Origin of the sequence: Chitinophaga horti, from assembly GCF_022867795.2 — a bacterium.
Classification (GTDB): domain Bacteria; phylum Bacteroidota; class Bacteroidia; order Chitinophagales; family Chitinophagaceae; genus Chitinophaga; species Chitinophaga horti.
Genome location: NZ_CP107006.1, coordinates 6,247,501 through 6,305,171 on the forward strand (window position 1 = coordinate 6,247,501; position 57,671 = coordinate 6,305,171).

The 57,671-nt window shown below is 48.4% G+C and carries 47 protein-coding genes and 4 rRNA genes (2 of these 51 only partly in view); 34 read left to right on the forward strand and 17 right to left on the reverse strand.

What is annotated here, in order from left to right; genetic code table 11:
* The 5 genes from MKQ68_RS25520 to MKQ68_RS25540 form a co-directional block, all read left to right on the forward strand.
* Positions 1–342: ribosomal RNA gene (locus tag MKQ68_RS25520) — 23S ribosomal RNA — on the forward strand (it extends 2,541 nt beyond the left edge of the window).
* An 84-nt stretch (positions 343–426) separates the two neighbouring features.
* Positions 427–538 (forward strand): 5S ribosomal RNA (gene rrf / locus MKQ68_RS25525).
* A 594-nt stretch (positions 539–1,132) separates the two neighbouring features.
* Positions 1,133–4,015, forward strand: a 23S ribosomal RNA gene (locus tag MKQ68_RS25530).
* Between the two features lie 84 nt (positions 4,016–4,099).
* Positions 4,100–4,211, forward strand: a 5S ribosomal RNA gene (rrf, locus tag MKQ68_RS25535).
* Between the two features lie 118 nt (positions 4,212–4,329).
* Positions 4,330–5,301, forward strand: coding sequence for an SDR family oxidoreductase (locus MKQ68_RS25540; protein WP_244841072.1), 972 nt, complete (start codon positions 4,330–4,332; stop codon positions 5,299–5,301).
* A gap of 536 nt (positions 5,302–5,837) precedes the next feature.
* On the opposite strand, the gene hisS is transcribed toward MKQ68_RS25540, so the two are convergent.
* Both hisS and MKQ68_RS25550 read right to left on the reverse strand, forming a co-directional pair.
* Positions 5,838–7,196: a histidine--tRNA ligase gene (gene hisS, locus MKQ68_RS25545; RefSeq protein WP_244841071.1), complete on the reverse strand. Its 1,359-nt coding sequence runs from the start codon at positions 7,194–7,196 to the stop codon at positions 5,838–5,840.
* A 31-nt stretch (positions 7,197–7,227) separates the two neighbouring features.
* Complete coding sequence (locus MKQ68_RS25550; RefSeq protein WP_264281511.1) at positions 7,228–7,674, reverse strand: low molecular weight protein-tyrosine-phosphatase; 447 nt, start codon at positions 7,672–7,674, stop codon at positions 7,228–7,230.
* A 569-nt stretch (positions 7,675–8,243) separates the two neighbouring features.
* Between MKQ68_RS25550 and MKQ68_RS25555 the strand changes: the two genes are divergently transcribed.
* The 21 genes from MKQ68_RS25555 to MKQ68_RS25655 all read left to right on the forward strand — a co-directional run bounded on the left by MKQ68_RS25555 (position 8,244) and on the right by MKQ68_RS25655 (position 29,484).
* Positions 8,244–8,483 carry a hypothetical protein gene (locus MKQ68_RS25555; RefSeq protein WP_264281512.1) on the forward strand — a complete coding sequence of 80 codons (240 nt, stop codon included), beginning with the start codon at positions 8,244–8,246 and terminating at the stop codon, positions 8,481–8,483.
* Positions 8,484–8,500: 17 nt separating this feature from the next.
* Positions 8,501–9,415 (forward strand): PstS family phosphate ABC transporter substrate-binding protein, encoded by a 915-nt coding sequence (locus tag MKQ68_RS25560; protein ID WP_264281513.1) that lies wholly within the window; start codon positions 8,501–8,503, stop codon positions 9,413–9,415.
* 41 nt (positions 9,416–9,456) lie between these two features.
* Positions 9,457–11,196 carry a tetratricopeptide repeat protein gene (locus MKQ68_RS25565; protein ID WP_244841068.1) on the forward strand — a complete coding sequence of 580 codons (1,740 nt, stop codon included), beginning with the start codon at positions 9,457–9,459 and terminating at the stop codon, positions 11,194–11,196.
* A gap of 251 nt (positions 11,197–11,447) precedes the next feature.
* The gene (locus MKQ68_RS25570) at positions 11,448–13,172 is read left to right on the forward strand and encodes a tetratricopeptide repeat protein (protein ID WP_244841067.1); all 1,725 of its coding nucleotides are present in this window, start codon (positions 11,448–11,450) and stop codon (positions 13,170–13,172) included.
* 299 nt (positions 13,173–13,471) lie between these two features.
* Positions 13,472–13,798, forward strand: coding sequence for an NADH-quinone oxidoreductase subunit A (locus MKQ68_RS25575; RefSeq protein ID WP_244841239.1), 327 nt, complete (start codon positions 13,472–13,474; stop codon positions 13,796–13,798).
* An 84-nt stretch (positions 13,799–13,882) separates the two neighbouring features.
* Positions 13,883–14,446, forward strand: coding sequence for an NADH-quinone oxidoreductase subunit B (locus MKQ68_RS25580; protein ID WP_264281514.1), 564 nt, complete (start codon positions 13,883–13,885; stop codon positions 14,444–14,446).
* A gap of 53 nt (positions 14,447–14,499) precedes the next feature.
* Positions 14,500–15,021: an NADH-quinone oxidoreductase subunit C gene (locus MKQ68_RS25585; protein WP_244841066.1), complete on the forward strand. Its 522-nt coding sequence runs from the start codon at positions 14,500–14,502 to the stop codon at positions 15,019–15,021.
* A gap of 120 nt (positions 15,022–15,141) precedes the next feature.
* Positions 15,142–16,359: an NADH-quinone oxidoreductase subunit D gene (locus MKQ68_RS25590; protein ID WP_264281515.1), complete on the forward strand. Its 1,218-nt coding sequence runs from the start codon at positions 15,142–15,144 to the stop codon at positions 16,357–16,359.
* 42 nt (positions 16,360–16,401) lie between these two features.
* A complete protein-coding gene (gene nuoE, locus MKQ68_RS25595; protein ID WP_264281516.1) occupies positions 16,402–16,896 on the forward strand; it encodes an NADH-quinone oxidoreductase subunit NuoE in 495 nt (164 codons plus the stop codon).
* A gap of 97 nt (positions 16,897–16,993) precedes the next feature.
* Complete coding sequence (gene nuoF, locus MKQ68_RS25600) at positions 16,994–18,355, forward strand: NADH-quinone oxidoreductase subunit NuoF (protein ID WP_264281517.1); 1,362 nt, start codon at positions 16,994–16,996, stop codon at positions 18,353–18,355.
* A 47-nt stretch (positions 18,356–18,402) separates the two neighbouring features.
* Entirely contained in the window at positions 18,403–19,503 is a 1,101-nt protein-coding gene (locus tag MKQ68_RS25605) for an NADH-quinone oxidoreductase subunit G (RefSeq protein ID WP_244841061.1), read from the forward strand.
* 16 nt (positions 19,504–19,519) lie between these two features.
* Entirely contained in the window at positions 19,520–20,554 is a 1,035-nt protein-coding gene (gene nuoH / locus MKQ68_RS25610) for an NADH-quinone oxidoreductase subunit NuoH (protein ID WP_264281518.1), read from the forward strand.
* A gap of 54 nt (positions 20,555–20,608) precedes the next feature.
* On the forward strand, positions 20,609–21,112 hold the full coding sequence (gene nuoI, locus MKQ68_RS25615) for an NADH-quinone oxidoreductase subunit NuoI (RefSeq protein WP_244841060.1): 504 nt from the start codon (positions 20,609–20,611) through the stop codon (positions 21,110–21,112).
* Between the two features lie 22 nt (positions 21,113–21,134).
* Complete coding sequence (locus tag MKQ68_RS25620; RefSeq protein WP_244841059.1) at positions 21,135–21,632, forward strand: NADH-quinone oxidoreductase subunit J family protein; 498 nt, start codon at positions 21,135–21,137, stop codon at positions 21,630–21,632.
* Between the two features lie 24 nt (positions 21,633–21,656).
* Positions 21,657–21,974, forward strand: a complete 318-nt coding sequence (gene nuoK, locus MKQ68_RS25625) for an NADH-quinone oxidoreductase subunit NuoK (RefSeq protein ID WP_244841058.1) — start codon at positions 21,657–21,659, stop codon at positions 21,972–21,974.
* A gap of 51 nt (positions 21,975–22,025) precedes the next feature.
* Positions 22,026–22,715 carry a proton-conducting transporter transmembrane domain-containing protein gene (locus MKQ68_RS25630; protein WP_264281521.1) on the forward strand — a complete coding sequence of 230 codons (690 nt, stop codon included), beginning with the start codon at positions 22,026–22,028 and terminating at the stop codon, positions 22,713–22,715.
* A gap of 40 nt (positions 22,716–22,755) precedes the next feature.
* Positions 22,756–23,919: an NADH-quinone oxidoreductase subunit L gene (locus MKQ68_RS25635; RefSeq protein ID WP_264281522.1), complete on the forward strand. Its 1,164-nt coding sequence runs from the start codon at positions 22,756–22,758 to the stop codon at positions 23,917–23,919.
* Between the two features lie 21 nt (positions 23,920–23,940).
* Positions 23,941–25,374, forward strand: a complete 1,434-nt coding sequence (locus MKQ68_RS25640) for a complex I subunit 4 family protein (protein WP_264281523.1) — start codon at positions 23,941–23,943, stop codon at positions 25,372–25,374.
* A 47-nt stretch (positions 25,375–25,421) separates the two neighbouring features.
* Positions 25,422–26,786 (forward strand): NADH-quinone oxidoreductase subunit N, encoded by a 1,365-nt coding sequence (locus MKQ68_RS25645; RefSeq protein ID WP_264281524.1) that lies wholly within the window; start codon positions 25,422–25,424, stop codon positions 26,784–26,786.
* Between the two features lie 110 nt (positions 26,787–26,896).
* Positions 26,897–28,174 carry an ABC transporter permease gene (locus tag MKQ68_RS25650; RefSeq protein ID WP_264281525.1) on the forward strand — a complete coding sequence of 426 codons (1,278 nt, stop codon included), beginning with the start codon at positions 26,897–26,899 and terminating at the stop codon, positions 28,172–28,174.
* Between the two features lie 11 nt (positions 28,175–28,185).
* On the forward strand, positions 28,186–29,484 hold the full coding sequence (locus MKQ68_RS25655) for a MutS-related protein (protein WP_264281526.1): 1,299 nt from the start codon (positions 28,186–28,188) through the stop codon (positions 29,482–29,484).
* Between the two features lie 55 nt (positions 29,485–29,539).
* On the opposite strand, the gene rplI is transcribed toward MKQ68_RS25655, so the two are convergent.
* Genes rplI through rpsF form a run of 3 tightly spaced genes read right to left on the reverse strand, consistent with a single transcriptional unit; the run spans position 29,540 to position 30,618 of the window.
* The gene (gene rplI, locus MKQ68_RS25660) at positions 29,540–29,986 is read right to left on the reverse strand and encodes a 50S ribosomal protein L9 (protein WP_264281527.1); all 447 of its coding nucleotides are present in this window, start codon (positions 29,984–29,986) and stop codon (positions 29,540–29,542) included.
* 6 nt (positions 29,987–29,992) lie between these two features.
* Entirely contained in the window at positions 29,993–30,259 is a 267-nt protein-coding gene (gene rpsR / locus MKQ68_RS25665) for a 30S ribosomal protein S18 (RefSeq protein WP_264281528.1), read from the reverse strand.
* A 5-nt stretch (positions 30,260–30,264) separates the two neighbouring features.
* Complete coding sequence (gene rpsF, locus MKQ68_RS25670) at positions 30,265–30,618, reverse strand: 30S ribosomal protein S6 (protein WP_264281529.1); 354 nt, start codon at positions 30,616–30,618, stop codon at positions 30,265–30,267.
* A 787-nt stretch (positions 30,619–31,405) separates the two neighbouring features.
* Here rpsF and htpG point away from each other — a divergent pair.
* From htpG to MKQ68_RS25700, 6 genes are all read left to right on the forward strand, one after another.
* Positions 31,406–33,229 (forward strand): molecular chaperone HtpG, encoded by a 1,824-nt coding sequence (htpG, locus tag MKQ68_RS25675; protein WP_264281530.1) that lies wholly within the window; start codon positions 31,406–31,408, stop codon positions 33,227–33,229.
* Positions 33,230–33,624: 395 nt separating this feature from the next.
* Positions 33,625–34,452 (forward strand): carboxylesterase family protein, encoded by an 828-nt coding sequence (locus MKQ68_RS25680; RefSeq protein ID WP_264281531.1) that lies wholly within the window; start codon positions 33,625–33,627, stop codon positions 34,450–34,452.
* Positions 34,453–34,760: 308 nt separating this feature from the next.
* The gene (locus tag MKQ68_RS25685; RefSeq protein WP_264281532.1) at positions 34,761–35,237 is read left to right on the forward strand and encodes a hypothetical protein; all 477 of its coding nucleotides are present in this window, start codon (positions 34,761–34,763) and stop codon (positions 35,235–35,237) included.
* Positions 35,209–35,643 (forward strand): carboxylesterase family protein, encoded by a 435-nt coding sequence (locus MKQ68_RS25690; protein WP_264281533.1) that lies wholly within the window; start codon positions 35,209–35,211, stop codon positions 35,641–35,643. Before MKQ68_RS25685 ends, MKQ68_RS25690 begins: the two co-directional genes overlap by 29 nt.
* Before the next feature lie 317 nt (positions 35,644–35,960).
* Positions 35,961–36,719, forward strand: coding sequence for a carboxylesterase family protein (locus MKQ68_RS25695; RefSeq protein WP_264281534.1), 759 nt, complete (start codon positions 35,961–35,963; stop codon positions 36,717–36,719).
* A gap of 65 nt (positions 36,720–36,784) precedes the next feature.
* On the forward strand, positions 36,785–37,540 hold the full coding sequence (locus MKQ68_RS25700; RefSeq protein ID WP_264281535.1) for a carboxylesterase family protein: 756 nt from the start codon (positions 36,785–36,787) through the stop codon (positions 37,538–37,540).
* Positions 37,541–37,662: 122 nt separating this feature from the next.
* Here MKQ68_RS25700 and recJ read toward each other — a convergent pair whose 3' ends face one another.
* Both recJ and MKQ68_RS25710 read right to left on the reverse strand, forming a co-directional pair.
* On the reverse strand, positions 37,663–39,360 hold the full coding sequence (gene recJ, locus MKQ68_RS25705; RefSeq protein WP_264281536.1) for a single-stranded-DNA-specific exonuclease RecJ: 1,698 nt from the start codon (positions 39,358–39,360) through the stop codon (positions 37,663–37,665).
* Positions 39,361–39,377: 17 nt separating this feature from the next.
* Entirely contained in the window at positions 39,378–40,343 is a 966-nt protein-coding gene (locus MKQ68_RS25710; protein WP_264281537.1) for a polyprenyl synthetase family protein, read from the reverse strand.
* Positions 40,344–40,592: 249 nt separating this feature from the next.
* Here MKQ68_RS25710 and MKQ68_RS25715 point away from each other — a divergent pair, with 249 nt between their 5' ends.
* A complete protein-coding gene (locus tag MKQ68_RS25715; protein ID WP_264281538.1) occupies positions 40,593–42,140 on the forward strand; it encodes an OmpA family protein in 1,548 nt (515 codons plus the stop codon).
* Between the two features lie 122 nt (positions 42,141–42,262).
* Positions 42,263–44,212: a KUP/HAK/KT family potassium transporter gene (locus MKQ68_RS25720; protein ID WP_264281539.1), complete on the forward strand. Its 1,950-nt coding sequence runs from the start codon at positions 42,263–42,265 to the stop codon at positions 44,210–44,212.
* 370 nt (positions 44,213–44,582) lie between these two features.
* On the opposite strand, the gene ftsZ is transcribed toward MKQ68_RS25720, so the two are convergent.
* The 10 genes in view from ftsZ to MKQ68_RS25770 are tightly spaced (at most 46 nt apart) and all read right to left on the reverse strand, a layout consistent with a single transcriptional unit that may run on beyond the window.
* A complete protein-coding gene (gene ftsZ, locus MKQ68_RS25725) occupies positions 44,583–46,328 on the reverse strand; it encodes a cell division protein FtsZ (RefSeq protein WP_264281540.1) in 1,746 nt (581 codons plus the stop codon).
* A gap of 46 nt (positions 46,329–46,374) precedes the next feature.
* Positions 46,375–47,814, reverse strand: coding sequence for a cell division protein FtsA (ftsA, locus tag MKQ68_RS25730; protein WP_264281541.1), 1,440 nt, complete (start codon positions 47,812–47,814; stop codon positions 46,375–46,377).
* Between the two features lie 29 nt (positions 47,815–47,843).
* Positions 47,844–48,842 (reverse strand): cell division protein FtsQ/DivIB, encoded by a 999-nt coding sequence (locus tag MKQ68_RS25735; RefSeq protein WP_264281542.1) that lies wholly within the window; start codon positions 48,840–48,842, stop codon positions 47,844–47,846.
* An 8-nt stretch (positions 48,843–48,850) separates the two neighbouring features.
* On the reverse strand, positions 48,851–50,203 hold the full coding sequence (murC, locus tag MKQ68_RS25740; protein WP_264281543.1) for a UDP-N-acetylmuramate--L-alanine ligase: 1,353 nt from the start codon (positions 50,201–50,203) through the stop codon (positions 48,851–48,853).
* The gene (gene murG, locus MKQ68_RS25745; protein WP_264281544.1) at positions 50,194–51,288 is read right to left on the reverse strand and encodes an undecaprenyldiphospho-muramoylpentapeptide beta-N-acetylglucosaminyltransferase; all 1,095 of its coding nucleotides are present in this window, start codon (positions 51,286–51,288) and stop codon (positions 50,194–50,196) included. Before murG ends, murC begins: the two co-directional genes overlap by 10 nt.
* 37 nt (positions 51,289–51,325) lie before the next feature.
* Positions 51,326–52,489 carry an FtsW/RodA/SpoVE family cell cycle protein gene (locus MKQ68_RS25750; protein WP_264281545.1) on the reverse strand — a complete coding sequence of 388 codons (1,164 nt, stop codon included), beginning with the start codon at positions 52,487–52,489 and terminating at the stop codon, positions 51,326–51,328.
* A gap of 41 nt (positions 52,490–52,530) precedes the next feature.
* The gene (murD, locus tag MKQ68_RS25755; RefSeq protein WP_264281546.1) at positions 52,531–53,865 is read right to left on the reverse strand and encodes a UDP-N-acetylmuramoyl-L-alanine--D-glutamate ligase; all 1,335 of its coding nucleotides are present in this window, start codon (positions 53,863–53,865) and stop codon (positions 52,531–52,533) included.
* 3 nt (positions 53,866–53,868) lie between these two features.
* The gene (gene mraY, locus MKQ68_RS25760; protein WP_264281547.1) at positions 53,869–55,125 is read right to left on the reverse strand and encodes a phospho-N-acetylmuramoyl-pentapeptide-transferase; all 1,257 of its coding nucleotides are present in this window, start codon (positions 55,123–55,125) and stop codon (positions 53,869–53,871) included.
* Between the two features lie 42 nt (positions 55,126–55,167).
* Positions 55,168–56,634 (reverse strand): UDP-N-acetylmuramoyl-L-alanyl-D-glutamate--2,6-diaminopimelate ligase, encoded by a 1,467-nt coding sequence (locus MKQ68_RS25765; RefSeq protein ID WP_264281548.1) that lies wholly within the window; start codon positions 56,632–56,634, stop codon positions 55,168–55,170.
* Positions 56,635–57,671 carry the 3' portion of a penicillin-binding protein gene (locus tag MKQ68_RS25770; RefSeq protein WP_264281549.1) on the reverse strand. It continues 1,072 nt past the right edge of the window, so only the last 1,037 of its 2,109 coding nucleotides appear in the window; its start codon lies off the right edge, out of view; its stop codon occupies positions 56,635–56,637.

The window sequence follows — 57,671 nt, forward strand, 5'->3', positions numbered from 1 at the left end:
GGTTCGGCTGTTCGCCGATTAAAGTGGCACGTGAACTGGGTTCAGAACGTCGCAAGACAGTTCGGTCCCTATCTGTTGTGATCGTTAGTAAATTGAGAGGACATGACCTTAGTACGAGAGGACCGGGTCGTACGTACCGCTGGTGTATCTGTTGTGCCGCCAGGTGCAGTGCAGAGTAGCTATGTACGGACAGGATAAACGCTGAAAGCATCTAAGCGTGAAACCTTCCTTAAGATGAGTTTACTTTTAAGGGTCGTCGGAGACTACGACGTTGATAGGCTACAGGTGTAAAGGTGGTAACATCAAAGCCGAGTAGTACTAATTGCCCGTAAGCTTTAATTTTATTTTGATATCGTTGTACAACTATTCCCAATATGTAAAATATTAGTCTGAACATGGTCTAAAGATCATAGGATGTAAAGATCTTATGGTGGTTTTGCCGAGGGTGTTCACCTCTTCCCATTCCGAACAGAGAAGTTAAGCCCCTCATGGCCGATGGTACTGCACCACAATGCGGGAGAGTAGGTAGCCGCCATATTTATTTAAGAAAAGTCCCGGTGTATGCCGGGACTTTTTCTTTCTCTATAAGTGGAGGCCGCACTCAAACAGTCACCTCTGTCTTCTACACAAACACACACAAAGCTCTCATCAAGTCGGAAAAAAGATCTGCCAGATCACTTAAAAAGATCTGAAAGAAATTTTGTTGCAATGCATACAAGCTGTATCTTTGCAGTCCGCTTTGAAAAAAGCAATAATAGCTCTTAAATTATCGTCTTTTAGTTCATCATTACAGGTTGACAATCAGTCACTTATCATGTAAGTATCACTGAAAAATAATCTCAAAAAAAGATGAAATAAAAGTTGGAAGTAATGAAAAGTTTACTACCTTTGCACTCCCATCGAAACAGGGTGGTTCACAAAGAAAAGTTCTTCATTACATAACACAAGATGAAAGGCATCAAATGGATGGCCTTACAGGTTCGCAACCTGCTCATCTGCAAAAGTTTCTGCCGACAAGGTAATCCGTCACACTGATGAACGATCAGCAAACGGTTGGCCTGGTAAGAAATTAGCTCTTTGACATATTGGGAAACAAATAGTTGTATACTCGAAGTATCAATATTTTAAGATTTTTAAAGCGAATAAGGGCGCATGGTGGATGCCTAGGCTCTAGGAGGCGAAGAAGGACGTGGTAAGCTGCGATAAGCTACGGGGAACTGCAAACGAGTGCTATATCCGTAGATTTCCGAATGGGACAACCCAGTACACTGAAGGTGTATTACCCGCAAGGGGGCCAACGCAGGGAACTGAAACATCTAAGTACCTGCAGGAAAAGAAAATAAATTAATGATTCCCTAAGTAGTGGCGAGCGAACGGGGAAGAGCCCAAACCGGTACGAAGCAATTCTTACCGGGGTTGTAGGACCTCATTTAGAAAGTCAGATCAAGCTGAATCATCTGGAAAGATGGACCATAGCAGGTGATAGTCCTGTAGGCAGAAATTCTGATGGACGAGGGGTATCCTGAGTAGCGCGGGACCGGAGGAATCCTGTGTGAAACTGCCAGCACCATCTGGTAAGGCTAAATACTCCCTAGAGACCGATAGTGAACCAGTACCGTAAGGGAAAGGTGAAAAGCACTTCGAACAGAAGAGTGAAATAGTTCCTGAAACCGTGCGCCTACAAGCGGTCGGAGCATAGTAATATGTGACGGCGTGCCTTTTGCATAATGAGCCTACGAGTTACTCCTCACTGGCGAGGTTAAGGTCTTCAGTACCGGAGCCGAAGCGAAAGCGAGTTCTAACAGAGCGCTTAGTCAGTGGGGGTAGACGCGAAACTTTGTGATCTATCCATGGGCAGGTTGAAGGTTTGGTAACACAAACTGGAGGACCGAACTCATTAGCGTTGAAAAGCTATGGGATGACCTGTGGATAGGGGTGAAAGGCCAATCAAACTGAGAGATAGCTCGTTCTCCCCGAAATGTTTTTAGGAACAGCCTTGGATTACAGACGTATCATAGAGGTAGAGCTACTAATTGGGCTAGGGGGCTTCACCGCCTACCAAACCCTAATAAACTCCGAATGCTATGATATACTCTCCAGGAGTGAGGCTGCGGGCGCTAAGGTCCGTGGCCGAGAGGGAAATAACCCAGATTAACAGCTAAGGTCCCTAAACGTATGTTAAGTTGAACAAACGAAGTTCAAACCCTAAAACAGCCAGGATGTTGGCTTGGAAGCAGCCATTCATTTAAAGAGTGCGTAACAGCTCACTGGTCGAGGGTTTGGGCACGGAAAATAATCGGGCATCAAACATACTACCGAAGCTTTAGGATTGTACGTAAGTATGATCGGTAGGGGAGCATTCCAATCTGCATCGAAGGTGTGTCGCGAGGCATGCTGGAGCGTTTGGAAAAGAAAATGTAGGCATAAGTAACGATAAAAAAGATGAAAAATCTTTTCGCCGTAAGACTAAGGGTTCCTGATCAACGCTAATCGGATCAGGGTTAGTCGGGTCCTTAGGCAAACCCGAGAGGGGTAGCTGATGGCAAACTGGTGAATATTCCAGTACCTGTTATAATTTCGATGGGGTGACGGAGTAGTGAAAGGATCGCGCACTTACGGAATAGTGCGTTAAAGGGTGTAGTTATAGGTTGTGTTGGAAAATCCGCACGATTTGATGAACCTGATAGTACAGCAAAGCTTCGGCGGCGCTGATAGTATCCCTAAACAGACTTCCAAGAAAACCCTCTAAGGTTAGGTTATAACAGCCCGTACCGTAAACCGACACAGGTAGTCGAGGAGAATATCCTAAGGCGCTCGAGTGATCCGTGGTAAAGGAACTAGGCAAATTGACGCTGTAACTTCGGGATAAGGCGTACCGCAGTAATGCGGTCTCAGTAAAATGGTGCAACCAACTGTTTAACAAAAACACAGGGCCCTGCAAAATCGTAAGATGACGTATAGAGCCTGATACCTGCCCGGTGCTGGAAGGTTAAGGAAGGATGTTCGGCGCAAGCCAAAGCTTCTGACTGAAGCCCCAGTAAACGGCGGCCGTAACTATAACGGTCCTAAGGTAGCGAAATTCCTTGTCGGGTAAGTTCCGACCTGCACGAATGGTCTAATGAGTTGCACACTGTCTCTACCACGAGCTCGGTGAAATTGTAGTATCGGTGAAGATGCCGGTTAATCGCAACGGGACGGAAAGACCCCGTGAACCTTCACTACAACTTAACATTGATTTTGAACCACAGATGTGTAGGATAGTTGGGAGACTATGAAGCGGCTTCGCCAGGAGTCGTGGAGTCAACGTTGAAATACCAACCTTCTGTTGTTTAGAGTCTAACCCGTGTAACGGGGACATTGTTTGGTGGGTAGTTTGACTGGGGTGGTCGCCTCCTAAAAAGTAACGGAGGCTCGCAAAGGTACCCTCAGTACGGTTGGTAATCGTACGTAGAGCGCATTAGTATAAGGGTGCTTGACTGTGAGGCCAACAAGCCGAGCAGGTGCGAAAGCAGGCTAAAGTGATCCGGCGGTTCTGTATGGAAGGGCCGTCGCTCAAAGGATAAAAGGTACTCCGGGGATAACAGGCTGATCTCCCCCAAGAGCTCATATCGACGGGGAGGTTTGGCACCTCGATGTCGGTTCGTCACATCCTGGGGCTGGAGAAGGTCCCAAGGGTTCGGCTGTTCGCCGATTAAAGTGGCACGTGAACTGGGTTCAGAACGTCGCAAGACAGTTCGGTCCCTATCTGTTGTGATCGTTAGTAAATTGAGAGGACATGACCTTAGTACGAGAGGACCGGGTCGTACGTACCGCTGGTGTATCTGTTGTGCCGCCAGGTGCAGTGCAGAGTAGCTATGTACGGACAGGATAAACGCTGAAAGCATCTAAGCGTGAAACCTTCCTTAAGATGAGTTTACTTTTAAGGGTCGTCGGAGACTACGACGTTGATAGGCTACAGGTGTAAAGGTGGTAACATCAAAGCCGAGTAGTACTAATTGCCCGTAAGCTTTAATTTTATTTTGATATCGTTGTACAACTATTCCCAATATGTAAAATATTAGTCTGAACATGGTCTAAAGATCATAGGATGTAAAGATCTTATGGTGGTTTTGCCGAGGGTGTTCACCTCTTCCCATTCCGAACAGAGAAGTTAAGCCCCTCATGGCCGATGGTACTGCACCACAATGCGGGAGAGTAGGTAGCCGCCATATTTATTTAAGAAAGCCTCATCGTGAAAACGGTGAGGCTTTCTTGTTTTCCCACATATCGTCTGCTACGCATATTCAGTGCGTGGTAATCCCCGATCTTCACTCCCCAAATAAGAGCCAAATGAAGAAATTAACTGGAAAAATTGCCGTCGTTGCCGGTGCGACGCGCGGCGCAGGCCGCGGTATCGCCTGCATGTTAGGTGAAGCCGGCGCCACCGTTTATTGCACAGGGCGTAGCTCAAGAAAAAATCCGCCGACTCCCGAACGCCCCGAAACAATTGAAGAAACCGCAGAAATGGTGACCGCTTACGGCGGGATAGGTATTCCCGTACAGGTAGATCATAGCGATGAAGAACAAGTGCAACAGTTATTTGAACTCATACGCACACAACATGGGAAGATCGACATCCTGGTGAATGATATATGGGGTGGAGATGTGTTAATCGAGTTTGGTAAACCATTCTGGGAGCTAAAACTCGAGAATGGTTTCGCGGCGATACAGAATGCGATTTTTACCCACCTTATTACCAGCCGATATGCAGTACCCCTCATGTTAGAAAACAAGGGCAGCATCATATTCGAGATCACGGACGGCGATGGCTTCTTTTATCGCGGTAACCTGATTTATGACTTCATTAAGACGTCCATAATCAGAGTGGCATTTGGCATGGCACAAGAGCTGCGGCCGCACGGTGTTACGGCACTCTCCGTTACTCCGGGATTTCTACGCTCAGAAGCTATGCTGGAATTATTCGGTGTTACAGAGGATAACTGGCAGGATGGAGCGAAGAAAGATAAGAACTTTATCTCCTCAGAAACACCTTACTATGTTGGTAGGGGAGTGGCAGCCTTAGCCAGTGATCCTGATGTGTTCTGCAAGACAGGCCGTGTGTTCAGTTCATGGGTGTTAGCCCGCGAATACGGATTAGTAGACATTGATGGCAGGCAACCGCTTTGGGATGAACATGTAGAGAAGGAGGCGAAAGCTTACCGCTACAAAAAGCTTGATGACGCGTTCTACGACTATTGGAAATTCGAAGGCGGCAACAAAGTGCTGGGATTAGAATGGACCGACGAGGAGCAGAAAGCGTAAAGCAGCTAAAGCGTGGGAAAAAGCCTGAATCTGTCTGACATAAACGGGCGGTATGAAGGTTTTTTTAATGATTGAACAGCCGGCGCTATCAAGTACGTATAAAGGGTTGTTCATCAGAGATGAATTAGGGGCGCAAGGGGCTTGTTGAACGACTGCTGCGCTATCAGGTACGTATAAAAGGGTTGTTCATCTGAGATGAATTAGGCGCGCAAGGGGCTTGTTGAACGACTGCTGCGCTATCAGGTACGTATAAAAGGGTTGTTCATCAGAGATGAACCAGGCGCGCAGAGGCTTCTTGAACGACTGCTGCGCTATCAGGTACGTATAAAATGGTTGTTCATCTGATATGAATTAGGGTGCAGGGGCTTCTTGAGCGACTGCTGCGCTATCAAATATCTACTAAAGGGAGGCTGTTTTATATGAGATAGATAACGGCGCAAGACTCCCGTAAACGCCTAGAAGCCCGATCATCAAATCTAAATAAAAGAGGCTGCTCATCAATTATGAGACAGCCTCTTTCTATTATCTATCAGTAATTACTGAGCGTTAAAGGGAAAGTCTGTAATTGCTGCTGCAGTTACTTTTTCCTGTTTGCCGGTGACCATATTTTTGATACTCACCATTCCTTCCTGCGCTTCACTGTCCCCAATAATAGCAACGAAAGGAATCTCGCGCTTGTTCGCATATTTCATCTGCTTGTCCATCTTGGCATTCTCATGGAACAACTCGGCCGCCACCCCTTTTTCGCGAAGCGCGATAATATGTTGATAGGCCGTTTTGATATGTTGGTCGCCTGTGTACAGGAATATCACTTTTGTCGATTGCTGCGCTGTAGCGGGGAAGAGTTGCATTTCTTCCAATACATCGTAAATGCGATCTACACCAAAAGAAATTCCGACGCCTGAAAGACCGGGTAAGCCAAACAATCCTGTGAGATCATCATAACGTCCACCGCCGCCAATGCTGCCGATCTTTACTACTTCCGGGGCGCGTGCTTCGATGATGATGCCAGTGTAGTAATTCAAACCGCGGGCCAGGGTAAGATCAATTACGGGATGGCTGCTGTAGGTCGTTAATTCGTTGTTGAGTACAAATGTTAGTTCCTCAATGCCCTTAAGGCCAGTGGGAGAGTCTTTCAATACTTCCTTCAGGCGTTCGAGCTTTTCGTCGTTTGTACCATCGATAGAAATGAAGTCTTCTACGATCGCAACTTCAGCTTCGTTTAAACCACGGTCAGTCAGCTCTTTTCTAACACCTTCGATGCCGATTTTATCGAGCTTATCGATCGAGATGGTAATATCAGTCAGTAAGTCGGGGCGTTTAACAAGTTCGGCCAGGCCACCCAGTATTTTACGATTGTTTACGCGCAGGGCAAAACCCTGCAGTCCCAGTTTAGTGAATACCGTATCGTAAATCTTGAGGAGTTCGATTTCGTTGATCAGGGAGGAACTACCCACCACGTCCGCATCACACTGATAAAATTCGCGGTAACGACCACGTGCGGGACGATCACCACGCCAAACCGGCTGAATCTGGTAGCGTTTGAATGGAAAGGTGAGTTCGTTCTGGTTCATTACCACATAACGGGCGAACGGAATCGTGAGATCATACTTCAACGCTTTTTCGCAAAGCAGATTGCCCAGTTCGCGGCTGTCCTTTGCTTGTTGCGCACGACCGAGAATATCACCGTTGTCAAGGATCTTGAAGATCAGTTTATCGCCTTCCTCCCCATACTTCCCGTTAAGTGTGGTAAGGTTTTCCATCGCTGGTGTTTCCAAAGGTTGGAAGCCAAACAGCTCGAATGTATTACGAATGGTTTGCAGTATATAGTTTCTTTTTCTTACCACCGCAGGGCCAAAATCACGGGTACCTTTGGGTATGCTGGGTTTTACCATTATTATAAATTATACGCGTTTAACAGATTGTTTATTTAGAATATTCAGCAGCTGTAACGATTCGTTTGCAGCCATTGAGGATGAGCTGATACACGGGCTCGAACAACGCATCGTCGTACCAGGGATCGGGAACCGGTTGTTGTTGATCCAATAAGAGCTGCACCTTATTACGATCTTCTTCGCTGCGGCTCTTACCCAATACATCTCTGTAGTTGTTAAGGTCCATCACGAAAATGCGATCGAAGTTGTCGAAGTCGGCAGTTTGGAACTGTCGGCCGCGGAGACCGGAGATATCGATGCCATGCTTGCGGGCTACCTGTACTGAACGGGGATCGGGGGGATCACCAACGTGCCAGTTGCCTGTTCCGGCAGAATCTACCGTCCACCCAAGCCGCTGCTCAGTCGCGAGGTGTCTCATAATGCCTTCTGCCAGCGGCGATCGGCAGATATTTCCCAGGCACACCATCAAAATTCTCATCGTAAAAATTCTTTTTTGTGCCTATCACAAGGCTTTTCCAGGCGCAAACCTACATGTTTTTCAGGTAAGTGCATAGTAAACGTACGTGCTCCCTGGCGCTGGCGATATGGAAATGTGCAGGCTGCGCATCTTAATATAAACACCTTATTCCGCGACTCATGAAAGCAAAATCTTTACATAGTAAGAAAATCGATAAAATAAATAGCTGGAGGATACAGCGACTCGCACGGCTACATGCTTTTTATCGCCGGCTCATGTATCGCTTCTCGGGTGTCGCAATGTTTTCGGTATTACTGACGGTTTTAATGACAGGTCCTTACGCTTGCGTGAAAATCGACATGATTAAAAAAGCACCGACAGTTAAACCGAAAGTGAATAGTTCAATTTCGATTTCCGGTAGGTAAGATAAGTCAGCCGTCAACAACAGCGGTTTCAGAAGGTAAAAAACAAGCTCCGCTGGTCGCCCGCCAGGATAGGTGGTAAATTTAAAAGTGATATTTTAACCTTCCTATAAAGTTTATACTAGTTAATTAAAACTATTTTTTTGTATACTTGTAATTCGCAGAACTATGCAAAACGAAGGATCATACAGCAACAACGAAAGAAGAAACTTGCAATACCGCCCTATCGGGGAAGTGGTACGGGGAATATTTTTTATTCTCTTTGGGCTTTTTGCCTTTTTTGCAGAACAGTTAGGAATGGGCGAGTTTAGGTTGCCGACCAATGTCATCTATATAGTAGGAGGAATCCTATGCGCATACGGCCTGTTCCGTGTGATCAATGGCGCGAGGAAATTATTATCTAAATAAGCGAAAGGGAAACTAGTATGAAATTGAGGTTTAACTACCGGACGGGCATTTTATTGCTATTGGCGACCGCATCGTTCTTGATTGCTTGCTCGGATAATAAATCCGTTAAAAAACAAGATACACCAACATCGGGCGAGATCCGTATCTCGGTAGATGAAACGTTTAAACCATTGATGGAAGCGGAACTGAAGGTATTTCAGTCGATATACCCGAAAACGCACATCACTGCAGAATATAAGCCGGAAGCAGATTGTTTCAAAGATCTGTTCAGCGACAGTTCCCGTATGATTATAGTAACACGGGAGCTGAATAATGAGGAGAAGGAGTATTTCAAAAAGGTGAACATCAAGCCAAGAAGTATGCTACTGGCCTGGGACGCACTGGCGCTGGTAACGAATAATGAAAATCCTGACTCGATCTTTACAATGCAACAGGTGCGCGAGATCATGGCAGGTACCAGCCAGCGTAAATGGCAGCTGGTGTTTGACAATGAAAAATCCAGCACGGTGAGGTTCATTGTCGACTCGATCAACAAAGGCAAACCTTTACCACCGCAGACCATGTCTGCCAAAGGAAATGCAGAGGTGATCGACTATGTTTCAAAGAATAAAGACGCGATAGGCGTAATTGGTGTGAACTGGATTTCAGATACGGACGATTACGAAGCTATCGAGTTTACGAATAAAGTAAATGTGGTGAAGGTACGTGCCGACTATGGGTCTGAATTTGTACAGCCTTACCAACTTTATATTGCATCGAGATCTTATCCCTTAGTGAGAGGAATGTTTTTCATTCTCAAAGAACCGCACCAGGGGCTGGGTTCAGGGTTCGCCACTTTTCTCGGAAGCCAGGAAGGCCAACTGTTGATCAGGCGATTTAAATTATTCCCGGCCCGCTCGAATGTGGTGTTCAGGGATGCGACCATAAAATAAAAGCTAAACACATAAACACAACTTTAAAAAACCGATTGCTCATGAACAGAAAGAACTGTTTGATTGCTGCGTTGCTTTGCCTTTCCGGTAGTGCAATGGCCCAATCTGTAGAAGACGGGCTGAAGAATTTGTACTACGAAAAGTACCAATCTGCGAAGCAGGATTTTGAAAAGGTGATAGCCGCGAAACCTACTGAAGACAAGGCTTACTATTACCTGGGTATTGCGGAACTCGGCCTGGAAAACAAAGCTGGTGCTGTAGCAGCATTTCAGAAAGGACTTACTGCTGTACCTAACTCGCCATTGTTAACTGCCGGTTTAGGCCGCATTGACCTGATCGATGGTAAAGTAGAAGCAGCAAAACAAAAGTTTGAGGCTGCCAGCACAGCAACTGAAGGCCGCAATGGCGACGTGGCCCGCGCTATCGCTGATGCTAACTCAGAAATAAAAGGCGGCGACAGGGGTTATGCACTTTCCGTAATGGAAAAACTGCTGAACAACGAAGGCCGTAAAAAGAAAGAAGTATACAACGCAACAGCTGCTGATTACATCGAGCTGGGCGACGCATACAGAATGCTGGGTGGTGAAAACGGCGGTAAAGCCATCACTACTTACGAAAAGGCACTGGAGCTGGACGCGAAAAACGCAGAAGCAGTAACCAAACAAGGTATTGTTAACTACAACGCCCGTTTGCTGCAAGACGCTGTTGCTTCCTGGACTAATGCTACCAATATGGACCCGAACTATGCACCGGCATTCCAGGAGCTGTTTGAGTTCTACTTCACACCGAAGCCCAACCAGTTTTCTGTAGAACATGCTAAAAACTACCTGCAGAAATACCTGGCAGTAGCTGACCCGGCCGATAAACTTAAAAACCAATACTGGCTGGCGTACATGAGCTACCTGAGTAACGATTACGCTGATGCTATCGCGAAAGGAACGGCTGCACTGGCAGAGGCGAATGAAGTGTACAAGCCTAAATTTTCGAGGCTCGTTGGATTGTCTCACCTCCTGAAAGGCGACTCTCTCACGGCACTCAAAGTTGCGGAAGATTATGCAAAATCTGTAGGCGAAGACAAACTCGAAGCACAGGATTATAAACTGATGCAGCAGATCTACGGAAAACTGCAATCCGCTGATTCTGCCACTCAGGCATCTTATACCCAGAAATCACTGGATTACCTGGAAAAATATGCAGAGGCAGACACTTCACGCGATGCAGAAAAATATATTACAGTAGCGGAAGCTTACAAAGCTGCAAATGCTTTAAGAAGAGCAGGCGACTGGTACACAAAAGCACTGGAAGCTAAAATAACTAATAAAGATCAGGTGAGCGCAATGGATTATTATAACCCAGGTAACGCTTACTACTATGGTAGCGCGGGTGGTACAGACACCGCTGCTCTGGATAAATCTCTGGCAGCATTCGCTTTACTGGCTGAAAAGTATCCTGATATCACTACTGGTCACTACTGGTCTGGCCGCGCTGCTGCTGCGAAAGACGTAGAAGCTAAAAGTGGTATTGCTAAGCCTTACTTCGAGAAATACATCTCTATGGCTGAAGGCGATCCGGCTAAAAACAAAACAGGTCTGATTACTGCTTACACCTACCTGATGGTATACTATTACAACCTGGAGGATAAAGCAAACCTGAAATCTTACATCGACAAAATTCTCCCACTGGACCCAGAAAATGGTACGGTGAAGGCGATCAACGATGCGATGAGCAAAACAACCGCAGCTCCTGCTAAAACTAGCGCAGCGGGTACTAAAGGAAAGTAATCGATAACTATTCCATATAGAGAGCAGCGTCCACCAGGGGCGCTGCTCTTTTTTATGCAGTAAAATGAAATTTTAACTAAACCGCAACCTTTCCAGCGTATTGACGGGCCATTTTGGCATGTTTTTTTAGATATAATTGAAATCTTTCCAGCTTTTTGACCAGCTTTTCAAAATTTGTTAAATTAAAGGGTAGATAGGATAGACTATACCGTGGAAAGGATTTTAAGGAAAACCATTAAACCGATTAATTCATGAAAAGGAAAAGTTTAACCATAGCGTTGCTGGCATTGGCAACAGGAGTTATGGCCCAATCCGTTGACGATGGGCTGAAGCATCTTTATTACGGAAAATATCAGTCAGCAAAACAAGACCTGGAAAAAGTAGTGGCTGCAAAGGCCAATGACGATAGGGGCTATTATTATCTCGGTATCGCCGAGTTAGGCCTTGAAAACCAGGCAGGTGCTGCTGCCGCTTTTCAGAAAGGCTTACAGGCTGTGCCTAATTCACCGCTGTTAACAGTGGGTGCGGGCCGTATCGACCTGTTGAAAGGCGATGCCGCTGCAGCTAAGCAAAAGTTTGAAACGGCTATTACAGCAACTAAAAATAAAAACGGAGAAGTAGCCCGCGCAGTAGCGGATGCTAATACCGAAGTTAAAGGTGGCGACCGTGCCTATGCATTGAAAGTAATGGAGACATTGCTGAACAATGAGGGCGCTAAGAAGAAGGAGATTTACAACGCCACCGCCGCCGATTACATCGAACTGGGTGATGCTTTGCGCTACCTCGGTGGTGAAAACGGTGGTAAGGCCATCGCTTCCTATGAGAAAGCGATCGATCTGGATCCTAAAAATGCAGAAGCGATCATGAAGCAAGGCCTCGTAAATTACAATGCTAAATTGAAGCAGCAGGCCCTGGGCGACTGGGTACGGGCAACGACAACCGATCCACAATATGGTCCGGCCTTCTTTGAACTGTATTCATTTTACTTCACGCCACGTGCCGACCAGCTGGATATTTCCAAAGCAAAAGATTACCTGCAGAAGTACCTGGCAGTAGCGGATCCGACCGACAAAGTGGGTAACGAATACTATTTGGCGGCCATCACCTTCTTTAACAAAGATTACGATGAGGCCATCAACAAGGCGAAAGCCTTGATGCCTGTAGCCAATGAAGTTTTCCAGGGTAAACTGACCCGCCTGATCGGCGACGCTTATCTGCAGAAAGGTGACTCTTTGAACGCACAGAAGACCATGGATGAGTATGTTGCCAAAGTGGGCGATGCCAAACTGGTAGTAGATGACTACAAGCTGCTCAGCGAAATCTATGGTCGCATGAAGTTCGCCGACTCTACTGCACAGGTGCAGAATGATACGAAAGCGCTTACTTACCTGGAAAAATATGCTACTTCCGATACGACCAAGGATGCGGACCGTTTCGAAAGTGTAGCGAAGGCATATGCTGCAGCTCACGTATATGATAAAGCCGGTGATTGGTACCAACGCCTGCTGGACCTGAAACTGGAAAAGAAGGAAAATCCATCCGCGATCGACTATTATAATGTCGGCTTGAACTATTACCGTGGCTCCGCCAGTGAGGCCGGAACCGACACCACGCTGTTGAATCGTGCAGACACTGCTTTTGGCCGCCTGGCAGAAAAGTTCCCGGATATTACCACCGGCCACTACTGGCGCGGGATGGCGAATGCCGGTAAGGACGTGGAGGCCAAAACGGGCGTAGCGCTGCCTTACTTCGAGAAGTACATCACCATGGCAGAAAGCGACCCTGCAAAGAACAAGGCAGGCCTGGTGAAAGCCTACACCTATATTATGGTATACTACTATAATACCGACGACAAGGCGAACCTCCAGAAGTATATGGACAAGGTTTTGCCGCTGGATCCGAACAATGAAGCGGCCAAAGCCATTAAAGAAAACCTGGCTTCCAAAACAGGAACAGGGGCCAAAGCCACAAAATAGCAGTTTGAACAGCTCAACGGCTGTTATAACACATAAGTAGGAAGGAGTTTTCACAGTTTTTTGAACGCTGTGAAAACTCCTTTCTGTTTCTAATAGAAATGTATTCATATCTGATTATATTACATATGCAAAAAAATAATTAGATTTTCCTCATTGTTCATTTGTATTTTGGTATAGTTACAGTATTTTTGCCTGATTGGAATTACATTTCAACTTATTAGGGGAAGCTTATGTCATTTGGAAGTGAAATTTTAACTGCTACAAATACTCCGTTCAGTTATTTTCCTATTGTGCTGCAAATGCTTGCGGCCCTGGGATTCGTAGCGATAACAATGGTGGCCACACACTTTCTCGGCCCTAAACGTAAAACCAGCGATAAACTGATCAACTTCGAGAGCGGTATCGAGCAGAAGGGTAATGCCCGTCAGCCGGTAGCGATCAAGTATTTTCTGACGGCAATTTTGTTTGTGTTGTTCGATGTGGAAGTGATCTTTTTCTACCCTTACGCTGTTAATTTCAGGGGATTAGGTTGGGACGGCTTTATGGCAATGCTGATGTTTGTCGGCTTTTTCGTAGGCGGTTTCATCTACATCTGGAAGAAAGGCGCTCTCATGTGGGAGGATTAAGGCACTTTACTTGCAGTACATTATCTGATAGGGAACTTTTTGAAACTTATATAAATCTCCCGCTCGGGAGGCTAGGAGGTAAATATGGCACGTCCGGTTCAATTTAATAATAAGGTGAAGATGGTAGAGGCGCCCCAGGGTTATGGCGGCGAAGGCTTTTTTGCCACCTCTTTTGATAAAGTGATTGGTTTGGCCAGGAAAAACTCCATCTGGCCGCTGCCCTTTGCAACTTCGTGCTGCGGCATCGAGTTCATGGCGACCATGGGTGCTCACTACGATCTGGCCCGCTTTGGTGCAGAACGTATGGGTTTTACCCCCCGTCAGTGTGATGTGTTGCTGGTAATGGGTACGATTTCTAAAAAGATGGGTCCTGTATTACGCCAGGTATACCTGCAAATGGCCGAGCCTCGTTGGGTAATCGCCGTGGGTGCCTGTGCGAGCAGCGGCGGTATTTTCGATACTTACTCTGTGCTGCAGGGCATTGACCAGGTGATACCGGTGGATGTATACGTTCCAGGTTGCCCTCCGCGCCCGGAAGCGATCCTGGATGGCTTTATGAAAGTGCAGGAGCTGGTGCATAACGAAAGTTTACGCCGCCGTCACTCCCCGCAGTACAAAGAGCTGATGAACTCCTACGGAATTGAATAGCACTGGCTTTATCCGACAGCCACAAGCATAGATAACTGTAATTGTATATTGTAATGTCCCTCACGAACGAACATATTAGAAGCAGGCTTGCAGAGAAGTTTGGTGATGCTATCACCCATGTGGAAGAGCCGTATGGCATGCTTACCTTCACTGCACCGAAAGAACTAAACCTGAAGGTGCTGCAGTTCCTGTACGACGAAGAAGACCTGAAGTTCAGGTTTATGACCGACCTCACTGGCGTACACTATCCCGACCAGGTGGGTGCCGAACTCGGCGTCGTTTATCATCTTAACAATATGCGCGACAATGTAAAGATCCGCTTTAAGGTATTTACGGCTGTTGCTGCACCACAGATATTTACCGCTACCCGCTTGTTTGAGGCGGCGAACTGGATGGAACGCGAAACGTATGACTTCTTTGGAATCGATTTCGTGGGCCACCCGAACCTGAAACGCATTCTCAATGTGGATGAAATGGATTACTTCCCGATGCGTAAGGAGTTTCCGCTGGAAGACCAGACCCGTATTGACAAAGACGACGAAATGTTTGGTCGCGGTACAATTGATAAACAGTAATTAGAAATAAGACGAAATGAGTAATGGAAAACAGATGAAGCCGTACCGATGGAGTGGTGATACACACGCCGGGGCCGCTGTATCTGCTTTCCATTTCCTTTTTATATCATAATAAAGGCTATGTCAGAGCAGCAACATATAAACCTGCCGGAAGGCTCGATTGAAAAGCAGACAACGACGCTGAACCTGGGTCCTACCCACCCGGCTACACACGGTGTATTCCAGAACGTTATGGAGCTGGACGGTGAAAGAGTGGTATCGACCGTTCCTACTGTAGGATATATTCACCGGGCTTTTGAGAAAATAGCTGAACGCCGGCCTTATTACCAGATTACGCCGCTGACGGACAGGCTTAACTACTGTTCTTCTCCCATCAACAATATTGGCTGGCACCTGACGGTGGAAAAGCTGCTGGGTATTGAAACGCCTAAGCGTGTGGATTACCTGCGCGTGATCATCATGGAACTGGCGCGTATTGCAGACCACCTGATCTGTAACTCTGTAATCGGGGTGGACAGTGGTGCGTTTACGGGCTTCCTGTACGTGATGCAGTACCGCGAGTTGATTTATGAAATTTACGAAGAAGTATGTGGTTCGCGCCTCACGACTAACATTGGTCGTATCGGCGGTTTCGAAAGAAACTTTACGCCCACTGCTTTTGCTAAAATAGAAAAGTTCCTGAACGAGTATCCGGACGTGTTGCGTGAGTTTGAAAAACTCTTTAACCGTAACCGCATATTCATGGAACGTACGATCGGCGTTGGACCTATCTCCGGCGAAAGAGCGCTGAACTACGGCTTTACAGGACCTAACCTGCGTGCGACCGGCGTTGACTACGACGTACGTGTGGCGCAGCCTTACAGCTCTTACCAGGATTTTGATTTCACGATTCCTGTAGGTTCTACGGGCGATACGTACGATCGTTTCCTGGTGCGTAACGGTGAAATGTGGCAGAGCCTCAGCATCATCCGCCAGGCGATGGACAAAGTGAAATCGCTGCCGGCAGATGTTTTTCATGCGGATGTACCTGCGTACTACCTGCCTGAGAAAGAGGATGTGTATACAAAGATGGAAGCGCTGATCTATCACTTTAAGATCGTGATGGGTGAGACGGAAATATTACCTGGTGAAGTGTATCACGCAGTAGAAGGCGGCAACGGCGAACTGGGTTACTACCTGATCAGTGATGGTGGCCGCTCTCCCTACAGGCTGCACTTCCGCCGGCCGTGCTTTATTTACTACCAGGCTTATCCTGAACTGGTGAAAGGTGCCATGCTGAGCGATGCGATCATTTGTATGAGTAGCCTGAACCTGATTGCAGGTGAGCTGGACGCGTAAAGATTATTAGCGAAATAAATTACAAACTCGAAGGGGTTTATTATGATACAATTTTCTGAAGAGAAGCTGAATAAAGTAAAGGAGATCATGGCACGCTACCCGGAGGGGAAGCAGAAAAGTGCGCTGATACCGGTGTTGCACCTGGCGCAGGAAGCATTTGGCGGCTGGTTAAGCTCCGATACGATGGATTATGTAGCAAGCCTGCTGCAGATCACCAACATCGAAGTGTACGAGGTGGCAACCTTTTACAGCATGTTTAACCTGCAACCCGTAGGCAAGTACCTGTTTGAAGTTTGTCAGACTGGACCCTGCATGGTTAACGGTTCCGACCAGATCATTGACTACATTAAACAGAAGCTGGGCATTGGCGTTGGTGAAACCACCCCCGATGGCCTTTTTACTTTAAAGACGGTAGAGTGCCTGGGCGCCTGCGGTTACGCACCTATGATGCAGCTGGGCAAACATTACCGCGAGCACCTGACGCCTGCAAAAGTAGATGCCATCATCGACGAGTGCAGAGCGAAAGCCGGGAATTAAGCATAAGCTGAAGTGTGCGACGCAACGGAGGTTGAATAGTATTACCAAAGCTGATCTCATAAAGAAAGAAAATATAACAACGCTAACAGCGGAGAACATGGGACGAAAATTATTGCTAGACAAAGCGCATATAGAAGGCATCCGGTATTACGACGTATACCGGAAGAACGGAGGTTATGCAGCGGCTGAAAAGGCCCTGAAGTCCATGACGACCGACCAGGTGCTGGACGAAGTGAAAAAGAGCGGCCTGCGTGGTCGTGGTGGTGCGGGCTTCCCGACGGGATTGAAATGGAGCTTTATCGCCAAACCGGAAGGTGTTCCCCGTTACCTGGTGTGCAACGCGGACGAATCTGAACCAGGTACGTTCAAAGACCGTTACCTGATGGAGTTTCTCCCTCACCTGCTGATCGAAGGCCTGTTGATTTCGAGCTATACACTCGGTGCCAACAGCACTTATATATACATCCGTGGCGAATATGCGTGGATTCCGGATATCCTGGAAGAAGCGATTGCCGAAGCCAAGAAGAACGGCTGGCTGGGTAAAAACATCCAGGGTACCGGCTTCGATCTTGAAATATATGTACAACGCGGCGGCGGCGCTTACATCTGCGGCGAAGAAACAGCGCTCATCGAATCACTCGAAGGTAAGCGCGGTAACCCAAGACTGAAACCACCATTCCCGGCGGTGAAAGGTTTGTGGCAGTCGCCTACCGTGGTAAACAACGTAGAAACACTGGCGGCCGTAGTGCCGATCATCAATATTGGTGGTGAAGAGTATGCAAAGATTGGTGTTGGTAAATCAACCGGCACGAAACTTATTTCTGCATGCGGCAACATCAACAAACCTGGTGTGTATGAAATAGACATGACCATCAGCGTGGAAGAATTTATTTATTCTGAAGAATACTGCGGCGGCATTCCTAACGGCAAACGCCTGAAGGCTTGTATCCCCGGCGGATCTTCCGTACCCATCCTGCCTGCTAACCTGTTGCTGACTACCGCAAAAGGAGAGAAGCGTATGATGAACTACGAAAGCCTGAACGACGGTGGTTTTGCTACCGGAACTATGATGGGATCGGGCGGTTTCATTGTGCTGGACGAAGACCAATGCGTGGTTCGTCACACCCTGAGCCTCGCACGCTTCTATCACCACGAAAGCTGCGGACAGTGTAGCCCTTGCCGTGAAGGTACCGGCTGGATGAAACGTGTGTTGTTGAACATCGAGAACGGTAAAGGTAAAATGAGCGATATCGATCTGCTGTGGGACATCCAACGTAAGATCGAGGGTAATACGATTTGTCCGCTGGGTGATGCGGCGGCCTGGCCGGTAGCGGCGGCGATCCGTCACTTCCGTGACGAGTTCGAGTGGCATATTACGCACCCGGAAGAAGCGCTGAAACGCAACTTCGGACTGGCACACTACGCCGATCCATTACCGGTACCACAGCCTGTAGCCTAATTAGCAAACATGACGCGCCGATGCGCGAAAAAATATAAGTCATTATTATGGCGGAAGAAAAGAAATTATTCAAAGTTACGATCGACAATATCTCTGTTGAGGTAGAGCCGGGCACCACCATCCTGAATGCTGCCCGCCAGATTGGAGGAGATATAGTGCCCCCGGCTATGTGCTATTACAGCAAGTTGCAGGGGAGTGGCGGTAAATGCCGTACCTGCCTGGTAAAAGTGAGCAAAGGTTCTGAAGCAGATCCGCGCCCTATGCCTAAGCTGGTGGCCAGCTGCCGTACTACCGTAATGGACGGTATGGAAGTAGCCAACATCACCTCTCCCGAAGTAATTGAAGCCCGTAAAGGTGTAGTAGAGATATTACTGCTGAACCACCCACTGGACTGTCCCATTTGTGACCAGGCTGGTGAGTGTCATCTACAGGACCTTAGCTACGAGCATGGTGTAAGCGCAACCCGTTACGAGTTTAAGCGCCGCACGTTCGATAAAGTGGACCTGGGCGACAAGATCCAGCTGCACATGACGCGTTGCATTCTTTGCTACCGTTGCGTATTTACAGCCGATCAGCTCACCGAGAAACGCGAGCACGGCGTACTGGGGCGTGGTGAACATGCCGAAATCGGTACTTATATTAAAGAATCACTGGATAACGACTTTATCGGCAACGTGATCGACGTTTGCCCGGTAGGCGCCCTTACCGATAAAACCTTCCGTTTCAAAAACCGCGTATGGTTCCTGAAGCCGGTAGATGCACACCGCAACTGCGAAAATCCGAAGTGCTGTGGTAAAACCACGCTTTGGATGAGAGGCGAAGAAGTGTTTCGTGTAACCGCCCGTAAAGATGTGTATGGAGAAGTGGAAGCCTTTATCTGCGATACCTGCCGCTTCGATAAAAAGGAAGCGAAAGACTGGGTAGTGGAAGGTCCGCGTAACATCAGCCGCTCCAGCGTTATTTCCCAGAATCACTATGTAAAAACAGTGAAGCCGCAGGAAACCATCGAGAAGGTACTGGATGGCCGCAAGCCGAAACTGCTGATGGACATTCACACAGTGAGCGAGGTAAACCGTCCGGGAATTGACTTGTCGCAGATCGAAGGTCCGGCGCATTCCGATGACTTTAATAAGAAAGGAGTTCAATAATTGATTTATGCAGTTCATGGGAATAGATTTAGTATTCGTTCTTGAAAAAATATTGCTGATATCTGCCGTACTGGCTGTATCGCTGGTGGTGGCCATGTATTGCACCTGGGGCGAACGTAAAGTAGCGGGCTGGATACAGGACCGTATTGGTCCCGATCGTGCGGGTCCGCTGGGGTTATTGCAACCGCTCGCGGATGGTGGTAAACTCTTCTTCAAAGAAGAAATTATCCCTTCGAACGCTAACCGCTTTTTGTTCGTACTGGGTCCGTCCCTGGCGATGCTAACCGCTTGTATGACCGGCGCCGTTATTCCCTGGGGAGATGTGCTCACCATTGGTGACATGCAGGTGTCGTTGCAGGTGGCGGACATCAACGTAGGCATTCTTTACATCTTCGGCGTAGTGAGTTTAGGTGTATATGGAATTATGATCGGCGGCTGGGCGTCCAATAACAAATTCTCCCTGCTGGCGGCCGTTCGCGGTGCTTCGCAGATCATCAGTTATGAGCTGGCAATGGGTATGTCGCTGATTGCGCTGCTCATGCTTACCCAAACACTGAGCCTGAAGGAGATCGTTGAGCAACAGCGTGAAGGTTACTGGAACATCGTTTACCAGCCACTGGGCTTTTTACTGTTCCTGATCTGTGCGTTTGCCGAATGTAACCGTGCTCCGTTTGACCTTCCCGAAGCAGAGAACGAATTGAACGGTGGTTATCACCTGGAGTATTCGTCGATGAAACTGGGTTTCTTCCTGTTCGCGGAGTATATCAACATGTTTATCAGTTCTGCGCTGATGGCGACCCTCTACTTCGGTGGTTACGCCTTCCCATTCATGGACGAGCTGGGGCTGAGCGGCAACGTAGTAACGATACTCGGCATCGTGGCCTTGTTCCTTAAAACGTTCGCTTTCATCTTCTTCTTCATGTGGGTAAGATGGACGCTGCCAAGGTTCCGTTACGACCAGCTGATGAAACTGGGTTGGAAAGTACTGATTCCACTGGCGCTGCTGAATATGTTACTGACAGGTGGATTTATCCTGTGGCAACAGAGCTAAAATAAATTGAGCAACAACATTGACTGAGAAAGTCATCAATATAAACTAATTGAGATGGAAGCATTAACTAACAGGTCGCAGGCAGTAGACAGAAGTCCGATGAACTTCTGGGAAAGACTTTACCTGCCCGCTATTTTCAAAGGTTTGGGCATTACGTTCAAACACCTGTTCAGGAAAAAGGCAACCGTAAGGTTCCCTGAAGAGAAAAGACAGTTCAGCCCCGTTTTCCGCGGACTGCACATCCTGAACCGCGATGAAGAAGGACGCGAGCGTTGCACTGCCTGTGGTTTGTGCGCAGTGGCTTGTCCGGCCGAGGCCATTACCATGGAAGCGGCAGAACGTAAGGAGGGTGAAGAAAACCTGTATCGTGAAGAGAAGTATGCAGCGCGTTATGAGATCAATATGCTGCGTTGCATTTTCTGTGGTTTCTGCGAAGAGGCCTGTCCGAAAGAGGCGATCTATATGACCGAAACATTTGCGCCGGCGAACTACCAGCGTAAAGGTTTCATTTACGGAAAAGACGATCTGCTGATCCCCGATCCTAAAGCAAAAGCGTAACTGAAAATTTATAAGCGAGAAAATGAGTTTACAAGAGATCATTTTTATTGTTCTGTCGATCGTGTCCATCGTGACGGCGCTGGGCGTTATCATCAGTAAGAACCCGGTGAATAGTGTGTTATCGCTGATCGTACTGTTCTTTTCCATCACCTGCCACTACATTATGCTGAATGCGCAGTTCCTGGCGATCGTGAACTTTATTGTTTACATGGGCGCCATCATGGTACTGTTCCTGTTCGTGATCATGCTGTTAAACCTTAATGCCGAGCTGGAGCCGCAGAAGCGTAACTGGCTGAAGTATGCAGGGGCTATCAGCGGTGGTGCGCTGTTGCTGGTGATTACCGGTGTATTACGTTCCGCCAGCATGGCATCGCTCGATATGGAGAATGCCAGCGAAATCGGTTTGATCCAGAACCTGGGTCACACATTGTTTTCACAGTACGTGGTGCCGTTCGAGATCAGCAGCATCCTGTTCTTAACCGCCATGGTAGGTGCTGTGGTACTGGGTAAAAAAGACTAACATTCAATCTAACAGAAACATATTATGCCGGTTCAGTATTACATCTTTTTAAGCATAGCGCTGTTTTGCATCGGGGTGATGGGCGTGTTGATCCGCAGGAACGCTATCGTCATTTTTATGTGCATTGAGCTGATGCTGAATGCCGTAAACCTCTTGCTGGTGGCTTTTTCCAAAATGTGGGTGGATGCAGGTCGTATTGATGCGGCAGCTGCACAGTTATTCGTGTTCTTTATCATGGTGGTAGCCGCTGCTGAAGTAACAGTAGGTTTGGCCGTTATCGTGATGATGTACCGTAACGCACATTCTGTAGACATCAACATATTAAACAGGTTAAAGAACTAACCCTCACGGGTCTTTACCGTAACTGTAATTTCGTAATTAGTATTTGAGCAAATGATACATCTTGTTTGGCTGGTTCCTTTACTGCCGCTGTTAGGCTTTCTGATCAATGGGCTGGGAAGGAAAAGTTTATCCAAATCGTTGGTAGGCATTATTGGTAGCGGCGCTATTATCGCCGGTTTTGTGATCAGCCTGCTCATATTCCTCGACGTGAGAACACCGGGTTTCACTACAGAGGTAGTAACCTTGTTCGACTTCATTTCCGTAGGTAGCCTCAGCATTCCGTTTGCTTTCCAGGTGGACCAGCTGAGCGCGTTGTTCCTGCTGATCATCACGGGCGTAGGTTCCCTCATTCACATTTATTCCACTTCCTACATGCACGAGGAAAGTAACGAAGGTTTTGCCCGTTACTTCGCTTACCTCAACCTGTTCGTATTCTCTATGCTGTTGCTGGTGCTGGGCGCCAACTACGTAATGATGTTCATCGGCTGGGAGGGTGTAGGTTTATGTTCTTACCTGTTGATCGGTTTCTGGTTTAAAAATCCCAGTTACAATAAAGCAGCTAAGAAAGCCTTTGTGATGAACCGCATTGGTGACCTTGGCTTTTTGCTCGGTATTTTCCTGATGATCGCCAACTTTGGTTCTGTAACCTTCCCTGAAGTGTTTGCGCAGGCAAAGGAGCTGGGACTGAACAGTGGTGTGCTGATGGCGATCGCCGCCCTGCTGTTTGTAGGTGCGAGGTAAATCGGCACAGGTACCTTTATACACCTGGCTACCCGATGCGATGGCGGGTCCAACCCCGGTATCGGCCCTGATACACGCGGCGACGATGGTTACGGCCGGTATCTATATGGTGGCCCGCAGCAACGTGATTTATTCTTTGTCGCCCTGCGTACAGATGGTAGTGGCTGTTATCGGCCTGGTAACTGCCCTGCTGGCGGCTTCTATCGCACTGAAACAAAACGATATTAAAAAAGTACTGGCTTACTCCACCGTGAGTCAGCTGGGTTATATGTTCATCGCCCTCGGCGTTGGCGCTTATACCGCTGCTGTTTTCCACGTGATGACGCACGCATTCTTCAAAGCCCTGTTGTTCCTCGGTTCCGGCAGTGTTATTCACGCGATGGGTGGCGAGCAGGATATTCGTAAGATGGGTAACCTCAAAAAGTGGATGCCGATTACCAATATCACCTTCCTGATCGGCTGCCTGGCGATTGCCGGTATTCCTGGTCTGTCGGGCTTCTTCTCTAAAGATGAAATTCTGGCGCATGCATTTGTATCGAACAAGGTGATTTACGCAGGCGCGCTTATCGGCGCACTGATGACCGCCTTCTACATGTTCCGCCTGTATTATATTACCTTCTGCGGACAGTTCCGCGGCACACACGAGCAGGAACATCACCTGCACGAAAGCCCGGTAGCTATTACTTTCCCGCTGATTGTACTGGCCATCCTTTCTGTAATTGGTGGTTATGTAGGCATGCCTGCTGCATTCGGCGTACCGAACCTGCTGCAAGGTTACCTGCACCCGATCTTCGAAGGCGCACACGTAACAGAACATGGTCACTTAAGCCATTCGATGGAATGGATACTGATGGGCATCAGCTCCGGACTGGTGATCGTAACGATCCTTTTTGCGCGCAGCAAATTTATTAACTACAAGGACAGCGGTGTGGCTAACACCGGCATCTCTAAAATATTGGAGAACAAATGGTATGTGGATGAATTGTACGATGCTGTCATCGTAAAGCCACTTATCGCTTTATCCCGTTTCTTCCAGGACGTGATCGAACGTTCGGGTATTGACGGATTGGTGAACGGTGTTGGTAAAGGCGTAAAATGGAGCGGCCGCCAGGCGAGACTGTTGCAAAACGGTCTGGTAGGCTTCTACATCTTTGCGATGGTATTAGGTATGATCCTCCTGTTAGTGATCAGTATGTTTTTATAATAGTTGGTAGTAAGATAAATTATGTTGACAGTATTACTAATATTGATCCCTTTGGTAGCAGGCCTGATCGCATTCGGCCTTAAAGGGACGGGCGCTAAGGTGCTGAGTTTAATTGCTTCCATTGCCACCCTGGCAGTGGGCGTTGGCGCCTGGGCACAGTTCGGGTCGCAGGGGGCGGAGAGCCTTCGCTTCACGGCTGAATGGATTCCACAGCTGGGCAGCCAGTTTAACGTAGGCGTAGACGGTATGGGCCTTATGTTATGCCTGCTTACCGCCATCTCTTTCCCGCTGATTTTTATTACCATTTATACCCGTGAATACGAGCAGCCCAATGCCTTTTATGGTTTGATGCTGCTGTCGCAGGCCGGTCTGATGGGCGTGTTTACCGCTTATGACGCCCTGCTGTTCTACGTGTTCTGGGAGCTGGCGCTGATCCCCGTTTACTTCCTCTGCTCTATGTGGGGTGGTGAGAAAAGGATCGCCGTTACCTTTAAGTTCTTCATCTACACCTTTATCGGCTCGTTGCTGATGCTGGTGGGACTGATTTACATCTATACACAAACACAGTCGTTCGAGTGGAGCGCGTTTACCTCGCTCACTATGGCGCAGAATGAGCAGAGCTGGTTGTTCTGGCTGTTCTTCGTTGCCTTTGCGATCAAGATGCCTGTGTTCCCGTTCCATACCTGGCAGCCCGATACTTACGAGCAGTCGCCTACACCGGTAACAATGGTGCTTTCGGGCATCATGGTGAAGATGGGCCTGTTCGGTGTGGTGCGCTGGCTGTTGCCGGTATTACCACTCGGCGCGTACATGTGGGCGGAAGTAGCCATGGTACTGTCGATTATCGGCATCATCTACGCTTCCTGCATAGCGATGCTGCAGCAGGACATCAAAAAACTGATCGCTTATTCTTCTATCGCACACATCGGTCTCATGGCGGCGGCAATTTTCGCTAACAACGAACAGAGCCTCCAGGGCATGCAGGTGCAGATGTTTAACCACGGTATCAACATCATCGGCCTCTGGATCATCGTAGAGATCATCCAGCAAAGATTACATATCAAGAACCTGAACGAAATGGGCGGCATTGCCACGGTAGCACCACGTATGGCGATCTTCCTGGTGGTGATCAGCTTCGCGAATATCGCGCTGCCGCTTACCAACGGTTTTATTGGCGAGTTCCTGATGTTCAGCGGCCTGTTCCAGTATAACGTTTGGTTCGCCGCCGTAGCCTGTCTCGGTATCATCCTTTCCGCCGTGTACACACTCAACATGGTGCAGAAAGTGATTTTCGGCGAAGCGAATACCCTTACCGGTACCTTCACCGATCTTAAAGCCGGCGAAACATTCTCCCTGACCGTGATCGTGGCCATCATCCTGGTGCTGGGCGTATATCCTAAACCGCTGCTGGAACTGGTATCGCAGACAACCGTTTGGCTCGATAAAGTGATTTGATATTAGTTGATAAAGAACATACTAAAAGGATTTCGTAACGCAAGAATATGAACGCATTAATCTCTTCTGCTCTGTTTGGTGTTTGCCTGATGTTTATCGGGTTAGTTGTAAAGAACAAGCAAAGCATTAAATATTTTGCCATCCTCGGCGCAGCTATGTCCTTCGGGGCTAACCTGCTGGATTGCTACAACGTGGGCACCACCCTTTATGGCATGATCGAAGTGAGCAGCTTCTCCGTAGTATTCAACGGCGTGGCTATCGGCGCTACGATGTTGTACTTCCTCCTTTGCGGCAGCTCGTTCGAGAAAGTAGGTGAGCACGTAGCCGATTACTTTGCGCTGATGTTTTTTATCCTGGCGGGTATTACCATCGCCTCTTCTTTCAGCAACCTGTTGATGTTGTTCCTGGCGATCGAGATCATCTCCATCCCACAATACATCCTCGCAGGGGCCGATAAAAGGAACCAAAAGAGTAACGAAGCATCTTTAAAATACTTCCTGATGGGCTCCTTCTCCACCGGCATTTTGCTGATGGGTATCGCGCTTATCTACGGTGCCGCCGGCAGCTTCAACCTCGCTGAAATTGGTCTGGGTACCGGCGAACTGCATCCATTGTCGCTTTGCGGTATTATGCTGATGGCTTTCGCCCTTTCCTTTAAAGTGTCTGCCGCTCCCTTCCACTTCTGGACGCCTGATGTGTACGATGGCTCACCTACCGTATTCACTGCATTCATGGCCACCGTGGTAAAAGCGGGTAGCTTCGTCGCCTTCGCCCGTCTGTTCCACACTGCGTTTGCAGGAGGTTCCATCAGCGAACACTGGGGACTCATCATCGCGATCATCACCGCACTCACCCTGCTGATCGGTAACATTACCGCCGTATTCCAGCAGAGCGTGAAACGTATGCTGGCTTACTCCAGCATCGCGCAGGCAGGCTTTATGCTGTTTGCTGTAGTTGCGATGAACGAAACCGCTACCCAGGGTATTATCCTGTATGCAGCGGCATATAGTGTTGCGAGCATCGGCATCTTCGCCGTACTGCTGAAGCTGGGCGACTATACACTCGATGGCTTTAATGGCCTGGCTAAGTCTCAGCCGCTCATGGCTTTCGCTACTACCGTATTCCTGATGTCGCTGGCAGGCATCCCGCTTACCGCCGGCTTCTTTGCTAAATACTTCGTACTGGCTGCGGCTATCCAGCAAGGCGGTTTATTATGGCTGGTGATCCTCGCCGTATTGTGTGCTGCGGTAAGCGTGTACTACTACTTCCGCGTGATCATGGCCATGTACTTCAAATCAGGTACACCGCAGATCACCGAGCCAAGTGGCGGCTTTAAAGCCGGACTGGTACTGGCTGTGGCGATCGTAATCGTATTGGGTGTATATCCCAACCTGCTGCTTAACCTGTTATAATAGAAACACATTGATAGTAAAAAGAGGGATGCCTGCAGGTATCCCTCTTTTTATTTGTACGGGTAAGCATCCTGACCGAATTATCTTAACTTTAGGGTAACCCGCTTTTTATGAAATTCTTGGACACGTTTTATCTTGCACTCCGTTCCGTATTGGGTAACCGCCTGCGCACCTTTTTAACGGTGGCGATCATCGCTTTGGGCATCATGGCCCTGGTAGGCATCTTTACGGCAATTGAGAGCATTAAGTCCAGTATTTACGGCAGCTTTGCCAGCATGGGCGCTAACGGCTTCACCATCCGCAACCGCGAAATGATTGTTCGCATCGGCGGGGGAGGTGGTGCTACCAAAGGCACTAACACCACCCGCAGGCGTATCAAAACCTCCAACCGCAATAAAGTGATCCGTTACGAAGAGGCCATGGCCTTTAAGGAACGTTTTGCTTTTCCATCGATGGTGACGGTATCGTTCCGTGCGGGAGGTGGTATCACGGTGTATAGGGGACAACGAAAAACGAATCCGACGGTGAACGTAATGGGCGGCGATGAAAACTACCTTCGCTTTTCCGGGTACGATTTGCAGATGGGCCGCGACTTCAATACACTCGATATGCAATCCGCCCGCAACGTAGCCATACTTGGGATGGACGTGGCCAAGAAGCTGTACGGCGAAGACCTGAAAGATGTGGAGAACAGCACCGTGCGCGTAGGTAATGTGCGTTACCGCGTGATAGGGGTGCTGAAGGCAAAGGGCAGCAGTGGATTTATGAGTGCAGATAACGTGGTGCTTACCACCGTGGCCAATACCCGGCGCGTGTTCATTCGTCCGAATGCATCCTACAACATTGGCGTAAACGTGAACAACATCAGCCAGATCGACGTGGCGATGGGCGAGGCCACGGGCCTCATGCGCATCATCCGTAAATTGTCGCTCGATGAAGAAAATAACTTCTACCTCAGTAAAAGCGATAGCCTGGCAGAGATCCTGTTCAAAAGTTTAAGCAACGTGACTTATGCCGCCATCCTCATCGGTTTTATCACCCTGTTCGGTTCTTCTATCGGGTTGATGAATATTATGCTGGTAGCTGTAGCAGAGCGTACCCGCGAGATCGGCGTTACAAAGGCATTAGGGGCTACATCCTCCACCATTCGTATGCAATTCCTGCTGGAGGCGGTAGTGATCAGTGTGATGGGCGGCCTGTTCGGCGTCATCCTTGGTATGCTGGTGGGCAACCTCGTGTCGTTACTCTTAGGCAGTTCCTTCATCATTCCCTGGTTATGGATCACGCTGGGCATATTACTTTGTGCCACGGTAGGACTCATCTCCGGGTTATATCCCGCATTAAAGGCCTCGCGCCTCGACCCGATCGTGGCACTGCGCTACGAGTAATTTACACGACTATGCTGGACTTACAAAGTTTGGGCGACCTGGGCATATTTGACCAGCTGCATCCCGATCGCGCCTTGTTTAAACTGATCGACCATACCCGTACCGATAATGGTATGGAGCGGCTGAAACAGCGGCTGAAAGAGCCGATCAGCGACCGGGACAAACTGCTGCAAACACAGGCGGCCATCCGTTACATACAAGAGCGGATCGATAAGTTTAACCTGCCACTGTCCAACGACGATGTATACTACCTCGAGAAATATTTAGAGTCCAGTGTGGTGCCGGTCGACGTGAGCAACAAGGTGAAACGCACCATGCAGATCATGAGCAGGCAGCTGACCGACAAGAGCAATTACTATTACATTGTTGGTGCCGCTAAACGCGCTATCTACTTCCTGTACGGCATGCAGCAGTTCGTGGAAGGTGTACAGTCCGAAGAGGTGCCGCCTGTCCTTAAAGTACTGCTCGACAGCATGGCAGCCACTATCGGTGAGTTCGATCTTCACCAGTTAAAGCTCGACGACGAGATCAGCGAAACCGAGTTGTTCGTTTTCGACCATGCCTTGCGCGCGACACACAAACCCAAAGCAGCCGCCTTCCTCGAAACCCTGTACGAGCTGGATGCCCTGTACTCCCTCGCTAAATTCAGTCAGCGTTACCACCTTAGTTTTCCTGAAATAACAGCGGATGAGTGCCGGCTGAAAGGGTTGTATCACTTGCAGGTGCGCAAGCCTGTGCCGAACGATATCGACTTCAGCGAGGCGCATTGTTTATTCCTGACAGGCGCCAATATGACTGGCAAATCCACCCTTATCCGCGCCATTTGCCTGGCCGTATACTTTGCTCACCTTGGCATAGGCGTGCCTGCCAGCGAAGCCAAAATCCCCTTATTCGCGGATATCGTGATCGCCATTAATAAAACCGACGATCTGCAGCGGGGCTACAGCCATTTTATGAGTGAGATCAAACGCGTGAAACTGGCAGTAGAGAAAGTAAATGCCGGTCGTAAAGTGTTCGCTGTCTTCGACGAACTATTCTCCGGTACCAACACCGAAGACGCCGCCGCGTGTTTAAGCATCGTACTGAACGGTATGGCTAAACGACATAATGGCTATTTCATATTTACCTCGCACCTGGCTGCTATCCTCGACGAGCTGCCGCAGATGACACATGTGCAGCGCCGTTATTTGGAGGTATTGCATGAAGGCGAAGATGTTGTTTGTACTTATCGCTTAAAAGAAGGCGTAGCGCGCGATCGCATTGGGTTGTATACGTTGCGCAAGGAGGGGTTGGAGGAGTTGTTGAAATAAAAAAAACAGGCCATCTCTACGAGACGGCCTGCTTCCAAATGTTGTATAGAGTGGACTACTCAGCTACTACTTCAAATTCCAGCTCAGCTTCGTTGCCTTTACCGAAATCCAGTTTCGCTTTGTAAGTACCCAGTTCTTTTACATCGTCCAGGATGATGATACGACGACGGTCGATCTCATAACCTTTCTGTTCTTTGATAGCGCGGGCGATCTGAACGCCGGTTACACTACCGAAAATTTTACCGGAAGTACCGGTTTTAGCGCCGATTTTAACAGGAGCAGCTTTCAGTACTTCAACCACTTTCGCGATTTCAGCAAGCATTTTCTCCTCTTTTACTTTCTGCACTTTTACGCGTTCGTCCAGTTGCTTCAGGTTAGAAGGGCTGGCTTCTACGGCAAATTTCTGGGGAATCAGGAAGTTCCTGGCGTAACCGTTCTTTACGCTAACCAGTTCATTTTTCTGGCCCAGATTATCAACGTCTTGTATTAAGATGATTTGCATAACTTCTTACTTTAAAAGGTCAGTAACATAAGGCAACAGCGCCATTTGACGAGCTTTTTTAATAGCCTCGGCTACTTTACGCTGGAATTTCAGAGAGTTACCAGTGATACGACGTGGCAGCATTTTGCCCTGGTCGTTCAGGAACTTCTTCAGGAACTCACCATCTTTGTAATCGACATACTTGATGCCCAGTTTCTTGAAACGACAGTATTTCTTCTGGCGTTTCTCCTGCTTAACCGCGGTTAAGTATTTGATTTCTTGTTTAACTGCCATAACTTTTAAGCTTCAACGGTTTTGGATTCAGCATTCAGGCTACCACGTTTCCTTGCGTTGTACGCTACCGCGTGCTTGTCAAGTTTAGTAACCATGTAACGCAATACATTTTCATCGCGATTCAGCTGGATCTTCAGCTTCTCATTGAGGTCGGATGGCGCACTGAACTCCAGAACCAGGTACATGCCCGTGGTTTTCTTCTGGATGGGATACGCCAGTGATTTCAGACCCCAGGGATTTTCGTGCGTAATTGTACCGCCGTTATCTTTAATAACGTCAGCAAATTTCTTCTGAATAGATTTAGAATCTTCTTCAGACAGCACAGGGGTAAAAATCACCATCAATTCGTAGTTTGACATAATTCCCTGATTTGTTTGTAAATAATTAAAAATTAAAATTTGGAGTGCAAAGATAGGGGATTTTTCCAATTAAAAGCCTTGTCTGGCTGTATTTTCAAAGAAAAAGGCCGCCCCTCTCAAAGGCAGCCGTCTACGTTCGATCGGTTTCTTCAAAAAGATAACAGGTTAACACTTTTCAGGAGTGCATTATCGGAAATCTTAATACTTACATGGTTAGCTAGTATAGCATTCCAACAATGTCTGCAAGTTAAGGTAGTTTCATATAATACGATTGTAATATTTTTCTCCTTTTAGTCATCTTCACATCTCTCCCCATCCTCCGTTGCGTCGCACACTTGTACTTTTTTTATTTCCATCAACAGGCGAGTTAACCCTTCATCCGGGATTAGCTACCCAAGGTGAAAAGCGGGTGTCAAGTATACTTAGTAATCTCCTAACTAACTGACAAGTTTTTCTAGTATAAGACAAAGGGCTGTTTACGCTGGTACTGAACCATCACCCAACCATCACTGAACCATCACCCAACCATCCGGGCCGGCTTCGCCCTTTTTTCAAAATTAGCGCTCTGTCCGGTGTTTAAAAGGTTTATCGGTAGGGTTGCAGCAAGTATCTCCGAAGGATTCCCGGTGCCCGGGAAGGGATCTGCCGATGCGGTGAGTGACACAACGGCGGCTGAAGAAGGGGCTGAAGCTGGTGCCCGGAAAAGAGAAACCAGACATCTTGTCAGCCTGCCGGCCATGGCACATACTTTGAAAATCATTGCACCTAGCTAAAATCAGAAAATATTATGCAGAAAGGTGCCATCCGCGTTCAGACGGAAAATATCTTCCCCATTATCAAGAAATTTCTTTACTCCGATCACGAAATCTTTATCCGTGAACTGGTAAGTAATGCCGTAGACGCTACCCAAAAGCTCAAAACCCTCGCCAGCGTAGGTGAGTTTAAAGGCGAACTGGGTGAACTGGACATCACCGTAAAAGTGGATAAAGAGAACAAAACGATCACTATTTCCGACCGTGGTATCGGTATGACCGCCGAGGAAGTAGATAAATATATTAACCAGGTGGCCTTCTCGGGCGCCGAGGAGTTCGTGAATAAATATAAAGACCAGGGCAATGGCGCCAACATCATTGGTCACTTTGGTCTCGGTTTTTACTCTTCTTTTATGATCTCTGATAAGGTAGAGATCATCTCCAAATCCTGGAAAGATGCGCCTGCCGTACGTTGGGAGTGCGATGGCAGCCCGGAATACCAGCTGGAAGAAACTACCCGCGCCGACCGTGGTACGGATATCGTGATGTATGTGAACGAAGACAGCCTGGAGTTTCTGGAAGACGGCCGTGTACGCAGCATCCTGGAAAAATTCTGTCGCTTCCTGCCAGTGCCTATCAAGTTTCACGACGAGCAAATCAATAACCCAACGCCCGCCTGGACTAAAAAGCCTAGTGAGCTGACCACCGAAGATTACCAGAACTTCTATAAAGAACTGTACCCTTTCTCCGAACCACCGCTGTTTTGGATTCACCTGAATGTGGACTATCCGTTTAACCTGACAGGCATCCTGTATTTCCCGGCTATTAAAAAGACCTACGAAATGCAGAAAGACAAGATCAACCTGTACAGCAACCAGGTATACGTAACCGACGAGGTGAAAGACATCGTTCCCGAATTCCTGATGCTGCTGCATGGTGTGATCGACAGTCCGGATATTCCGTTGAACGTAAGCCGCAGCTACCTGCAGGGCGATCCGAATGTACGTAAGATCAACGCGCACATTACGAAAAAAGTAGCCGATAAGCTGGACGAGATCTTCCGCAACGACCGTAAATCTTTCGAAGAAAAATGGGAGCACACCGGCCTGTTCGTGAAATACGGTATGATGACCGACGACAAGTTTTACGAGAAGGCGAACAAGTTCCTCGTGATGGAAGATGTAGACGGCGGTACCTTCTACACACTGGACGAGCTGCGTAATGAAACGCAGGCGCTGCAAACAAACAAAGAAGGTAAGCTGGTGATCATCTACTCCACCAACCCGGTGCAGCAGGATAGCTATGTGTGGGCCGCAAAATCGAAAGGTTATAAAGTAGTGAAGATGGAAACCCTTGTGGATGCCGCCTTCATCAACACCATAGAGCAAAAGTGGGACAATGTACAATTCACCCGTGTGGATGCCGACATTGCTGACAACCTGATCGACGCGAACGAGAATAAAGACAGCGTGCTTACCGAAGAGCAGACTACCAAACTGAAAGACATTTTCACCTTCCAGTTACAGTCGCAGCCAAACATTAAAGTAGATTTCAAAGGACTGGCTGCGGATGCACAGCCGGTAATCGTTACCCGCAGCGAGTTTATGCGCCGTATGAAAGACATGGCGGCCGTTAGCGGACAAGCGAACAGCTGGTACTCACAACTGCCCGACGAAATCACCATGACCGTAAACGCCAACCACCCGATATACCAGGACATCCTGAAAGAGGCGGACGGTGGCCGTCAGCAAAAGCTGGTACGCAACCTGGCCGATCTGGCTTTGTTGTCGCAGCACCTGCTGACCGGTGCAGATCTTACTGCGTTCGTACACAGGAGCGTAGAATTGCTGAAAGTGTAGTGAGCGCACTCCGCTGTAACTACGCCTGAGCGTGGAATTGTAACAATGCTTTGAGGGGCGGTCTGCGCCATAATGTAGCACTTGCCTCCCAATTCAAATAAATAAAGCCGTGTAGGAGAAAAAGTTCTCTTATACGGCTTTTCTTTAATTCGTATTTTTTAGCATAATATATTTAATTCAGTAATAAGACGCTTTTTGATATTCCCGCAAACCCTTTATAGAAAAGGGTTACAAAGGCTATCAGTTTGTGTACCACTTACATCCTTCTGGCACAACGTTTTCATACAAGCTATACTATAAGCCTATTAAACGCGTTTTGGTGATGTGAATGAAAATGGTGCCTCCCGGCATCGGCTCAACAACTATTGTAAACCATATCACAAAACCTGACTTTTATGATTACCATCAAAAGCAAGGCTGCTATTGCAGCTAACGTAAAAACTTTGGCCCTTTTTGCCGGCCTGCTCACATTCGCTTCCTGTTCAAAAGAAGACACGACAGAAAAAATTACGAACGACAACGAGGTGCTGGTAGCACCGAACGAAAGCGGATTTGTGAAACAGTCGCCTTTATGGTCCGTAAAAACCCTGACCAATCCGAGTAAAGCCGGCGGTATCAATCCGCAGTACCTGCTTTACACGGCATCGACCTACAACACGCACACCAGCTCAAAATGGCCTGTGATCATCTTTTTGCACGGTGTTGGCGAGCGCGGATCGAACATCAACCAGATCCGCAATGTAGGATTGCCAAGAAAAATCGGTAACCAAACCGACTTTATGTTCCTGGTGGTAGCCCCTCAATGTAAGGCTAACACCTGGTGGGACATTCCCAGCCTGAATGCCCTGTACGCGGAAATCATTGCCAGGTACAATGTAGATCCGAAAAGGATTTACCTCACAGGCCTGAGCATGGGCGGTTACGGTACCTGGGACTGGGCCATGTTGAATCCAGAGAAGTTTGCTGCGGTGGCACCTATTTGTGGTGGCGCCGATTACCTGGATAAGGTAGCAAACATGAAAAACGTTCCTACCTGGACTTTCCACAACGTGGATGATCCGACAGTAGGAGTAGAGAACACCCGAGAAATCGTAGCGAAGCTGCGTGGAGCCGGTAATACCCGCGTGAAATACACCGAAAATCCAACCGGCGGCCACGACGCCTGGACGAAGGCGTATGCAAATGCGGACCTGTATTCCTGGTTCAAATCTTATCGTAAATAATAGCCGGGAGCACTATTTTAGGGAGTGGGAGAAATATTTCAGGATATTTCTCCCATTTTGTTTTTCTATAATCTATGATAATTACGGAGGTCTATCTACCTGATCCTGAATAGGGTGACCTCGCTATGGAGCGGTCATACCGCAGTTAAGTGTCCATCATACGCCCCAAAACACTTCCCTGCAGCGAAATCTGGCGCAATTTTTTCTACAGAGTGGGTACCTATATCAAAATAAATTCCAACTTATAGAGTTTTACAGGAAAGCCTTTTAACCGGGGCATATTATTATAAACCATATCAGGAAAACACATGACAACAACACACAGCTGGTTTACCAGACCTATGACGCTCATTACGTTATTGGCGGCCGGATGGCTGTTTTTCGCAGCATGCGCCAAGGAACGGAGCATTTCACCGGATAAGGAGGCAGAGCATCCTGGCGGCGGCGGTGGTATTGATACAACCGGCACCGGCGGAAAAGATACGACTACCAACAATGGTGGCGGCACAGGTGGTGCGAAGGATGATTTTGCGCAGCTGCCTGCCGGTATTTCCGTACAAACCTTAACAGCCTCTGCCCCGGCGATCAACAAGCAGTACGTGGTGTATACACCTTCTACTTATAATACAGATAAAACGAAAAGCTGGCCGGTTATCATCTTCCTGCACGGGATAGGGGAGCGTGGCAGTAATATTAATTCCGTAAAGAACGTAGCGTTGCCAAGAAAACTGGCGGCAGAAAAAGACTTCCAGTTCGATGATCGCACCGCAGTGCAGTGCCGATGAATGGTGGGATACGCGCAGCCTCGATGCGCTGTACACCGAAGTACTGGCTAAATACAATGTAGATCCAAGCCGCGTATACCTCACCGGTTTAAGTATGGGTGGATATGGTGCCTGGAATTGGGGTATGAAAGCTGCCGACAAATTTGCTGCGGTTGCACCCATCTGCGGCGGTGCCGATTACCCGGACCTGGTATGTAACCTGAAGAACAAACCAGTGTGGGTGTTCCATAACGCGAACGATCCTACGGTGGGGGTAGAGAACAGTCGTAACCTGGTAGCGGCACTTAAAAAATGCGGCAGCACTTCCGTTACTTACACCGAAAATGCTACTGGTGGTCACGACGCCTGGACCAAAGCATACAACAATCCGGATTTGTATACCTGGATGCTGAAATTTAAGAAGTAGTCATAGCCTTGCCAAATAAGCTGTTATAACGTATACAGCCAAAACGAAAATGCAAAATGAAAAACGTGCTATTGTTTAGCACGCTATCATTTTGCATTTTTGCATTTATTCGGGATATACCTGTGAATAAAACCAGTGAACGTTTCTTTTGCAGCAGAGAAAAATCCGGATCTCCGATATAGTTTTAGCCATTCCCTTACCATGACCCTCACCTGTATTGCAGGTGGTGATTTGTTTATTATTCCTTATATCTATCTATGTACAGCAAAAAGACTGAAGTCTCTTTCATGGCACTATGTGCCGCCGCATTATTTTGTTTGACGATCCAAACTTCCTGCGCTGGCGACAGCGACATTCAACCTGACGAGGACACCGTTGTTACCGTACCTGGCCCCGTAAAATTTGCGCCGCAGTCCATTGGTCTGAGCGTAAAAAAGATGGATAACAAGGATACGGGCGGCATCAGTTCCCAATACCTGTTATACATCCCCGAAGGTTATAACGAGCACCAGGAGAAACTATGGCCCATGATCGTTTACCTGCACGGCCAGGGCGAACGTGGTACTGATATTGACCTGGTAAAGAATATGGGTTTACCGAAGAAAGCGGCCAGTGATAAAAACTTTCCGTTCATCGTCATCGCACCGCAGTGTAACAAGGCTACCTGGTGGGATTTACCAAGTGTAAGCCGCCTGTACACCGAGGCGCTCAAGAAATACAACATCGATCAAACCCGCCTGTACCTTACCGGTAACAGTATGGGAGGTTTCGCCTGTTGGGAATGGGCCATCCTGCGCCAGGACCGCTTCGCTGCCATCGTACCGATCAGCGCACCGAAGCCGGACAATTGGGCGGATGCCTGTAAAACCAGCACCAAACCAATATGGGCCATTCACAATGCCGACGATTCACAGGTGCCTGTCGCTAACGCGCGCTTCATGCGCGATACGCTAACGCTTAAATGTAAGTCCACCACCTTTAAATACACCGAACACGCCACGGGCGGTCACGATGCCTGGACGAAGGCATACGACGATGCAGCATTGTACGAGTGGCTGTTGCAACAAAAAAAGTAAAGTAATTAGTCCCCAGGCATGTTCTGGGGATTTAATACTTTTACACCGGAACGAAGAAAGGCCTTATGTATATACACCGACTGTTATTGTGCTGCCTGCTAATGGTATTTGCCACTGCGCCCGTTTACGCTGTAAGCGAGCCGGGCGACACCCTCTATTATGCGAAACAAGCGCCTGGTATTTCTGTTAAAAAGATGCGGCTGCCCGCCCGCAGCATCGATCAATATGTATTATACACGCCATCTACTTACAATACGGACAGGAATAAACGCTGGCCGGTATTGATATTCCTGCATGGTAAAGGCGAGCGGGGTAATGATATTAACCTTGTTAGAAAGATGGGCATTCCCTGGCGCCTGCGTGATATTCCTAATTTTCCTTTCGTGGTGATTGCCCCGCAATGTAAACTGAACGTCAACACCTGGGACGTGGCCAGCTTAAACGCCTTGTGGCCCGACATCGTACGACTCTACCGCATCGATACCAATCGCGTATACCTTACCGGCCTGAGTATGGGCGGCAACGGCACCTGGATGTGGGGCATGAATAGTCCGGAGAAGTTTGCTGCACTGGCACCCATGTGTGGCTGGGGTAATCCGGCTAATGCCTGTGCCTTAAAAGATAAGCCGATGAAAGTGTTTCATAACGCCGACGATGATACGGTGCCTGTGAACGGCTCTCGCAGACTGGTGAATGCGATCAAAGCATGTGGAGGAAAGAAGGTAGAATATACAGAGCGGCCTACGGGCGGGCATGATGCCTGGTCGACCCCTTACTACGATACGAAGTTTTACGAGTGGTTGCTGAAGCAGTCGAAATAAAAGCAGCTGTCAGTGCCGGGTTTTGATATTAACCTGGTATGCCGGTTCTGAACGTATGTGTTGCCGCATGCAGCTCCTTTGATTGTTGCGGTACAAGAATCCAGGTGGATAGTATAGGGGTGCTACTGCCGGATGTCGATCACCTTTAGTTGTAATGACACCGCACCATTCCATTCATTTTCTTCCACGGTAAACACGATATCAAACGGGCGTTTGCTCGTAATGATCGGGAACTTATCTGCCATAAAGAAGCCGATGCCCGAAAACACAGGGCCTGAGCGTTGCTTTACGGAAAGTTTGATATGCTCATCTTTCACAATGCGCGAGTATCCTGTATCCACTACATTTCTCGCCATAAAAACAGGACGGAGGTTTTCTGGTCCGAGCGGCTCAAACTGTTTCAGGATATTGAAGAAGGCAGGGGTTATATCTGCAAAACTAATTTCTGTATCGATCACGATTTCCGGTATCAGCAGCTCCGGGTCGATGGTAGAAGATACCACCTCTTCAAAACGCTCCTGGAAAGCTTTTACATTTTCCGGCTTCAACGTCATACCAGCCGCATAAAAGTGTCCGCCATAATTTTCGAGCAGGTCTTTACAGCGGTGAATGGCCTCGTACACGTTGAATCCTGATACTGAACGCGCCGAGCCCGCCACTTTATCATTGGATTGCGTGAGGATGATCGTTGGGCGATAATAGTATTTATCGATAAGGCGGGAGGCGACGATGCCTACCACTCCCTTGTGCCAGTGCGGTTGAAACAATACGGTGGATTTACGCGCCAGCTGCGTGTCGTCACCCTGTATGAGTAACACCGCTTCCTGCGTAATTGTCATATCAATTTCTTTGCGGTCGAAGTTGTCAGCATGCAGCACTTCAGCGATCTCCATGGCCCTATCAAAGTCCTTTTCGATGAAGAGGTTCACGGCTTTACGGGCATCGTCCATACGGCCGGCGGCGTTTACCCGCGGCGCGATCACGAACACCAGGTTGGAGGTCGTCAGTTTTTCTTTGAGTCCGCTGAGTTGTACCAGCGAGCGTATCGCCGGGATGGGGTCTTCGTTTACCTTTTTAATGCCATAGAACGCGAGTACCCGGTTTTCGCCCGTTATAGGGACAATATCCGCAGCAATGCTCGTAGCCACGAGATCGAGGTAGCGGTACACCGATTCCATGGGCATGCCACGCTTTTGCGCCAGCGCCATGATCATCTTAAACCCGATACCACAACCGCTCAGTTCCTTGTAAGGGTAGGGGCAGTCATGTTGTTTCGGGTTGAGGATCGCTACAGCCTCGGGCAAAACAGCATCCGGCAGGTGGTGATCACAAATGATAAAGTCGATACCTTTTGATTTGGCGTAGGCGATCAGCTCTACCGATTTAATACCACAGTCGAGTGCGACGATGAGTCCGAAGTCGTTTTCAATCGCATAATCGATGCCTTGTTGAGATATGCCATAACCTTCGCGGTAGCGATGAGGGAGGTAAAACTCTATATTGCTATAAATAGATTCGAGGAACGTGTACACCGTGGCTACGGCCGTGGTGCCATCTACGTCATAGTCGCCGTAGACCATAATTTTTTCGCGTCGGAAGAAGGCGAGTTCGAGGCGTGAGATGGCCGCGTCCATGTCTTTCATCAGCCAGGGATCGATAAGGTCATCGAGGGTAGGGCGGAAGAATCGTTTAGCAGCATCAAAGGTAAGGATGCCGCGCTGTACGAGCAGCCGGCAAAGCAGGGGATGAATGCGTAATGCAGCCTGAAGCGACCGTTCGGGCCCCGGTTGATATTTCTTTACTGTCCAACGTTTCTGCATGAAAAATGCTTGCAATTTTAGAAAGTGCGGTCGGTTGTATACCGCACTAATGATTCCAGGCCACTCCGGATTTCATTGTCTGGCAGTTGATGTAAGATCGCTAACGCTTCATCACGATATTGCAACATTTTCTCCTGGGCATAGGCGATGCCGCCGCTTTTGGTCACGAGCGCAATCACGTGCGCCACTTTGTCTTTGTCGGTGTTGTGATTTTTGACAATGTTGATGATCTGCTTACGTGTGTCCGGGTCGGCATGTTGTAGTGTATAGATGAGGGGGAGTGTCATTTTTTTCTCCCTGATATCAATACCTGTAGGTTTGCCGATGTTGGCGGTCCCGTAATCGAAAAGGTCGTCTTTGATCTGGAAGGCAACGCCTACCTTTTCGCCGAACTGGTGCATGCGTGCCGTTGCTTCTTCATCGCCACTGGCGCTCCAGGCTCCTGCTGCACAGGCGGCTGCGAGGAGGGAGGCCGTTTTACGGCGGATGATATCGAAATAGACATCTTCCTTGATGTTGAGCCTGCGGGCTTTTTCCATCTGCAGCAGTTCGCCTTCACTCATCTCCCGCACCGCTTCGGTCAAAATCTCCAGCGTACGGAAGTCCTTGTTATTTAAAGATAATAAAAGTCCTTTAGAAAGCAGGTAGTCGCCGACTAAAACGGCAATTTTATTCTTCCACAGGGCATTCACGGAAAAAAAACCACGCCTTTCGAGTGAGTCGTCTACTACGTCGTCATGTACCAGGGAGGCAGTGTGCAATAATTCCACAAGAGATGCTGCCCTGAATGAACTTTCTTCGATCTTATCTGTAAATAATCTGGCGGAAAGTAACACGAACATGGGACGGATCTGTTTCCCCTTGCGCTTCACGATATAATGCATGATCCTGTCCAGCAGCGGCACATGGCTCTTCACTGAGTCCGCAAACTTGCTCTCAAAATCGTGTAATTCCTTCCTGATCAGATATTTAATTTCCTCCATTTGTTAAAAGAAAAAAGGATTGCTAAGCTATGCTTAAAATATTACATTTCGATAAATTGGCCCCGAATTTGCTAATAATGCTGAAATTGCGATGCCTTATAACATTGAATAATACTTAATTTTGAGGCAGTTATCAATGAAAATAAAATCGCAATAAAAATTTGTATATTCATTAAGGATTTTTACCTTTGCTTGGTAAAAAACGAGTTAATAATAAATTTTTAACAGTTTTTAAATAAAAAAACAATTATGGCAAGCAAAAAGTACTTATTACTGGCAGGTGCTATGAGCCTTCTGGCGTCTACCAGTTTTGCGCAAGTTAAGCCCAACCTGGACGTTCTGGACTCTTCCAAAGTAGCCCCGTCCAAAATGGCGCAATTTAACGCATTCAAAAATCATCAGTCTGATTATCCTGCAAAACCAAGGGATATGTGGGAACTCGGTTTCCATGGTGGTTACCACATGATTATCGGTGACGTTTCTTCCCGCCCAGGTTTTGGTGGTGGTCTGTCAATCAGAAAATCACTGGGTCACATTTTCTCTATCCGTGGTGAGTACACTGGTTCTTTCGACTACGGTATGGACTACAAAATGCGTCCAATGACTGCCAGCACTGTTGGCGGTAACCCATGGGCTGCTACAGCTGCTGCTAACGGCGGTATGATCGTAGCTAACTACAAAACAGCTACTCACCAGCTGTCTTTGAACATGATCGCTTCTCTGAGCAACATGCTGTTCTATAAATCACAGCCTAAAGTAAACTGGTATGTATTCCTGGGTTACGGTATCATGGCTGCTGACGTTGACGTTGATGCACTGGATGGTGGCGCAGCGTATGACTACTCTACAGTAGACTTCACTGGCAAACGTAAAGACATCAAAAAACGCCTGAAAGATTTCCATGACGGCGATTACGAGCAAAATGCTCCTTCACAGGGTAACCGCGTTACCATCGGTCGTAACGATGACAACCAACTCCTGCGTCATGCGCTGGAAACTGGTACCGGTATCTCCTTCAAAGTTTCTAAACGCTTCAACATTGGCGTAGAGAACAAAATCACTTTACCATTCGATGATTATCTGGACGGCTACTTCGGTGGTGCTTCTGACCAGAATAAAGACTTCATCAACTACACCAGCCTGCGTCTGAACTTCAACCTGGGTAACTCAACTAAACGTGTTGAACCACTCTGGTGGCTGAATCCTTTGGATTTCGTGTACAACGAGCTGACTGCTCCTAAACGCATGAAACTGCCTACCCCAGTTCTGCCTGATGCTGACGGCGACGGTGTAACTGACCAGTTCGATCGCGAGCCTAACACTCCAGCTGGTGCTCCAGTTGACGTGAACGGTGTTGCTAAAGATACTGACGGTGACGGTGTTCCTGACTACAAAGACAAACAGCTGATCACTCCAACTTACTGCTTCCCAGTTGACGCAGACGGTGTTGGTAAATGCCCAGATCCTGAGTGCTGCAAAAACATCCCAGCAAACACTTGCGCTACCCTGGTTCTGCCTAGCGTATCTTTCAAAGGTTCTTCTACCAAAGTTAGCAGCGACAACGAAGCTATCCTGGCAAGCATCGCAGCTTCCCTGAAAGCTAACCCTTCCTGCAACGTTCTGGTAACAGGCCACGCTGGTGAGAAAGCTAAAAAAGGTGGTGTTGACCTGAGCTCCCGCCGTGTTGACGCTGTAGTTGACTACCTGGCTGACAAGCAAGGTATCGATCGCGGTCGCTTCATCAAACAAAACACTCCTGGTGATGCTGGTACTGTTGACTTAGCTCCTGCTAACTAAACTTACCTCATACCGGTAAAATATCTGAACAGGCTGCCAATCGGTAGCCTGTTCTTTTTTAAGTAGGTATTTCCCTATCTGCTTTTTTCCTCCTACATTTGACATGCCTTTAATTATTAAGTGTGTTAAAGAATTTCAACAAAGTTACACTGGCCGGCCTCGTCGTTGCACTGGGCATTATTTACGGCGACATCGGTACCTCACCACTTTACGTTTTTAAGGCCATCCTGGCTGACAACGAAGTATCAGAACATTTGATCATAGGGGCTATCTCCTGCATCATATGGACACTCACTTTACAAACCACCGTTAAGTACGTTATTCTCACCCTCAAGGCCGATAACAAGGGTGAAGGCGGCATCTTTTCGCTCTACGCACTGGTCCGACGGCATGGCCGGTGGACGGTCGTACTGGGAATGATCGGGGGCGCTGCATTGCTGGCTGATGGTATCATTACACCACCCATCACTGTGTCTTCGGCGATAGAAGGTTTACGAACGCTGCCCATCTTTAAAGACCTACACCAGATCACCATTGTTAAAATCGTTATCGCGATCATCGTCCTGATGTTCGTCGCACAACAATTCGGAACGACCACCATTGGTAAGTTATTTGGCCCCATTATGTTATTGTGGTTCGGTATGCTGGGTATACTTGGCATCAGCCATATCGGTAACGACCTCTCAGTATTAAAGGCGTTTAACCCTTACTACGGCCTGCAATTACTTATGACTTACAAATCCGGCTTCCTGATATTAGGTGCCGTGTTTCTTTGTACTACGGGGGCGGAAGCTTTGTATTCCGACCTTGGACACTGTGGGCGCGGCAACATCCGCGTATCCTGGATATTTGTGAAGGCTTGTCTCATCCTCAATTACCTCGGCCAGGGCGCCTGGTTATTAAACCATGAAGGCAGCACGATCCCTAAAGACCAGAATCCGTTCTTTATGATCATGCCCGAATGGTTCGTGATCTTTGGTGTGGTCATCGCTACTATGGCTTCGGTAATTGCCAGTCAGGCCCTGATCTCTGGTTCGTTCACGCTTATTTCTGAAGCAATGCGCCTGAACCTGTGGCCTAAACTGAAAGTGAACTATCCGACCGAGCAACGTGGTCAGCTTTATATCCCCGGCATCAACTGGCTCTTACTTGCAGGTTGTGTGTCCGTTGTATTATACTTCAAAGAATCATCGGAAATGGAGGCGGCATATGGCCTGTCGATTACGATCTGTATGCTAATGACGTCCTGCCTGTTCGCATTTTATTTGTATACCCGGCGGGTCTCGCGGGCCTGGGTGGCGGTATACCTGCTGGTGTATCTGACTATCGAGTTCTCGTTCCTGCTGGCCAACGTGGTTAAGTTCATGCATGGCGGTTATGTAACCGTGATCGTTGGCGGCCTGCTTTTCCTCGTGATGTTCGTATGGTTCAGGTCACGTAAGATCAAAAACCGTTACGTAGAGTTCGTGAAATTGGAAGATTACCTGCCCATCCTGCAGGAGTTGAGCAATGATACCACGATCCCGAAGTTTGCCACGCACCTCGTATACATGAGCAGCGCAGACAATCCGAAGGAAATTGAACATAAGATCCTTTATTCCATTCTCAATAAGAAGCCGAAACGTGCAGATATTTACTGGTTTGTACACGTGGATGTGGTGGACGAGCCTTACCTGAGCGAGTACTCTGTACAAACGATCATCCCGAATGAAGTGATTCGCGTAGAGTTCCGCCTTGGATTTAGGGTGGAGCAGCGTATTAACCTGATGTTCCGCATGGTAGTGGAGAATATGGTGCGTAATAAGGAGGTGAACATCACCAGCCGGTACGAGTCACTGAGTAAAAACAACGTAGTAGGCGATTTCCAGTTCATAGTGATGGAGAAATTCCTTTCGCATGATAATGACCTGCCGCTGCATGAGAGGCTCGTCATGAGGCTGTATTTCATTCTTAAGAAGATATCTCTTTCGGAGGAGCGGGGCTTTGGTCTTGACTCCAGTTATGTAACGATCGAGAAGTTCCCGCTGGTGGTAGCGCCGGTGACTAACCTGCAGCTGCGGCGTACGAATTAAGTATAATCATACTACAGATAGAAAAGTCCTTCGCCAGTCGCGAAGGACTTTTTATTTGAGCGCATGTTATCAATGAAAAAGTCCTTCGAAGAGTCGAAGGACTTTTTTTAACACAACTAAAAAAACAATCAAAAACTTAAAAAGAATGCTTGCTATCATCGGGCGTTTCCCTGTCTGTATCCGCGAACCAATGGTCTTCGGTGAGGGCGGGCATCCGAACGGTGGTATATCGCCTTTTGATATTGATGCGAGCCGGCTTGCCTGCAACTCGTTCCAATGGGGCGGGTCTACCTTCTATGATCTGGTCTCTGCCTGTCAAAAGGCGCCGGCTTGCCTTCGGCGCGCTTTCTGAAGTGGCAAAGTGATTCGTTCAATCAGGTTTTTTACCGTCGAGGAAGGTGTTGATCGTATTGATCTCTACCTGGTCGTTACCATTATCGCCAACGGAGTAGCCGGAATAGAACTGCTCTGCGGAACCGGCGCCATTGTCCAGGTTAATGTTACGGCGCAGGTAAGCGGGTACGTTTTCTATTTCGGTGTTGTTATCCATCGTTTTTACGTTGAAGCTGATGCTGCGCAGCTTCGCGATCCTTTCGGCCTGTTTGCGTTTCTGCTCCTCCAGCTGCTCTTCTACCTGTGAAGGTGAGAATTGCGGTACCTGAGGTTCCGGTGCAACGGGTTCATCTTCCCTGAACACCATTTTCATTTCCGGCTCATCTTTCGTTTGACCGGGAATGTTAGGTTCGGAGTAAATGTTGGTTGGCCTGGACAGGTAGCTGCCGCCTGTAGGCATGTGCACCTGCTGCTGCTGTTGTTGCTGCTGCGGGGTGATTACATTAATACTGTTGGACGCAGGCGCCTGTTGTGGCGTTGGTTGCGGCACTGGCAGTGGCTCTATGTTCAGCGTAAATGTTTGTCTTTCCTCCTGAATAGGCGTAGGCGTTACAAAAGATGCTGGTGTAGCCGGGTGATTAATAATCGGTTCTACCAGGCGTGGAGCCATCACATCCTCTGGTTCTGTAAAGAGGGTGCCCTGGTTCTGCGCGCTCATTTTTTTCTCTTCGCCGTCACGTCCCAGGTGCAATACGATCTTCGGCTCTTCCTTTGGTCCGGCAGGAGCTTCAGTTGTTTGCTTCTGAGGCTGGATAGGCTTTTGCTCAAAGCCGGTAGCGATGATCGTTACGCCCAGTTTACGATCCAGCGTATGGTCGTAACCCACACCAAGGATCACGTCGCAATCCTCGCCGGCCATGCTTTGCACGTAGGCCTGGATTACGTCCATCTCATCCAGTGTATGTTCAAACTCTCCTTCGGAAGAGGAGATGTTGATCAGAATCCATTTAGCGCCTTTGATATCGTTATCGTTCAGCAGCGGAGAAGTGAGTGCTTCTTCGATGGCGATCTGTGCACGGTTATCACCTTCGGCAGTGGCTGCGCCCAGGATGGCTACACCGCCGTTGCGCATTACGGTACAAACGTCCGCAAAGTCAACGTTGATCTGGCCGGTGCTATTGATCACATCTGTAATACACTTAGCCGCTGTGGCGAGTACATTATCTGCTTTTTCGAATGCTGCCTTGAACTTCAGGTCGCCAAACTTCTGGCGCAACTTATCGTTCGAAATGATCAGCAGCGTATCTACGTTTTCTTTCAGCCTGTTGATGCCTTCTTCGGCCTGCGTCATCCTCTTTTTACCTTCGTAGGAGAAGGGTGTGGTCACAATGCCCACGGTGAGGATGCCCAGTTCTTTACAGATGCGTGCAATGATGGGGGCACCGCCTGTACCGGTACCACCGCCCATACCGGCAGTGATGAAGGCCATCTTTGTATTTACTTCCAATATCTTCTTCAGCTCTTCGAAGGATTCCTCCGTAGCCTGCTCGCCGATTTTGGGATTGGCGCCTGCTCCCAGGCCCTGTGTTAAATGCGGACCCAGTTGAACCTTGTTAGGCACGGGGCTGTTTGCGATAGCCTGTGCATCGGTATTGCAGATGATAAAATTCACCCCTTCAATGCGCTGGCTATACATATGATTCACCGCATTGCTTCCTCCGCCACCAATGCCTATTACTTTGATGATAGAAGACTTCTCTTTTGGAAGATCAAAATGTATCATGACTCTTTCTCTTTATTGGGTTAGTTATTCGGTTACTGATTTGGGGTTAAAGTTTTGCATCTTCTTCCTCCGTGAACATGTCGATGATCTTTGTTTTCATCCTGTCCAAAAAGGTTTTGAGCGATGCGTTTCTTTCTCTTGCTTTTCTGTCCTGCACCTGTTGTGGTGTTGCGATTTCTTCTTCCTGTGTTGTTACGGTTTCTTCTTCGTCTTCCATCCATTCATCTTCCTGTTGCTGTGCAGCGCGGCGTGCAGCCTGCTCTTTAGCCAGGTAGCTGGTATTAATCTTTACATAATTCTCTTCGAGTGCGCGACGATCATTTTCATAATCGTTGTAACCTTTCAGGATCAAACCGATACAGGTGGCGTACATCGGCTTGGTAAGCTCGTCGATGTGGCCGCTGGCGAGATGCTCGTTCGGATAACCGATGCGTGCGCTTACACCAGTGCTGTACTCAGTAAGCTGGATCAGGTGTTTCAGTTGTGAACCACCACCAGTCAATATAATGCCGCCATTCAGCATTTTATTGTCCATGCCGATCTGTTTCAGGTGAAATACTACGAAATCAAGTATCTCACTCATACGTGCCTGGATGATGTGCGCCAGGTTTTTAACAGAGATTTCTTTCGGGCTCTGACCACGCAGACCAGGAATGGTGATGTAGGCATTGTTCTTTGCTTCATCCGCCAACGCATATCCGAACTGCACCTTCATTTGCTCAGCCTGGGTTTTCAATACACCCAAACCGTTCTTGATATCGTTGGTGATGTTTTCGCCACCGTAAGGAATAACGGCAGTGTGTTTCAGGATGCCCTCGTAGAACACGGCCAGGTCGGTAGTACCACCGCCAATGTCCACGATTGCTACGCCAGCTTCAAAGTCCATGTCGCACATTACTGCTGCGGCAGATGCCAGTGGTTGCAGTACCAGGTCACGGATTTTCAGGCCAGACTTTTCAACGCTCCTGTTGATGTTACGGATGGCGTTTTTATCGCCGGTGATAATATGGAAGTTAGCGCCCACTTTCACACCACTCATACCAATAGGGTAGGTGATATTCTGGAGGGCATCCACAATATATTGCTGGGGGATAACATCGATGATCTGGTCGCTGGCCGGAATAACAGTTTTGTACTGGTCGTTGATCAGCTGGTCAATATCCTTTTGAGATATTTCGGCATCGGTATCGTTACGCACGATGTCGCCGCGGGTTTGCAAGCTTTTAATGTGATGGCCTGCAATACCAACGTATACTTCATTAATCTCAAGATTGGGATTGGAAGCGTAGCAATTTTCGAGGGCCTGGCGAATGGCCTTGATCGTCTGATCGATGTTCAATACCATACCGTGTTGAACACCAAATGAGGGGGCCTTACCGAATCCCAGGATTTCCAGTTTACCGTATTCATTCTTCCGTCCTGCAATGGCAGCAATCTTCGTAGTTCCAATGTCAAGTCCTACAATGATGGGAGCTTCCTGATTCATGTACTTATATTTAAAGGTGCGTTTTTAACTTAGTTTCTGTTGTTTTGATTGGGCCGGTAAATGGCTCTTGGCTGTTGACCGGCAGGCCTTACCGTAGCTGTGGCAGGCCTGGTGGCCGTTCGCTCCGGTGGCTTGTCTGGCCTTCTTTCCGGCTTTGGCGGCGGGGCCGAGGCTGTTACCGCCGAATGCACATCTATATTCACGGTTGAATCAACTGGAGGCGGAGGAGGTGGCGCTGCTTTCCCATCTCTTCTGGTTCCTACTACCTGACCTTCGTAAGCGATGTTGATACGTGTGTATGTATTCCATCCTACTTTACTGAGTCCTTCGCGGTAGAAAACGAGCAGCTTGTCAAACTTCTTCGCAACATCCGTGCCTTGTCCGAATTCTATTACATGATCACCCAATTTGGGTATCAATTCAAACTTCTTGTCTTCCGTAATTACCACCTGTTCCACCTGTGCGAGCCAGAACGTGTCTTTGCTGATGTAGTTGGCAATATCCGCGATCTGACTGAACAGCAGGCTGTCTGTACGCGTGAGTTTCGCCGCATCGGAGGGGAAGCCGGTGAAGACAGGCACCCTGGCGGAATGACGATCACTCACCGGAATGCGGCCACCTTCGTCATCGAGATAAAAACTGTTGCCGGTAAAAGTGAACACGCGTGCCAGTGGATCGCGTTGCCTGACGTCTACGGTTAAACGGTTATTATTGTCGATAAATATCTCGGCCGACTTTACCCATGGATCGCGCTCTACCAGCTTTTCCAGCGCTGCGAGGTTCATTTCGCTTACCGGTTTGCCTACAGGATTCTTCTGTGGGCCGCTCGCAATCAGCGCTTTAATATCTTTTTCGCTGATAAAAAAATTCGTATCGTCGCCGGACATTTTAACGGTAATGCCTTTGATCTTCGACTGGTTCTTATCATTAACAGCCGCCACCAGCAAGCATACAAAGCCCGACAGCGCGCCTGCCCAGAGGAGCGCCTTGCCGATGCGTTTGAATACTATCTTAGTTTTAGACTGCATGTTTTATATCAGCTTAATAATTCTTTTAAAGGTTCGCGAAGCAGGTCAATGTCGCCTGCCCCGGCGGTAATCAACAGTTCCGGTTGTTGCTCTTTCACCCATGCTACTACCTTGTCGCGTGGGATGATGGTAACGGCCGGGCCTTCTATTTTAGCGGCAATCATTTCGCTGGTAACACCTTCTATCGGCAGTTCGCGGGCCGGGTAGATAGGGAGTAAGATCACCTCATCTGCCAGCGAAAGGCTTTCTGCAAAGCCATCTGCAAAGTCCCGGGTGCGGGTGAACAGGTGTGGTTGGAAGATGACGATGCAACGTTTCTCCGGGAAGAGCGTTTTCGCGCTGGTAATCAGTGCGCGCAGTTCCTCTGGGTGGTGTGCATAGTCGTCGATATACACCAGTTCCTCTTTTTTTACCAGGTACTCAAATCTTCTCTTGATGCCCTTGAACGCCTCCATAGCCTCGCGGATCTTGTCCGAATCGATGCCGAGCAGGTGTGCTACTGTGATGGCGGCCACCGCGTTCTCCACGTTGTGCATGCCACCTATGTGCATTTTGATATCGCAAATCATCCAGTCCTGCTGCACCACATCGAAGATGTAGCCGCCGTTCTCCATTTTGATGTTTTGCGCGTACACATTTGCAGCGTCGTTCTGCAGGCTGTACTTCAGTTTATTGGTCGCCTTCAGGTCGCTGTTGCGGTGCAGGCCGAAGCGCACGAGCAGCGTACCGTTAGGTTTAATGTTCTTCGTATACTGGATGAAGGCGTCTTCCACTGCTTCTGCCGTGCCGTAAATGTCCAGGTGGTCGGCGTCCATGGCAGTAAGAATCGCAATGTCCGGACTCAGTTTCAGGAAGGAGCGATCGTATTCATCTGCCTCAATGACTGCCACGGCTTTGTCGCTGCTCCAGAAGTTGCGGTCATAGTTTACACTCACCCCACCCAGGAAGGCATTGCAACCGTAACCCGTATGACGCAGCAGGTGTGCGATCATCGTAGATACCGTCGTTTTACCATGCGTGCCGGCCACGGTAATGGCGAACAGGTCGCGGGTAATCTCCTGCAGTACATCACTACGTTTTACTACCTCGTAAGCATTGTCGCGGTACCAGGTAAGCTCTGTATGAGCTGCCGGGATGGCTGGTGTATACACCACAAGATTAGTGGCTTTATCCAGCAGGTTTACATCATCCGTATAATGAATGCTGATGCCTTCTGCTTCCAGTTGGCGGGTAAGCACAGTAGAGGTACGGTCGTAACCGGTTACTGTTACGCCCCTTTCATTGAAAAAGCGGGCGATGGCACTCATGCCAATGCCGCCGATACCAATGAAGTAAACCCTCTTTATGCTTTTCAGCTCCATAATTTTTGTACCTCTTTAGCTATGACTACATCCGCATTGGTATTACCCAGTGCGGCGATATTTGTTTCCAGTTGCTCCCTGAGCGCCTTGTTGTTTACGAGGCTGAACAGTTCATTACCCAGTGTGGTGCGTGCTGCATCGTCTTTAACGAGCAGCGCCGCATGTTTGCTCACCAGGCTCATGGCGTTGGCCGTTTGATGATCTTCTGCGGCAAAAGGGTAGGGCACAAAGATCGTCGGCTTCTTTACCACGCAAAGTTCCGCAATGGCCAGTGCTCCCGCCCGGGATACTACTACGTCGGCTGCCTTGTAGGCGAAATCCATCACATTAATGAAGTCGAACACCTTTACATGGCTGGCATATTGCGAAGACGCAGCTTTCGCCGTATCGTAATACAATTTGCCGGTTTGCCAGATCAGTTGCACGTCTCGGTTCACAAATTCTGCCAGCAGCGGCTGCAGCGATTCGTTGATGGACTTAGCACCTAAACTGCCACCCACCGCGAAAACGGTGGGTTTATTCACGTCAAGCCCGAAGTGCGTCATCGCATCTGCCTTCGAAACAGAAGACTGGCTGATGTTGCTGCGTACGGGATTGCCGGTATACACTATTTTATCTGCCGGGAAAAACTTCTCCATCCCGTCGTAGCCTACGCAAATCTTTGCAGCGTTGCGGGCCAGTATTTTATTACTCTTGCCTGCATAGGAGTTTTGCTCCTGTATGAGCGTGGGAATACCCAGTCGCTGCGCCGCCTTTAAAATCGGGAAGCTGGCATAACCGCCAACGCCCACTACTGCATCTGGTTGGAAGCGTTTAAGGATAGCCTTCGCTTTAAACAGGCTGCGTATCAGCTTAAACGGAAGCAGGATGTTTTTAAAGATGTTGCTCCTGTTAAAGCCGACGATTTCAAGTCCTTCTATTTTATATCCTGCCTGCGGAACTTTTTCCATTTCCATTTTACCGGTGGCGCCGACAAACAGGATATCGATATCTTGTTCTGCTTTACGCAAAGCATTTGCAATGGCAATCGCCGGGAATATATGTCCCCCGGTACCTCCGCCTGCTATGATTACTTTGTGTGGCATTGAATATTATCCAGCTTAAAATTTTAAAATGTCTCCTTTATGCCGCTACCGGCACATTGGTAACCTCCTGTTTGCCCACAATTTCTTCTACCTGCCGCGATACGCTAAGGATGATACCTATAGCGAGACTGGTGAAGATGACGGACGAGCCGCCCATACTTACCAGGGGCAGGGTTACACCAGTTACGGGCAGCAGCCCCACATTCACGCCCATATTCATAAGCGCCTGTATTACGAGCGTCACACTTAGTCCTAATGACAGGAATGCTCCAAAAGCATAAGGACAGTTCTTAAAAATGCGTATACTCCGTAAGAGCAGCAGCATGTAACAGGCTAATATTAAAAAGGCGCCAAAGATACCATACTCCTCAATTATTATTGCATAGATGAAATCCGAGTACGGGTGTGGCAGGAAATTACGGGCCGTACTGTTACCCGGACCTTTGCCGAAAAGCCCGCCAGACGCGATTCCGAAGTTAGCCTGCTGCACCTGGTAGGGTACCTCATGATTTTCTCCACGTGTATAACTTTCTATCCTTTTGGACCATGTTTTAGTACGCATTTCAATTCCTGTAATCTGTGCGAAGGCAAACATGAGGATAACCAGCACTAATCCGGCGCCTATCATCCCCATCAGATACTTCAAAGGCACGCGACCGATAAAACACAGCAGCATGCAACTGGCACCCAGTAACAGGGCGGTCGACATATTGGCCGGCATGATCAGCAGGCAGATGATGCCTACCGGAACAATGATCGGCAAAAAGCCTTTCTTGAAATCCGTAATCACCTGTTGTTTTTTAGACAACTGGCGCGATACGTACATGAATATCGCCAGCTTGGCAATATCCGATGTTTGAAAAGTTAAGTTCACTACCGGTAGCCTGATCCAGCGGCTGGCGTCGTTGTAGTTGGACCCGAAGGCCAGCGTATACATCAGCAGCGGGATCGACAACAGGAAGCCTATCTGCGCCACGCGAGAATAAATCGTGTAATTCACGCGGTGCGCGAAATATATAATGAGCAACCCGAGGCCCAGAAGTGTTAACTGTTTTACCAGGAAATACTCCGTATGACCATTGCGGGCACGGTAAGCCAGCGAGCCGGTGGAACTATACACGGCCAGCAGGCTTACTGCGGACAGGAAAAACACGATCGTCCAGATCACCTTATCACCTTGTGTTTTCATCAGCCTACTCACGGGAATCGTTTGTTTTAGAGTTAAGAAATACCGGCGGGGTATTACAACGCTTTTACTTCTTCCTTGAACTTGCGGCCTCTTTCTTCGTAGTTTTTGAAGAGATCGAAGCTCGCACAAGCGGGGGAGAGCAGTACCACGTCGCCTTTATCGGCTAACTGGAAAGCATTTTTTACCGCATCGGCCATGTTATCAGTATTCACCATCACCTTTGTGTCTTTAGACAATGCCTCATGAATAGGGCGGTTGTCTACACCCAGGCAGATGATCGCTTTTACTTTTTCGGTTACCAGCTCACGGATGGCGCTGTAATCGTTGCCTTTGTCTACCCCACCCATGATCAGTACCACTGGGCGCTCCATGCTCTCGAGGGCGAACCATACAGAGTTTACGTTAGTCGCTTTAGAGTCGTTGATGAAGTCTACACCACGGATAGTGGCTACGTACTCCATGCGGTGCTCCAGGCTTTTGAAAGAGGTGAGGCTTTCGCGGATCTTCTCCTTCCTGATGTCCATCGTTCTGCCCGCTATTCCTGCAGCCATAGAATTATAGAGGTTGTGTTTACCTTTTAACGCCAGGTCATAAATCGACATGATCACCGGTTCATCCTTAACCTGTATGTTCAATTGTTCATTCGCAATAAATCCGCCTTCTTTCTTTGGTTCCATAATCGTAAAAGGTATTGTCTTTGAATAAATGGGTTTTTTAGCCAGGTGATTCCTGATCTCAGGGTCATCTTCACAATAGATGAAGTAATCGTTCTCTGTCTGGTTCTTTGCTATTCTGAACTTCGACTCCACGTAATTCTCCATTTTATATTCGTAGCGGTCCAGGTGGTCCGGGGTGATGTTTAAGAGGATCGCTACATCCGGTTTAAACTCTACGATATCGTCCAGCTGGAAACTGCTCACTTCAATTACATAGTAATCAGCGGGGGCGGTGGCTACCTGCCGGGCGTAACTCAAACCGATATTTCCGACCATGGCGGTGTTAAGTCCCGCCTGTTCAAAAATGTGGTAGGTGAGCGCCGTGGTGGTGCTTTTACCATTGCTGCCCGTGATGGCGATGATCTTTGCCTCTTTGCTGTGCCGCCACGCCAGCTCGATCTCAGAGATCACCGGAACGCCCATCTCGCGTACCTTTTGCATCAGTTCCGACTTTTCCGGGATGCCTGGACTCTTCACGATCTCGTCCGCTTCCAGTATTGTTTTCCAGGAGTGACGGCCTTCTTCGAACTCAATGCCGTTAACCGCCAGCTCTTGTTTATAAATGTCTTTGATAACGCCGCCATCCGATACAAACACCTCAAATCCTTTCTGTTTGGCGAGGAGCGCTGCTCCAATGCCACTTTCGCCGGCTCCGAGTATTACAAGTTTCATATCCTATCTCATTTTAAGCGTGGCAATCGATACTACCGCACACATGATCGCCACGATCCAGAAGCGGGTAGCGATCTTGCTTTCGTGGTACCCTAGTTTCTGGTAATGGTGATGCAGCGGCGACATTTTAAATATCCTTCTGCCTTCGCCGTATTTCTTTTTGGTGTATTTGAAGTACGTTACCTGCAGGATTACTGACATGTTTTCTACCAGGAACACGCCGCAGAATATCGGTATCAATATTTCTTTTCTTACAATGATGGCCAGGGAAGCGATGATGCCGCCTAATGCCAGGCTGCCCGTATCACCCATAAATACCTGTGCCGGGTAAGCGTTATACCAAAGGAAGCCTACGCACGCGCCCACAAAGGCCGCAATAAATATCGACAGCTCGCCCAGGTTCGGTATATACATGATATTCAGGTACTCTGCGAACTGTATGTTACCGCTCACGTACGCAAACACGCCCAAACATATACCGATGACCGCACTCACCCCAGAGGCCAATCCATCCAGCCCGTCCGTTAAGTTGGCGCCGTTGGAGATGAACACAATGATGAAGATCACGATCAGGATGTAAGGGATGAATGTGTATTTTGCCGCGTCAGGCCCCATCCATGAAATCAGTTTCGAGTAGTTGAACTCGTGGTTCTTTACAAAAGGGATCGTAGTGATAGGCGTTTTCACGTCTACGAAACGATGTCCGTCCTTCGTTACCCTTTCTTCCTTGCTGATCAGTTTTTCGTAAGAGGCGATCTGCGCTTTCGGGCCTTGTACCTCACGGGAAATCACTACGTTTTCATTGAAGTAAAGCGTGGTACCGATAATGAGGCCCAGGCCCACCTGGCCAATTACTTTGAAGCGACCCGCCAGGCCTTCTTTATTCTTTTTAAATACTTTGATATAGTCGTCGATAAAGCCGATCAATCCCAGCCAGATAGTACAAAGCAGTATCAGCAGGATGTACACGTTCAGTATTCTCGCGAACAACAGCGTTGGGATGAGGATGGCCGACAGGATAATAATACCACCCATCGTCGGCGTACCCTTCTTCAGGTTTTCACCTTGCAGGCCCAGGTCGCGGATAACTTCACCGATCTGTTTCTTTTGCAGGAAACGAACGATCGCCTTACCAAAAATCAATGAGATCACCAGTGACAGCAGCAAAGCCATTGTCACACGGAACGTGATGAACTGGAACATCCCCGTACCGCTGATATTAAATTCCTTTTTTAGATAGTCGAATAAGTAGTACAACATAAAATGGTGATCTGAAGGCGTATATTCTGTTTAATGAGTGATTTATTTTTCCAGTATTTCGAATGTTTCTTTCAGTACCTGTTTATCGTCGAACGAATGTTTTACCCCCTGTATCTCCTGGTATTTCTCGTGGCCTTTGCCGGCTACCAGCACAATGTCTTCCCGGCCTGCCAGCGATATGGCCGTTTTAATCGCTTCTCTGCGATCCACGATCGACAATACCTTTTTCTTAAGATGAACGGGCACACCCGCTTCCATTTCTTTAATGATCTGTGCCGGGTCTTCGGAGCGGGGGTTGTCAGAAGTGAAGATCACTTTATCGCTATGCTCCACCGCTACCAGTGCCATGATCGGACGCTTCGTTGTGTCCCTGTCGCCGCCGCAACCTACTACTGTGATCACCTGCTCGTGGCCCTGGCGTAACTTTTTGATCGTGGCCAGTACGTTCAGCAGTGCATCCGGTGTATGCGCGTAGTCTACGATGCCAATGATCCGTTCTGTGGCAGATGTGATATAGTCGAACCGTCCTTCTGCACCCGGCAAATCGCTGAGCGCCTGCAGTACCTCATCTTTATCTTTACCAAGCAAGACTGCCGCACCGTATACGGCTAACAGGTTGTATGCATTAAATTCTCCAATAAGCCTGAAATGCACTTCCTTTTCACCAATGTTCAAAATCAGCCCGGTGATGTTATTCTCCAGGATCTTGGCTTTGAAGTTGGCCAGGCTGCGCAGACTGTAAGTCATTTTATTGGCCCTGGTATTCTGTAACATCACACTCCCGCGCCTGTCGTCAATATTGGTGAGGGCAAAAGCGGAAGCCGGGAGGTTATCGAAAAAGGACTTTTTCACTTTCAGGTATTCGTCGAAAGTTTTATGATAGTCCAGGTGATCGTGTGTAATGTTGCTGAAGATGCCGCCTGCGAACTTCAGACCGGCGATGCGGTGCTGATGAATGGCGTGGGAGCTTACCTCCATAAATGCGTACTCGCAGCCGTCGTGCACCATATCGGCCAGTAAAGCCTGCAGGTTAATGGCATCCGGCGTAGTGTGCGTAGCCGGAATAATCTTTTCACCGATCTGGTTCTGTACGGTGCTGAGCAGGCCGCAATGGAAACCCATCTTGGAGAAGAGACGGAACAAGATGGTCGCAATGGTCGTTTTGCCGTTCGTGCCGGTAACGCCCACCAGCGTAAGTTTTTGTGATGGATTATCGTAATAGTTGCCCGCCATTACGCCGGCAGCTTCGCCGCTGCTGGCCACCTGCACGTAGCAAACATCCTCCTTCAGGGTGGCCGGTAGTACCTCGCATACAATTACCGCCGCGCCGAGTTCCTGCGCTTTGGCAATGTACTGGTGACCGTCCGCCTGCACGCCTTTGATGGCGAAGAACACGTCTCCGGCCTTTACCTGGCGCGAATCGATATGCAGCGCATGCACGTTTACCTCGCGGTTACCGTGAATGGCGGTGATGTGCACATTGTATAATATTTCCTGTAAGGACTTCATTTAGCTTAATTCAATTACGATCGTTTGTGCCCTGTTAATGGCGGTGCCGCTGTTGATAGACTGCGTCGTTACCTTTCCGGCTCCTTTTACTACCACACGCAGTCCCGCATTTTCCAGCAGGTACAGCGCATTTTTTAATCCCATGCCTTTTACATTTGGCACAAAACCGCGCGGCTGCGACACCGGGCGAAAATCTATTTTGTTGGCGGCGATGTCGGCATTTACCCAGTTGCTGCTGGTTAAATTACCCTGGAAAGGAAGGCCGAGCGTGCTAACAATGCTGCGCCATTCGCTGCCTTTACCATTTTTCATCACCATCACAGAGTCCAGTTTTTTACCGCCGGCCAGCATAGTGCCTTGTTTCTCGACTGCCAGTGCGTACAATTTATCGGCTATTTCCCTGAACACAGGGCCGGCTACCGAACCGCCGTAGAACTTAGCCGCGAAAGGCTTGTTCTTGATAATGACCACACAGGTATACTGCGGATCATCGGCCGGGAAGTAGCCCGCAAACGACGACTGGTAAATGTGATCGCTGTAACCGCGATTACCATTAGCTACCAGGGCAGTACCGGTTTTACCCGCAAAAGGGTAGTAAGGCGTGGCAAGCGCTTTCGCTGTTCCTCCTGTTACCACGCCTTCTAGGATAGTGTGTAGTTGCGTTAAAGTCTCCGTTGAACAGATCGAATCGATCAGTACTTCGGGCTTAAATTCTTTTATAGGTTTGCCGTACTCCATGATAGCATTCACGAGGTAAGGCTTCATCATTTTCCCATTGTTAGCGACTGCATTGTACAGCATACAGGTTTGCATCGGGCTCACCTGTACTTCATAACCAAACGCCATCCACGGTAAAGTGGTGGCGCTCCATGATTTTGATGCCGTCGTTTTGATCACCGGTTTTCCTTCTCCCATCAGATCGATGCCGGTTGTTTTGTCCATCCGCAGTCGTTTGAGGTGATCTACAAACTTGTTTGGCTGCTCGCGGTAGTATTGCCAGGCCAGTTTTGCCATGCCTACGTTGGAGCTGATCTCGA

Excerpts from the sequence above, each read along its gene's own strand:
- MKQ68_RS25570 (WP_244841067.1), top strand. The coding sequence starts at position 11,448 with ATGAAAAGGAAAAGTTTAACCATAGCGTTGCTGGCATTGGCAACAGGA.
- MKQ68_RS25650 (WP_264281525.1), top strand. The coding sequence starts at position 26,897 with ATGAAATTCTTGGACACGTTTTATCTTGCACTCCGTTCCGTATTGGGT.
- MKQ68_RS25635 (WP_264281522.1), top strand. The coding sequence starts at position 22,756 with ATGGCGGGTCCAACCCCGGTATCGGCCCTGATACACGCGGCGACGATG.
- rpsF (WP_264281529.1), bottom strand. The coding sequence starts at position 30,618 with ATGTCAAACTACGAATTGATGGTGATTTTTACCCCTGTGCTGTCTGAA.
- MKQ68_RS25560 (WP_264281513.1), top strand. The coding sequence starts at position 8,501 with ATGAAATTGAGGTTTAACTACCGGACGGGCATTTTATTGCTATTGGCG.
- nuoI (WP_244841060.1), top strand. The coding sequence starts at position 20,609 with ATGGAAGCATTAACTAACAGGTCGCAGGCAGTAGACAGAAGTCCGATG.
- MKQ68_RS25540 (WP_244841072.1), top strand. The coding sequence starts at position 4,330 with ATGAAGAAATTAACTGGAAAAATTGCCGTCGTTGCCGGTGCGACGCGC.
- MKQ68_RS25685 (WP_264281532.1), top strand. The coding sequence starts at position 34,761 with ATGACAACAACACACAGCTGGTTTACCAGACCTATGACGCTCATTACG.
- MKQ68_RS25645 (WP_264281524.1), top strand. The coding sequence starts at position 25,422 with ATGAACGCATTAATCTCTTCTGCTCTGTTTGGTGTTTGCCTGATGTTT.
- nuoK (WP_244841058.1), top strand. The coding sequence starts at position 21,657 with ATGCCGGTTCAGTATTACATCTTTTTAAGCATAGCGCTGTTTTGCATC.
- MKQ68_RS25565 (WP_244841068.1), top strand. The coding sequence starts at position 9,457 with ATGAACAGAAAGAACTGTTTGATTGCTGCGTTGCTTTGCCTTTCCGGT.
- htpG (WP_264281530.1), top strand. The coding sequence starts at position 31,406 with ATGCAGAAAGGTGCCATCCGCGTTCAGACGGAAAATATCTTCCCCATT.
- MKQ68_RS25765 (WP_264281548.1), bottom strand. The coding sequence starts at position 56,634 with ATGAAGTCCTTACAGGAAATATTATACAATGTGCACATCACCGCCATT.
- MKQ68_RS25655 (WP_264281526.1), top strand. The coding sequence starts at position 28,186 with ATGCTGGACTTACAAAGTTTGGGCGACCTGGGCATATTTGACCAGCTG.
- rpsR (WP_264281528.1), bottom strand. The coding sequence starts at position 30,259 with ATGGCAGTTAAACAAGAAATCAAATACTTAACCGCGGTTAAGCAGGAG.
- nuoF (WP_264281517.1), top strand. The coding sequence starts at position 16,994 with ATGGGACGAAAATTATTGCTAGACAAAGCGCATATAGAAGGCATCCGG.
- nuoH (WP_264281518.1), top strand. The coding sequence starts at position 19,520 with ATGGGAATAGATTTAGTATTCGTTCTTGAAAAAATATTGCTGATATCT.
- MKQ68_RS25715 (WP_264281538.1), top strand. The coding sequence starts at position 40,593 with ATGGCAAGCAAAAAGTACTTATTACTGGCAGGTGCTATGAGCCTTCTG.
- murD (WP_264281546.1), bottom strand. The coding sequence starts at position 53,865 with ATGAAACTTGTAATACTCGGAGCCGGCGAAAGTGGCATTGGAGCAGCG.
- MKQ68_RS25700 (WP_264281535.1), top strand. The coding sequence starts at position 36,785 with ATGTATATACACCGACTGTTATTGTGCTGCCTGCTAATGGTATTTGCC.
- MKQ68_RS25550 (WP_264281511.1), bottom strand. The coding sequence starts at position 7,674 with ATGAGAATTTTGATGGTGTGCCTGGGAAATATCTGCCGATCGCCGCTG.
- mraY (WP_264281547.1), bottom strand. The coding sequence starts at position 55,125 with ATGTTGTACTACTTATTCGACTATCTAAAAAAGGAATTTAATATCAGC.
- nuoE (WP_264281516.1), top strand. The coding sequence starts at position 16,402 with ATGATACAATTTTCTGAAGAGAAGCTGAATAAAGTAAAGGAGATCATG.
- MKQ68_RS25580 (WP_264281514.1), top strand. The coding sequence starts at position 13,883 with ATGGCACGTCCGGTTCAATTTAATAATAAGGTGAAGATGGTAGAGGCG.
- MKQ68_RS25680 (WP_264281531.1), top strand. The coding sequence starts at position 33,625 with ATGATTACCATCAAAAGCAAGGCTGCTATTGCAGCTAACGTAAAAACT.
- hisS (WP_244841071.1), bottom strand. The coding sequence starts at position 7,196 with ATGGTAAAACCCAGCATACCCAAAGGTACCCGTGATTTTGGCCCTGCG.
- murC (WP_264281543.1), bottom strand. The coding sequence starts at position 50,203 with ATGGAGCTGAAAAGCATAAAGAGGGTTTACTTCATTGGTATCGGCGGC.
- murG (WP_264281544.1), bottom strand. The coding sequence starts at position 51,288 with ATGCCACACAAAGTAATCATAGCAGGCGGAGGTACCGGGGGACATATA.
- MKQ68_RS25605 (WP_244841061.1), top strand. The coding sequence starts at position 18,403 with ATGGCGGAAGAAAAGAAATTATTCAAAGTTACGATCGACAATATCTCT.
- MKQ68_RS25690 (WP_264281533.1), top strand. The coding sequence starts at position 35,209 with ATGATCGCACCGCAGTGCAGTGCCGATGAATGGTGGGATACGCGCAGC.
- ftsZ (WP_264281540.1), bottom strand. The coding sequence starts at position 46,328 with ATGATACATTTTGATCTTCCAAAAGAGAAGTCTTCTATCATCAAAGTA.
- MKQ68_RS25620 (WP_244841059.1), top strand. The coding sequence starts at position 21,135 with ATGAGTTTACAAGAGATCATTTTTATTGTTCTGTCGATCGTGTCCATC.
- MKQ68_RS25735 (WP_264281542.1), bottom strand. The coding sequence starts at position 48,842 with ATGCAGTCTAAAACTAAGATAGTATTCAAACGCATCGGCAAGGCGCTC.
- ftsA (WP_264281541.1), bottom strand. The coding sequence starts at position 47,814 with ATGAATCAGGAAGCTCCCATCATTGTAGGACTTGACATTGGAACTACG.
- recJ (WP_264281536.1), bottom strand. The coding sequence starts at position 39,360 with ATGCAGAAACGTTGGACAGTAAAGAAATATCAACCGGGGCCCGAACGG.
- MKQ68_RS25630 (WP_264281521.1), top strand. The coding sequence starts at position 22,026 with ATGATACATCTTGTTTGGCTGGTTCCTTTACTGCCGCTGTTAGGCTTT.
- MKQ68_RS25710 (WP_264281537.1), bottom strand. The coding sequence starts at position 40,343 with ATGGAGGAAATTAAATATCTGATCAGGAAGGAATTACACGATTTTGAG.
- MKQ68_RS25640 (WP_264281523.1), top strand. The coding sequence starts at position 23,941 with ATGTTGACAGTATTACTAATATTGATCCCTTTGGTAGCAGGCCTGATC.
- MKQ68_RS25585 (WP_244841066.1), top strand. The coding sequence starts at position 14,500 with ATGTCCCTCACGAACGAACATATTAGAAGCAGGCTTGCAGAGAAGTTT.
- MKQ68_RS25555 (WP_264281512.1), top strand. The coding sequence starts at position 8,244 with ATGCAAAACGAAGGATCATACAGCAACAACGAAAGAAGAAACTTGCAA.
- rplI (WP_264281527.1), bottom strand. The coding sequence starts at position 29,986 with ATGCAAATCATCTTAATACAAGACGTTGATAATCTGGGCCAGAAAAAT.
- MKQ68_RS25590 (WP_264281515.1), top strand. The coding sequence starts at position 15,142 with ATGTCAGAGCAGCAACATATAAACCTGCCGGAAGGCTCGATTGAAAAG.
- MKQ68_RS25575 (WP_244841239.1), top strand. The coding sequence starts at position 13,472 with ATGCTTGCGGCCCTGGGATTCGTAGCGATAACAATGGTGGCCACACAC.